54 protein-coding genes (1 of these 54 cut by a window edge) are annotated in these 57,671 nt (G+C 51.4%); 32 read left to right on the top strand and 22 right to left on the bottom strand.

The genetic code is table 11. From position 1 onward, the window contains the following. Positions 1 to 58: 58 nt before the first annotated feature. Positions 59 to 1,942, top strand: coding sequence for a squalene--hopene cyclase (shc, locus tag NK662_RS11515; RefSeq protein WP_254759082.1), 1,884 nt, complete (start codon positions 59 to 61; stop codon positions 1,940 to 1,942). A gap of 12 nt (positions 1,943 to 1,954) precedes the next feature. On the opposite strand, the gene NK662_RS11520 is transcribed toward shc, so the two are convergent. Next, positions 1,955 to 2,107, bottom strand: coding sequence for a YfhD family protein (locus tag NK662_RS11520; protein WP_254759083.1), 153 nt, complete (start codon positions 2,105 to 2,107; stop codon positions 1,955 to 1,957). A gap of 141 nt (positions 2,108 to 2,248) precedes the next feature. Between NK662_RS11520 and fabG the strand changes: the two genes are divergently transcribed. Beyond that, entirely contained in the window at positions 2,249 to 2,989 is a 741-nt protein-coding gene (gene fabG / locus NK662_RS11525) for a 3-oxoacyl-ACP reductase FabG (protein ID WP_254759084.1), read from the top strand. A gap of 39 nt (positions 2,990 to 3,028) precedes the next feature. Here the strand turns inward: fabG and NK662_RS11530 are convergent, their stop codons facing one another. Further along, positions 3,029 to 4,513: an aldehyde dehydrogenase family protein gene (locus NK662_RS11530; RefSeq protein ID WP_254759085.1), complete on the bottom strand. Its 1,485-nt coding sequence runs from the start codon at positions 4,511 to 4,513 to the stop codon at positions 3,029 to 3,031. 179 nt (positions 4,514 to 4,692) lie between these two features. Here NK662_RS11530 and NK662_RS11535 point away from each other — a divergent pair, with 179 nt between their 5' ends. From NK662_RS11535 to argH, 3 genes are all read left to right on the top strand, one after another. After that, positions 4,693 to 4,821, top strand: coding sequence for a YuzL family protein (locus tag NK662_RS11535; protein WP_254759086.1), 129 nt, complete (start codon positions 4,693 to 4,695; stop codon positions 4,819 to 4,821). Between the two features lie 107 nt (positions 4,822 to 4,928). Then, entirely contained in the window at positions 4,929 to 6,023 is a 1,095-nt protein-coding gene (locus tag NK662_RS11540) for a serine hydrolase (RefSeq protein ID WP_254759087.1), read from the top strand. A gap of 128 nt (positions 6,024 to 6,151) precedes the next feature. Continuing rightward, positions 6,152 to 7,636 (top strand): argininosuccinate lyase, encoded by a 1,485-nt coding sequence (gene argH, locus NK662_RS11545; RefSeq protein WP_254759088.1) that lies wholly within the window; start codon positions 6,152 to 6,154, stop codon positions 7,634 to 7,636. Here argH and NK662_RS11550 read toward each other — a convergent pair. Continuing rightward, complete coding sequence (locus NK662_RS11550) at positions 7,625 to 7,921, bottom strand: hypothetical protein (protein WP_254759089.1); 297 nt, start codon at positions 7,919 to 7,921, stop codon at positions 7,625 to 7,627. The two genes, argH and NK662_RS11550, sit on opposite strands and share 12 nt — an antisense overlap. 58 nt (positions 7,922 to 7,979) lie before the next feature. Beyond that, positions 7,980 to 8,465 (bottom strand): ferritin, encoded by a 486-nt coding sequence (locus NK662_RS11555; protein WP_254759090.1) that lies wholly within the window; start codon positions 8,463 to 8,465, stop codon positions 7,980 to 7,982. 217 nt (positions 8,466 to 8,682) lie between these two features. Here NK662_RS11555 and NK662_RS11560 point away from each other — a divergent pair, with 217 nt between their 5' ends. The 3 genes from NK662_RS11560 (at position 8,683) to NK662_RS11570 (ending at position 13,394) form a co-directional block, all read left to right on the top strand. Further along, positions 8,683 to 9,909 (top strand): ROK family transcriptional regulator, encoded by a 1,227-nt coding sequence (locus NK662_RS11560; protein WP_254759091.1) that lies wholly within the window; start codon positions 8,683 to 8,685, stop codon positions 9,907 to 9,909. Between the two features lie 23 nt (positions 9,910 to 9,932). Then, a complete protein-coding gene (locus NK662_RS11565; protein ID WP_254759092.1) occupies positions 9,933 to 11,621 on the top strand; it encodes a glycoside hydrolase family 13 protein in 1,689 nt (562 codons plus the stop codon). A gap of 111 nt (positions 11,622 to 11,732) precedes the next feature. Then, positions 11,733 to 13,394, top strand: a complete 1,662-nt coding sequence (locus NK662_RS11570) for a glycoside hydrolase family 13 protein (RefSeq protein ID WP_254759093.1) — start codon at positions 11,733 to 11,735, stop codon at positions 13,392 to 13,394. A 46-nt stretch (positions 13,395 to 13,440) separates the two neighbouring features. On the opposite strand, the gene NK662_RS11575 is transcribed toward NK662_RS11570, so the two are convergent. From NK662_RS11575 to NK662_RS11600, 6 genes are all read right to left on the bottom strand, one after another. Continuing rightward, positions 13,441 to 14,193 carry a (S)-benzoin forming benzil reductase gene (locus NK662_RS11575; RefSeq protein WP_254759094.1) on the bottom strand — a complete coding sequence of 251 codons (753 nt, stop codon included), beginning with the start codon at positions 14,191 to 14,193 and terminating at the stop codon, positions 13,441 to 13,443. A gap of 268 nt (positions 14,194 to 14,461) precedes the next feature. Further along, a complete protein-coding gene (ric, locus tag NK662_RS11580) occupies positions 14,462 to 15,175 on the bottom strand; it encodes an iron-sulfur cluster repair di-iron protein (protein WP_254759095.1) in 714 nt (237 codons plus the stop codon). Positions 15,176 to 15,265: 90 nt separating this feature from the next. Further along, positions 15,266 to 15,775 (bottom strand): hemerythrin domain-containing protein, encoded by a 510-nt coding sequence (locus tag NK662_RS11585; RefSeq protein ID WP_254759096.1) that lies wholly within the window; start codon positions 15,773 to 15,775, stop codon positions 15,266 to 15,268. A gap of 170 nt (positions 15,776 to 15,945) precedes the next feature. Next, a complete protein-coding gene (locus tag NK662_RS11590; RefSeq protein WP_254759097.1) occupies positions 15,946 to 16,125 on the bottom strand; it encodes an H-type small acid-soluble spore protein in 180 nt (59 codons plus the stop codon). A gap of 69 nt (positions 16,126 to 16,194) precedes the next feature. Next, entirely contained in the window at positions 16,195 to 17,496 is a 1,302-nt protein-coding gene (locus NK662_RS11595) for a globin-coupled sensor protein (protein WP_254759098.1), read from the bottom strand. A 123-nt stretch (positions 17,497 to 17,619) separates the two neighbouring features. Further along, complete coding sequence (locus NK662_RS11600; protein WP_254759099.1) at positions 17,620 to 18,159, bottom strand: hemerythrin domain-containing protein; 540 nt, start codon at positions 18,157 to 18,159, stop codon at positions 17,620 to 17,622. Between the two features lie 154 nt (positions 18,160 to 18,313). Here NK662_RS11600 and NK662_RS11605 point away from each other — a divergent pair, with 154 nt between their 5' ends. Beyond that, positions 18,314 to 19,324 carry a DoxX family membrane protein gene (locus NK662_RS11605; RefSeq protein WP_254759100.1) on the top strand — a complete coding sequence of 337 codons (1,011 nt, stop codon included), beginning with the start codon at positions 18,314 to 18,316 and terminating at the stop codon, positions 19,322 to 19,324. A gap of 150 nt (positions 19,325 to 19,474) precedes the next feature. Continuing rightward, positions 19,475 to 20,155 carry a serine/threonine-protein kinase gene (locus tag NK662_RS11610; RefSeq protein ID WP_254759101.1) on the top strand — a complete coding sequence of 227 codons (681 nt, stop codon included), beginning with the start codon at positions 19,475 to 19,477 and terminating at the stop codon, positions 20,153 to 20,155. A 62-nt stretch (positions 20,156 to 20,217) separates the two neighbouring features. On the opposite strand, the gene NK662_RS11615 is transcribed toward NK662_RS11610, so the two are convergent. Continuing rightward, complete coding sequence (locus tag NK662_RS11615; RefSeq protein ID WP_254759102.1) at positions 20,218 to 20,898, bottom strand: hypothetical protein; 681 nt, start codon at positions 20,896 to 20,898, stop codon at positions 20,218 to 20,220. A gap of 174 nt (positions 20,899 to 21,072) precedes the next feature. Between NK662_RS11615 and NK662_RS11620 the strand changes: the two genes are divergently transcribed. After that, a complete protein-coding gene (locus NK662_RS11620) occupies positions 21,073 to 22,044 on the top strand; it encodes a CBO0543 family protein (RefSeq protein ID WP_254759103.1) in 972 nt (323 codons plus the stop codon). Between the two features lie 70 nt (positions 22,045 to 22,114). On the opposite strand, the gene bcaP is transcribed toward NK662_RS11620, so the two are convergent. Further along, positions 22,115 to 23,530: a branched-chain amino acid transporter BcaP gene (gene bcaP, locus NK662_RS11625; RefSeq protein ID WP_254759104.1), complete on the bottom strand. Its 1,416-nt coding sequence runs from the start codon at positions 23,528 to 23,530 to the stop codon at positions 22,115 to 22,117. Between the two features lie 258 nt (positions 23,531 to 23,788). On the opposite strand from bcaP, the gene NK662_RS11630 reads away from it, so the two are divergent. Together NK662_RS11630 and NK662_RS23740 are read left to right on the top strand one after the other, a co-directional pair. Further along, positions 23,789 to 24,277 (top strand): metallophosphoesterase family protein, encoded by a 489-nt coding sequence (locus tag NK662_RS11630; RefSeq protein WP_254759105.1) that lies wholly within the window; start codon positions 23,789 to 23,791, stop codon positions 24,275 to 24,277. Between the two features lie 472 nt (positions 24,278 to 24,749). Further along, positions 24,750 to 26,318 carry a histidine kinase N-terminal 7TM domain-containing diguanylate cyclase gene (locus NK662_RS23740; RefSeq protein WP_254759106.1) on the top strand — a complete coding sequence of 523 codons (1,569 nt, stop codon included), beginning with the start codon at positions 24,750 to 24,752 and terminating at the stop codon, positions 26,316 to 26,318. A 100-nt stretch (positions 26,319 to 26,418) separates the two neighbouring features. Here NK662_RS23740 and NK662_RS11640 read toward each other — a convergent pair whose 3' ends face one another. Further along, entirely contained in the window at positions 26,419 to 27,486 is a 1,068-nt protein-coding gene (locus tag NK662_RS11640; protein ID WP_254759107.1) for a DUF3900 domain-containing protein, read from the bottom strand. A 38-nt stretch (positions 27,487 to 27,524) separates the two neighbouring features. Between NK662_RS11640 and NK662_RS11645 the strand changes: the two genes are divergently transcribed. Together NK662_RS11645 and NK662_RS11650 are read left to right on the top strand one after the other, a co-directional pair. Next, positions 27,525 to 27,779 carry a hypothetical protein gene (locus NK662_RS11645; RefSeq protein ID WP_254759108.1) on the top strand — a complete coding sequence of 85 codons (255 nt, stop codon included), beginning with the start codon at positions 27,525 to 27,527 and terminating at the stop codon, positions 27,777 to 27,779. A 116-nt stretch (positions 27,780 to 27,895) separates the two neighbouring features. Further along, complete coding sequence (locus NK662_RS11650; RefSeq protein WP_254759109.1) at positions 27,896 to 29,248, top strand: amino acid permease; 1,353 nt, start codon at positions 27,896 to 27,898, stop codon at positions 29,246 to 29,248. A 44-nt stretch (positions 29,249 to 29,292) separates the two neighbouring features. Here the strand turns inward: NK662_RS11650 and NK662_RS11655 are convergent, their stop codons facing one another. Together NK662_RS11655 and NK662_RS11660 are read right to left on the bottom strand one after the other, a co-directional pair. Continuing rightward, entirely contained in the window at positions 29,293 to 29,922 is a 630-nt protein-coding gene (locus NK662_RS11655; protein WP_254759110.1) for a LysE family transporter, read from the bottom strand. A gap of 179 nt (positions 29,923 to 30,101) precedes the next feature. Beyond that, positions 30,102 to 30,863: a YqcI/YcgG family protein gene (locus NK662_RS11660; RefSeq protein WP_254759111.1), complete on the bottom strand. Its 762-nt coding sequence runs from the start codon at positions 30,861 to 30,863 to the stop codon at positions 30,102 to 30,104. Between the two features lie 257 nt (positions 30,864 to 31,120). On the opposite strand from NK662_RS11660, the gene NK662_RS11665 reads away from it, so the two are divergent. Next, positions 31,121 to 31,924 (top strand): UPF0489 family protein, encoded by an 804-nt coding sequence (locus tag NK662_RS11665; protein WP_254759112.1) that lies wholly within the window; start codon positions 31,121 to 31,123, stop codon positions 31,922 to 31,924. Between the two features lie 42 nt (positions 31,925 to 31,966). Here the strand turns inward: NK662_RS11665 and NK662_RS11670 are convergent, their stop codons facing one another. Further along, the gene (locus NK662_RS11670) at positions 31,967 to 32,164 is read right to left on the bottom strand and encodes a hypothetical protein (RefSeq protein WP_254759113.1); all 198 of its coding nucleotides are present in this window, start codon (positions 32,162 to 32,164) and stop codon (positions 31,967 to 31,969) included. 168 nt (positions 32,165 to 32,332) lie between these two features. Here NK662_RS11670 and NK662_RS11675 point away from each other — a divergent pair, with 168 nt between their 5' ends. From NK662_RS11675 to NK662_RS11685, 3 genes are all read left to right on the top strand, one after another. Next, positions 32,333 to 32,653, top strand: coding sequence for a hypothetical protein (locus NK662_RS11675; protein WP_254759114.1), 321 nt, complete (start codon positions 32,333 to 32,335; stop codon positions 32,651 to 32,653). A gap of 252 nt (positions 32,654 to 32,905) precedes the next feature. Further along, positions 32,906 to 33,109 (top strand): cold-shock protein, encoded by a 204-nt coding sequence (locus tag NK662_RS11680; RefSeq protein ID WP_254759115.1) that lies wholly within the window; start codon positions 32,906 to 32,908, stop codon positions 33,107 to 33,109. Between the two features lie 69 nt (positions 33,110 to 33,178). Beyond that, entirely contained in the window at positions 33,179 to 33,370 is a 192-nt protein-coding gene (locus tag NK662_RS11685; RefSeq protein ID WP_254759116.1) for a cold-inducible protein YdjO-related protein, read from the top strand. Positions 33,371 to 33,459: 89 nt separating this feature from the next. Here NK662_RS11685 and NK662_RS11690 read toward each other — a convergent pair whose 3' ends face one another. The 4 genes from NK662_RS11690 to NK662_RS11705 form a co-directional block, all read right to left on the bottom strand. Next, positions 33,460 to 33,774, bottom strand: coding sequence for a hypothetical protein (locus NK662_RS11690; protein WP_254759117.1), 315 nt, complete (start codon positions 33,772 to 33,774; stop codon positions 33,460 to 33,462). 129 nt (positions 33,775 to 33,903) lie between these two features. Next, the gene (floT, locus tag NK662_RS11695) at positions 33,904 to 35,451 is read right to left on the bottom strand and encodes a flotillin lipid rafts scaffold protein FloT (protein WP_438503613.1); all 1,548 of its coding nucleotides are present in this window, start codon (positions 35,449 to 35,451) and stop codon (positions 33,904 to 33,906) included. Beyond that, positions 35,439 to 36,002 (bottom strand): NfeD family membrane protein, encoded by a 564-nt coding sequence (locus NK662_RS11700; RefSeq protein ID WP_254759118.1) that lies wholly within the window; start codon positions 36,000 to 36,002, stop codon positions 35,439 to 35,441. Before NK662_RS11700 ends, floT begins: the two co-directional genes overlap by 13 nt. 259 nt (positions 36,003 to 36,261) lie before the next feature. Next, the gene (locus NK662_RS11705; protein ID WP_254759119.1) at positions 36,262 to 36,486 is read right to left on the bottom strand and encodes an alpha/beta-type small acid-soluble spore protein; all 225 of its coding nucleotides are present in this window, start codon (positions 36,484 to 36,486) and stop codon (positions 36,262 to 36,264) included. A gap of 496 nt (positions 36,487 to 36,982) precedes the next feature. On the opposite strand from NK662_RS11705, the gene NK662_RS11710 reads away from it, so the two are divergent. The 11 genes from NK662_RS11710 (at position 36,983) to NK662_RS11760 (ending at position 50,049) form a co-directional block, all read left to right on the top strand. Further along, entirely contained in the window at positions 36,983 to 38,983 is a 2,001-nt protein-coding gene (locus NK662_RS11710) for a chemotaxis protein CheA (protein ID WP_254759120.1), read from the top strand. Between the two features lie 22 nt (positions 38,984 to 39,005). Next, complete coding sequence (locus NK662_RS11715) at positions 39,006 to 39,482, top strand: chemotaxis protein CheW (RefSeq protein ID WP_254759121.1); 477 nt, start codon at positions 39,006 to 39,008, stop codon at positions 39,480 to 39,482. 21 nt (positions 39,483 to 39,503) lie between these two features. Beyond that, a complete protein-coding gene (locus NK662_RS11720) occupies positions 39,504 to 41,219 on the top strand; it encodes a methyl-accepting chemotaxis protein (protein ID WP_254759122.1) in 1,716 nt (571 codons plus the stop codon). A gap of 56 nt (positions 41,220 to 41,275) precedes the next feature. Beyond that, positions 41,276 to 42,094, top strand: a complete 819-nt coding sequence (locus NK662_RS11725; protein ID WP_254759123.1) for a CheR family methyltransferase — start codon at positions 41,276 to 41,278, stop codon at positions 42,092 to 42,094. A gap of 25 nt (positions 42,095 to 42,119) precedes the next feature. Continuing rightward, a complete protein-coding gene (locus tag NK662_RS11730; RefSeq protein WP_254759124.1) occupies positions 42,120 to 43,142 on the top strand; it encodes a protein-glutamate methylesterase/protein-glutamine glutaminase in 1,023 nt (340 codons plus the stop codon). A 329-nt stretch (positions 43,143 to 43,471) separates the two neighbouring features. Further along, entirely contained in the window at positions 43,472 to 45,310 is a 1,839-nt protein-coding gene (gene abc-f, locus NK662_RS11735; protein WP_254759125.1) for a ribosomal protection-like ABC-F family protein, read from the top strand. Next, positions 45,310 to 45,786, top strand: coding sequence for a Cys-tRNA(Pro) deacylase (ybaK, locus tag NK662_RS11740; protein WP_254759126.1), 477 nt, complete (start codon positions 45,310 to 45,312; stop codon positions 45,784 to 45,786). The genes abc-f and ybaK overlap by 1 nt, the downstream gene beginning before the upstream one ends. A 46-nt stretch (positions 45,787 to 45,832) precedes the next feature. Beyond that, positions 45,833 to 46,324, top strand: coding sequence for a DinB family protein (locus NK662_RS11745; RefSeq protein WP_254759127.1), 492 nt, complete (start codon positions 45,833 to 45,835; stop codon positions 46,322 to 46,324). Between the two features lie 120 nt (positions 46,325 to 46,444). After that, positions 46,445 to 49,024 (top strand): helicase-related protein, encoded by a 2,580-nt coding sequence (locus tag NK662_RS11750; protein ID WP_254759128.1) that lies wholly within the window; start codon positions 46,445 to 46,447, stop codon positions 49,022 to 49,024. Positions 49,025 to 49,194: 170 nt separating this feature from the next. Continuing rightward, positions 49,195 to 49,575, top strand: a complete 381-nt coding sequence (locus NK662_RS11755; protein WP_254759129.1) for an SET domain-containing protein — start codon at positions 49,195 to 49,197, stop codon at positions 49,573 to 49,575. Between the two features lie 258 nt (positions 49,576 to 49,833). Next, positions 49,834 to 50,049 carry a small acid-soluble spore protein Tlp gene (locus NK662_RS11760; protein ID WP_254759130.1) on the top strand — a complete coding sequence of 72 codons (216 nt, stop codon included), beginning with the start codon at positions 49,834 to 49,836 and terminating at the stop codon, positions 50,047 to 50,049. Positions 50,050 to 50,202: 153 nt separating this feature from the next. Here the strand turns inward: NK662_RS11760 and gltC are convergent, their stop codons facing one another. After that, complete coding sequence (gene gltC, locus NK662_RS11765; RefSeq protein WP_254759131.1) at positions 50,203 to 51,105, bottom strand: glutamate biosynthesis transcriptional regulator GltC; 903 nt, start codon at positions 51,103 to 51,105, stop codon at positions 50,203 to 50,205. 134 nt (positions 51,106 to 51,239) lie between these two features. Between gltC and gltB the strand changes: the two genes are divergently transcribed. Together gltB and NK662_RS11775 are read left to right on the top strand one after the other, a co-directional pair. Further along, the gene (gene gltB, locus NK662_RS11770; protein ID WP_254759132.1) at positions 51,240 to 55,772 is read left to right on the top strand and encodes a glutamate synthase large subunit; all 4,533 of its coding nucleotides are present in this window, start codon (positions 51,240 to 51,242) and stop codon (positions 55,770 to 55,772) included. Positions 55,773 to 55,785: 13 nt separating this feature from the next. Continuing rightward, a complete protein-coding gene (locus NK662_RS11775; protein ID WP_254759133.1) occupies positions 55,786 to 57,267 on the top strand; it encodes a glutamate synthase subunit beta in 1,482 nt (493 codons plus the stop codon). Positions 57,268 to 57,325: 58 nt separating this feature from the next. Here the strand turns inward: NK662_RS11775 and NK662_RS11780 are convergent, their stop codons facing one another. Further along, on the bottom strand, positions 57,326 to 57,671 hold the 3' portion of the coding sequence (locus NK662_RS11780; protein ID WP_254759134.1) for a hypothetical protein. Its footprint extends 260 nt past the window's final position; 346 of the gene's 606 nt are visible here — the last part of the coding sequence; its start codon lies off the right edge, out of view — the gene reads right to left on this strand; the stop codon is at positions 57,326 to 57,328.

Genomic DNA, 57,671 nt, shown 5'->3' on the forward strand with positions numbered 1-57,671 from the left:
GTATATGGAAGCAGGGCGGGAATATATTGTAGTGATGCTTGTGAAAGGAGTGGATACCATGGACCTGCGGGAAGCTGCCGCCGCACAGGTGCAGCAGCGCGTCCAAGAGCTGCGGCAAAAGCAATATAACGATGGCTCTTGGCGTTTTTGTTTTGAAGGCGCCATCATGACGGATTGCTGGATGCTTCTGCTGCTGCGGGCGCTGCGGATGGAGGATGAGCGTCTTACGGACCTGCTGACGGCGCGAATCGCCGGGCTGCAGGTGGCAAATGGGGCATGGAAGCTGCATGAGGATGAGGCGGACGGAAATTTGTCGGCAACCATCCAGGCCTATACGGCGCTTTTGTCTTCCGGCCGTTTTCAACAGAGCGATGCCAATATGCAGCGGGCCGCAGCATTTATCCGTGAAAAGGGCGGTCTGGGAGAAGCGCACTTTATGACCAAATTTATGTTGGCTGTTCACGGGCAGTACGCCTATCCGCATCTGTTTTATGTTCCGGCGGCACTGTTTCTGCTGCCTTCCTATGCACCTCTGAATATATATGAATTCAGCAACTATGCCCGTATTCACCTAACACCGATGATTATCTGCATGAATAAGAAATTCACCGTGGCTGATGTGCCCTTTCCGGATCTCAGCCATCTGCATGTGCGGGGGGAGACCTCATGGTTTACCGGGCAGCGCAGTTCCCTGCTGGAGGCAATTCTAAAAGAAGGAAGGCGTCTTGCTGCTTATCCGCGTGCTGTGCAGCAGCGGGGGTATAAGGCAGCTGAGCAGTTTATGCTGCAGCGAATTGAGGCAAATGGCACGCTTTACAGCTATGCGAGCTCCACCTTTTATATGATTTATGCTTTGTTGGCACTTGGCTATGAGACAGTCTCACCGGTCATTCAGCGGGCGGTGAAGGGATTAAGGTCCATGCTGTATGAAACAAACCGCGGCTGGCACCTGCAAAATTCTCCCTCGACAGTTTGGGATACTGCCCTGCTCAGCTATGCGCTGCAGGAAGCAGGGGTTTCAGCGGATGATCCAATGATTGCGGCAGCCAGTCGGTATTTGGCAGGCAAACAGCATACGAAGCAGGGGGATTGGGCTGTGCACGCGCCGCATGTGCCGCCAGGCGGCTGGGGGTTCTCGGAGGTGAACGAGAGAGTTCCCGACCATGATGACACGTCTGCTGCCCTGCGGGCGCTGACGCGCACGGCTGCTGTGGATGATCGTTTTCGGGAAAGGTGGCAGAGGGGGTTCCGCTGGCTGCTCGGCATGCAAAACAACGATGGAGGCTGGGGGGCTTTTGAGAAGGATGCCAACCGGGAGTGGCTGACCTGCCTGCCGCTTGCGAATGCAGAGGATGCCATTATTGATGCTTCCACAGCGGATTTGACCGGGCGGGTGCTGGAATTTCTCGGAGGCTATGCCGGGCTGAAGGCGGACCATTCGGCAGTCAGCCGGGCTGTGTCATGGCTGCAACGGCATCAGGAGCCGGATGGCTCGTGGTATGGCAGATGGGGTGTTTGTTATATTTACGGCACATGGGCGGCGCTGACGGGGCTGCAGGCGGTGCGCGCCGAGCGGGATGAGTCCATCCAAAAAGCCGTGCGCTGGTTGGAATCCATCCAGAACCCCGACGGAGGCTGGGGGGAGTCCTGCAGCAGCAGTGTCCAAAAGCGGTTTGTGCCGCTTTCCTTCAGCACACCTTCCCAAACAGCCTGGGCTGTGGACGCTCTCTTATCTGTCCAAAAGCGGGAAACGCCTGCGATCCGCCGCGGCATTTTGTACTTGCTGCAGCAGCAGGACCTGAAGCGGCACGTGCTCGAATATCCGACCGGACTTGGATTGCCGGGCGGCTTCTATATTCAGTATCACAGCTATAATGAGCTGTTTCCGCTCTTGGCGCTGGCGCACTATATGAAATGCAAGAACAAGCAAGAAGGCCGGTAGGAGGCCTTCTTGTCATTGCTTTTTCATTTTGGCATGCTGGCGGGCATCTGCCGCCTTGGAGCGTGCTTGTGCTTCCAAATCATCCTGGTCGGCAAGCTCCTGGGAAAACTCGATATCACGGCCGTCGGATTGGCGGCTTTGCATGAATTTTTTATCTACCTTCATGTTGTGACCCTCCTTTTTGCATCATTTTTCCGCCTTGTTAGTATGTGTGCCCAGTTTCATTTTATGCCACCGGGGACAGGAAAAGGGAGACGGGGGTCGAATACGATACAAGTACAACCATTGGGCAGGGGGATGAGGAAAATGATTGATTTAACGGGGAAAACGGCGGTCGTCACAGGAGCCGCACGCGGCCTTGGACAAGCTATTGCAAGTCAGTTGGCAGCACTGGGAGCTGCTGTTGTCATAAGCGATGTGAATGAAGAGGGGGCAAAGCAAGCGGCAGAAGCGCTGCGGGCACAAGGCTTCGAGGCTGCGGGCTGTGCCTGCAATGTGGCGGATGCGGAGCAGGCGAAGCAGCTGATCCGATACGCGGCGGATACATATGGCCGTCTGGATATTCTTGTCAACAATGCGGGCATTACCCGTGATGCGATGCTTCATAAAATGGAGCCGGCACAATGGTCCGATGTGATTGGAGTCAATCTGACCGGCGTCTACAATTGTCTGCAGCCGGCAGCTGTGCTGATGCGCGGGCAAGGCTTCGGCCGTATCATCAATATCTCCTCCATCAGCTGGCTCGGCAATATTGGACAGGCAAACTATGCTGCGGCAAAGGCCGGTGTAATCGGCTTGACCAAGACAGCGGCAAAGGAGCTGTCGGGCCGCGGCATTACCTGTAATGCAATTTGTCCCGGCTTCATGGATACAGAGATGACAAAAACAATACCGGATCAGGTAAAGGAGCGGATGATTGCCGCCATTCCGGCAGCACGGATTGGCAAGCCGGAGGACGTGGCGCAGGCAGTGGCTTTTCTGGCATCGGATGCCGCCGCTTATATTACGGGCGAAGTGCTGAACGTAAGCGGCGGGCTGCAGGTATAAGGAAAGCCCCCCCGGCACATGGCTGGAGGGGCTTGCTTCTTAGTTCATGTTCACCCATACACTTTTGACTTCTGTATAGTTGTTGAGCGCATAGGAGCCCATTTCGCGCCCGATGCCGGACTGCTTATACCCGCCAAATGGAGAAGCGGCGTCGAATGTGTTGTAGCAGTTCACCCATACTGTGCCGGCGCGGAGCTTAGAGGCCACATAGTGGGCATTTTTGATGTTTTCCGTCCAAACACCCGCAGCCAAGCCGTACTCACTGGCGTTCGCACGGTCAATGAGGTCATCCAAGTCTTCAAACGGCATGGCCGAAATGACCGGGCCAAAAATTTCTTCCTTGGCAATTGTCATTTCATCCTGTACTGCGGCAAAAACAGTCGGTGCAACGAAATAGCCCCGGTCAAACGGATTGTTTCCGCCTGCAACGACTTCAGCGCCCTCCGCAATTCCCTTTTCAATATAGCCAAGCACGCGTTTATGCTGTTCTGCAGATACAAGCGGCCCGATATTGGTGTCCGGGTTCAGGCCGGCACCTTGCTTCAGCGCATTGGAATAGGAAGCCAGATCAGCGACTACATTGTCATACATCTTCTTCGGAATGAAGAGGCGGGAGCCGGCACAACATACTTGCCCTTGGTTGAACATCACGCCGGACACAGCGCCCGGAATGGCGCGGGACAAATCGGCATCAGGCAGGATGATGTTTGGCGACTTGCCGCCGAGCTCCAGCGTGACGCGCTTCAATGTTTTGGAAGCCTCGCGCATAATAGTTTTACCGACCTCAGTGGAGCCGGTGAACGCGATTTTATCAACAAGAGGATGCTGGACAAGCGCCTGTCCGGCTGTTTCTCCGTATCCCGGAACGATGTTGATGACGCCATTCGGGAAGCCGGCTTCTGCAATCAATTCTGCCAAATATAAGGCAGACAGCGGCGTCTGCTCCGCAGGCTTCAGCACGATTGTGCAGCCTGTAGCGAGGGCGGCGCCCATTTTCCACATTGCCATCAGCAGCGGGAAGTTCCATGGGATGATTTGGCCGACCACACCAACTGCTTCATGGCGTGTATAGTTGAAATAGTTGCCGCTGACCGGGATTGTCTGTCCCACAATCTTCGTGGCCCAACCGGCAAAATAGCGCATATGCTCAATGCTGAGCGGCAGATCCGCATTGAGTGTTTCCTGGATCGGCTTGCCGTTATCCAGTGTTTCAAGCTGCGCAAGCGCCTCCTTGTGCTCCTCCATCAGGTCTGCAAGCTTGTACATCAGACGGCTGCGTTCAGCAGCGCTCATGCGGGACCATGGGCCTTCGTCAAATGCTTGCCGGGCAGCCAGAACCGCTTTGTTAATGTCCTCGCGGCTGCCTTCATACACGACGGCAAGTGTTTCACCTGTTGCCGGGTTTGGCGTTTCAAACGTTTTTCCGGAAGCGCTTTCAACAAACTGGCCGTTAATATACAGCTTTTTTGTCCCCTTCAGGAACGCCTCTACTCTTTCATGAACGTTTACAGCTACCTGACTCATCCGATAACCCCCTTGGTAATGAGATACATGCGGTCTATGTACAAGGTGTAAGCATCTAAGAAATATGGTACTTCAAATAGGCAGAATTTTCAAATTTCATTATTGTTACATATATTACCATTTTGTTAAAGGATTTCATGTTACGAAAAAAGGGGAACGTAAGAAGGGAGGTGAACAGCATGCCGAAAAAGAAAAAGGATTCATCCAAATCAGCTCTGAATTCTCCGCATGTGGAGGGACAAGGCACAACCACGACAGAGAGCGGACGGGAAGCGAGCTCTGCCCGTCATAAACAGAAGCAGCCGTAAGCCCGCAGATTTTGTGGGCTTTTTTTCTGTTCAATTTTTCTTCTTCCAATCTGGCAGATCCAGGCTTTATAATAGTACTAGATACGAAGATCGGGAGAGGGATGCGATTGAAGCCGGGTGCTTGGACAGCAGTCATTCTTTTTGCGGTTGCCGCGATGCTTGGCGGAGGATTTCTGTTTGCAAAGAAATCCTCGCAGCAGGGCGGGGACATCTTGCGTTACGTGGAAACGAATAAGGGGAAAAAGCGGTGTGCCCTGTTGATCAAAAGGAATGATGAAGTGGTGTATGAAGCAAATCCGGACCTTGTGCTGCCGCTTGCCAGCACAGTCAAGCTGGTGGTGGCGTACGAGTTTGCCAGACAGGCGGCCGCCGGCCTGATCCGGCCGCAGGAGCTTGTTTCGCTGCATGAACTTCGCGCGTACTATGTTCCCGGTACAGATGGCGGAGCGCACGAGGAATGGCTGCGTGATGTGGAGAATCGGCCGGAGTGGAGCGAGGGCGCTGTGACGCTCGAGGAGGCGGCCAGAGGCATGATGCGCTTCAGCTCCAATGCCAATACGGAATTTTTGATGGACCGCCTTGGCATTCAAAATATTAACCGCACGATGCAAGAGCTTGGGCTGCTGCACCACCGGCAGCTGTTTCCGATTGTTTCCTCCCTGTACATTCCCGGATATCTGCACCAGGAGCTCGGCCTTTCCAAGAAGGAGGTGCAGGAGCGGATGCAGCGGATGACACAGTCAGAATATGAGCAGTATGCATTTTTGCTCCATGAACGCTTGAAGAAGGGAAATGGGCTGCACAAGAATATTCCGTTGTGGAGCGGACCGCAATATGAGAATATATGGTCCCATCGGTTGCCGGCCGCCTCGGCAGCGGACTATGTGCGTCTGCTCGAACGGGTAAATAATGAGCGGCTGCTTGATCCGGCTCTGCAGCGGCAATGGAAGCGGATTGCCGAAACGGCGCCGGAGCCGCCGCCTTACCGCGGCAAGCTGCGCTGGGCTGGACAGAAGGGCGGCTATACAGCATCTGTGCTGGCAACTGCTGCCTATGCGACAGACCAGGCAGGGAACCGGACTGAGATCGTGTTCCTGGCGGATGAGCTGAGTGAGGAAGAAAATAAGCTGCTGCGGGGGGAATTGAAGAAATTTACGTATCAAACCTTTCTTGATCATAACGTGAAGCAAGCCCTTCGCTGAACTGCGCAAAAGCCGGATATTCCGGCTTTTTTTGATGAGCTGCCATTCCAGAGTTTTCTGGAAATCCCATGAACGTCTGCCCCATCCGCTGCTACTATATGTATATAGGCATATGAGGAGTGAAGGGCATGACAAATCGGAAACAGGAGTTTATGAAGCAGGAGGGGACAGTATTTCCTGGTAAAACGTATGCAGAGCAGCTGTTGGCTCCGATATTCCGCGACCAGCGCGATTATCTGTATAAGGAGATGCTGGCAGTACAGCGGGTGCACGTGCTGATGCTGTATGAGCAGGGCATCATCAGCCGGGAGGATGGAAAGGAAATGCTGCGGGCACTGCTGGAGGCGGAGGATGCGGATTTGACCTATGACCCGCGCTATGAGGATGTGTTCTTTCTGCTGGAGGCCCGCCTGGAGCAGACTGCCGGCTGCCTCGCCGGCAACATGCATATTGGCAAAAGCCGGAATGATATGGGGGTAACCATGTATCGTCTGGCACTGCGCCGCCGCCTCGCCCTTCTTCTGGAGCAGGTGCTTGTGCTTCAGGAGAGTGTGTTGTGCGCAGCGGAAGAGCATGCGGGCACCATTATGCCGGCTTACACACATACGCAGCCCGCGCAGCCGACAACGCTGGGGCATTATTTGCTGGCTGTGCATGATGTCTTGCAGCGTGATATGCAGCGTCTGCTTGCATCCTATGATACAGTGAATCTATCTCCGCTGGGAGCGGCAGCGCTGGCAACGACGGGCTTCCCGATCAATCGGCACCGCACCGCAGAGCTGCTCGGCTTTGCCGGGTTGGCGGAGAACTCCTATGACGCCATTGCCGGTGCGGATTATATACTGGCGGGAAGCGCGGCCGTGTTGACTATGATGACAAATACAGGACGCGTTGTACAGGATTTGCTGCTGCAGGCGACGAAGGAGTTTGGCGGCATCCTTGTTGCCGCTCCATATGTACAAATCAGCAGCATCATGCCGCAAAAGCGCAATCCCGTCTCTTTGGAGCACGCCCGCGCCTTGTCAAGCAGTGCATGCGGCGAAGCGCTTGTGGTGTTTCATATGATTCATAATACGCCATTTGGGGACATTGTCGATACAGAGGATGACTTGCAGCCGCATTTGTACCGCAGCATCGAGCAGGCGTTGCGTGCGCTGAAGCTGCTGGATGCAGTCATCCGGACGATGGAGGTGGATGTGTCCCATTTGGCGGAAAAGGCGCAGCAGCACAGCATCACCATTACAGAGCTGGCGGATGTGCTGGCGCGCGAGAAAGGAATTCCGTTTCGGCAGGCACATCAGCTGGCGGCCCGTGTGGCCAAAAGCTGCCTGGCGGAAGGGAAGGAGCTTTCGGACCTAAGTGCGGCCGAAGCCAGCACTGTGCTTGCGGAAGTGGAACTGACAGATGCAGAATGGGCCGGCATCGTATCGCCTGCCGAATTTATCAGGCGCCGTTCGGTGACGGGCGGGCCAAACCTGGAGGAAGTAAAGCGCATGATGGCCGAAAGAAAGAGCAGGCTGCAGCAGTCACAGCAAGAGGTGCAAAGCCGCCAAGCAGCAGTTGAGGCAGCGGAGCGGCTGCAGCAGCAGCTCATTCAGCGTCTACTTTCCTAGTTGGCAGAGCAGCCGCCGTGCCTCCTGCTCATGCTTTTTGGCGACAAGCAGCGTATACTGCTGCACATGCTCAGCGGGGGCGGCCGTACTTCCAGGCAGGTTGGCAGCCTTTGTTATATGGGGAATTCCAGCCTCTTCAAGCCGGCCCACAGCTGTAAAATATTTCTGATACTGGCGGGTTGAACAAACGCATACGAGGCTGCGCTCACGGCAATGGACAATCAAGGCAAGCGCAGCAGCTGACAGGGCGGCAAAGCAAACAAGAAAAACAACTGCCTCCTGCATGATGCTCCTCCTTCCGGCAATCAGGAAAAAAGCATCTTCTCCGAGGGGGGAAGATGCTTTAATCCTTGCGCTGTCCCAGCTCCTGGTCAATCAGGATCAGCCCGGCCGGATTGCCGCTGTTCATCTGCAGGCGGCCGACAATCACAGTCGCTTGCGCCTCTTCATCCACCTGCTCCTGCAGAAATCCCTGCAGCAAGGCGAGCGTTTGCGGATCACCGGCTGCTGACGCGTAGGCCTGCCGATAGGTGTTGGTGACAGACTGCTCGTGGGACAATACATACTGAAAGGCTTCCAGCGGGGAGCCGAAGTTGACCGGCTGCTCCGGCAGCGCTTTGAGTTCGATTGTGCCGCCGCGGTCCACCACATATTTCATCAGCTGTGCGGCATGTCCCCGTTCTTCATCATGCTGCAGCTGCAGCCAATGGGCAAAACCGCTCATATTGACCCTGCTGAAGTAGACAGACATGGCCAGGTATAAGTAGGCAGAAGTCAGCTCCAGTTGGATGAGCCTGTTTAATGTGTCCTGCATTTCCTTTGTAAGCAAAGAAATCCCCCCAGATATTTGAGCATTCCCTGCATTATATGCCGGCAGCCTGATGAATATGTTGCCGCACGGACTGGGCAGCTGAGCCGTGTAAAACGGGGAATATGTGTTCATATACATATTCTTTTTCTTTTTGCAAAAAATGTAACAATCCTTTATTGCGTGAATGAAAAAAGTACGCTACACTGAAACTGACTTATTTCAGCGAGTGAAATAAGTGAAAGCAAGGAGGTGTCCCTCCATCACAACGGTTCGAAAAGGAAATAAGGATTTAATTAAGGATTTAAACCGGTTTCTGGTGCTGCAGCATATTCGGCAATCCGGCAAGGTGAGCCGGACGGATATCGCGAAAGCGACAGGCATCGGGCTGTCCACCGTTACAAATATTACCGAGGAGTTTCTGCGTGAGGGTCTGGTGCGGGAAGTGGGCACAGCCCATTCCACCGGCGGGCGAAAGCCGGTGCTGCTGCAATTCCATGAAAGATACAGCTACACTTTTGGTGTAAAGGTGGAAGAAACACAGCTGCGGGTTGCGCTGACGGATTTACAGGCAGAGATTCTGGACGTGAAGACGGTCCCGTTTGAGGCTGGAAGCAAGCCGGAAAAGGCTGTAGAGCTGCTGAGCGCTGCGATTCAGGTGATGCGGCAGGCCCATGGGTTGGCTGAGAGGCAGATTGCCGGCATTGGCATTGCGGCTTCCGGGCTGATTAATAGGGAAACAGGCACGATTTTGCGGTCCTCTCTGCTCGGATGGGAGAACGTTTCCATATGCAAAGAGGTTTCCAAACGTTTGAACGGCATGCCTGTTTACCTGGATAAAAATATAAACGCTTACACACTGGCCGAGCTGACGCTTGGGAGCAAGGAAAAGCAGCGCCATGTTGTCATCATGTCCATCGGAGCCGGCCTTGGTCTGACCATTGTGATTGATGGAAGCATGTATTATGGCAGCTTTGGCGGAGCTGGGGAGTTCGGCCACACGATTGTGCAAATGAATGGCTACCGTTGCCACTGCGGCCAGCGTGGCTGTCTGGAAATGTATGCTTCTGAGTTCTATCTGCAGCATGCAGGCGGTGAGCTGCGGAGGCAGTACCCTCATACAGCTGTGGAGCGCTACACCTTTTCCGGCATGGAACAAGCATTGAAGCAAGGAGACGAGCTGGCTGCCCGCCTGTTGCGGGAGATGGGAACGCATATCGGATATGGACTGGTGAACGTCATTAACACGCTGAATCCAAAGCGCATTGTTTTGACCGGGGAGGGAATGAACTACGCCCCCCATTTTTTGCCGTATGCCTTAAAGGTGGCGGAGGAAAATTTCTTTGCTGCAGCTGCGCTGCCGACAGAAATTGTCGTATCGCAGCTTGGAAATGATGCATGGCTGCAAGGGGCCGCCTTGCTGGTCATTGAACAGCTGTTTCAGCTGCCGATTTATCAAAATTAAGAGAAGTTGGGAGATGCAGATTAATGCAAACGTTTGTCAAAGGCGACGCGAAATGGTGGCAGACCGCCACTGTATATCAAATTTATCCACGCAGCTTTATGGATGGAAACGGTGATGGCATCGGTGACCTGCAAGGGATCATCTCCAGGCTGGATTATTTGCAAGAGCTCGGTGTGGATGTAATCTGGCTGAGCCCCGTATATGATTCTCCGAATGATGATAATGGTTATGACATCCGTGATTACGAAGCCATTATGGAAGAGTTCGGCACCATGGCGGATTTTGACGTCATGCTTGAGGAACTGCATAAGCGCGGTTTAAAGCTAGTTATGGACCTTGTTGTCAACCATACCTCGGATGAGCATGAGTGGTTTGTGCAATCCCGCAGCAGCAAGGATAACCCGTACCGTGACTATTACTACTGGCATCCGGGCAAGGACGGCAAAGAGCCGACGAACTGGGGCTCCTTCTTCAGCGGGTCCGCCTGGGAGTATGATGAGAAAACGGCGGAATACTTCCTGCATCTGTTCTCCAAGAAGCAGCCGGATTTAAATTGGGAAAGCCCAAAGGTGCGCCAGGAAGTATATAAGATGATGCGCTTCTGGCTTGATAAAGGCGTGGACGGCTTCCGCATGGATGTCATTAACATGATCTCCAAGGTGCCGGGCTGGCCGGACGGTGAGAAGCAGCCGGGACAATTGTACGGTGATGGCACGCCGTTTATTCTCAATGGCCCGCGCATCCATGAATTCCTGCAGGAAATGAACCGGGAAGTGCTGGCCCGGTATGACATTATGACAGTGGGCGAAATGCCGGGCGCTACAACCGATTTGGCCATCCAGTATACAGCGCCGGAGCGCAAGGAAGTGAATATGGTGTTCACCTTCGAGCATATGGACCTTGACAGCGCGCCGGGCGGCAAATGGAACCTGAAACCGCTGAATTTGCTGGACTTGAAGGACAACCTGACAAAGTGGCAGACAGCGCTGCACGATAAAGGCTGGAACAGCCTGTATTGGAACAACCATGACCAGCCGCGCATCGTGTCCCGCTTCGGCAATGACCGGGAGCACCGCGTGGAGGCAGCGAAAATGCTGGCGACGTGCCTGCATATGATGCAGGGCACACCGTATATATATCAAGGAGAAGAAATCGGGATGGTGAATGTGCAGTTCACGGACCTGTCCGATTACCGCGACATTGAAACGCTGAATATGTACCGCGAGCGCTTGTCACAAGGGTATGTGCACGAGGACATTATGAAGTCCATTTACGTGAAGGGACGCGACAACGCGCGGACACCCATGCAATGGGATGACAGCGAGAATGCCGGCTTCACAACAGGAGAACCGTGGATTCGAGTCAATCCGCGCTATACAGAAATCAATGCGAAGCAGGCGCTTGCGGATGAGAATTCAATTTTCTACCATTATCAGCGTCTGATTGCGCTGCGCAAGGAAATGGAGATTATCACATTCGGCGAATACCGTTTGTTGCACCGTGACCATCCGGCGGTATTTGCCTACGAGCGCGTTCTGGGGGATGAAAAGCTCATCGTGCTCTGCAACTTCAGCAGCGAGCCGCAAGAGTTGGATGACGAAGAGCTGCTGGCGGAAATGCGGCAGGCAGAGGTGCTGCTGGAAAACCTGGAGCGCCGGGAAGCATCCCTCTCTCTCCGTCCGTACGAAGCGGTTGTATACTATAAAAAATAAAACAGCGGCAGGAAAAGGTCAGCTGACTTTTTCCTGCCCTCCTATTGATGTTTTCCGGCAATTTCGGTAGCATGTGATATTGTGACAACAAAGAAACGAGGGGATTTTTGCATGAAAAAGATTTGGTGGAAGGAAGCGACGGCATATCAGATTTATCCGCGCAGCTTTATGGATTCCGACGGAGACGGCATGGGAGATTTGCGCGGCATCATTTCCAAGCTGGACTACCTGAAGGATCTCGGAATCGATGTGATTTGGATTTGCCCGTTTTATAAGTCGCCGAACGATGATAACGGCTATGATATCAGTGACTACCATGAAGTGATGGACGTATTCGGCACCATGGCCGACTTTGATGAGCTGCTGGCGGAAGTGCACGGCCGCGGCATGAAGCTGATTATTGATTTGGTGATTAATCATACAAGCGATGAGCATCCATGGTTTGTTGAGTCCCGCTCATCGAAGGACCATCCAAGACGTGACTGGTATATGTGGGCCGATCCTAAGGAAGGTGCGGAGCCCAACAACTGGGAAAGCATTTTCGGCGGATCCGCTTGGGAATATGACGAGGAAACAGGACAATACTTCCTGCATGTGTTCTCCCGCAGACAGCCGGACTTGAACTGGGAGAACCCGGATGTGCGCTCTGCCCTGCATGATATGATCAATTGGTGGCTCGACAAGGGCATTGACGGCTTCCGTGTGGATGCAATTTCTCATATTAAGAAAAAGCCGGGCTTGCCGGATTTGCCAAATCCGCAGGGGCTTGATTATGTGCCATCCTTTGAGGCGCATATGAACCAGGAAGGCATTCATGCATTTTTGGAAGAGCTCAACGCGCAAACGTTTGCCAAATACGATATTATGACGGTGGGCGAAGCAAACGGAGTTACGACTGAGGATGCACATCTTTGGGTTGGTGAAGAGAAGGGCAAATTTAATATGGTCTTCCAATTTGAGCACCTGGACCTGTGGGACAAAAGCAAGCCGAATGAGATTGACGTGGTGAGCCTGAAGACGACGCTGTCCAAGTGGCAGAAGGGTCTTGAAAAGGATGGCTGGAATGCTTTGTTTATTGAGAACCATGACAAGGCGCGTGTAGTCTCCACTTGGGGAAATGACCGGGAGTACCGTGTGGAGAGCGCCAAAGCATTCGGCATGATGTACTTCCTGATGCAGGGTACGCCATTCCTTTATCAAGGACAGGAAATCGGCATGACGAACGTGCATTTCCAGACCATTGAGGAGTATGATGATGTCGCCATCAAGAACATGTATCGCTTGGAGCGTGAAAAAGGAGTGTCCCATGAGGAAATCATGGAGATCATCTGGGCAACCGGCCGCGACAACTCCCGTACCCCGATGCAATGGAATGACCAGCCCAATGCCGGCTTCACAACCGGAATGCCTTGGATTGGCGTGAACGAAAACTATGTCGACATCAACGTGGAAAAGGACCTGCAAAATCTGGATTCCATCCTCAATTTCTACAAGCGCATGATTCAACTGCGCAAGGAGAACGAGCTGTTTGTCTATGGACAGTATGATCTCATTCTGCCAAAGGATGAACAGATTTATGCTTACACAAGAACACTGGGCCATCAGACTGCGGTGGTGATGTGCAACCTGACAAGCAAGCCCGCAGCATATGCACATGAGGGACATATGCTGTCTGCCGGACAAGTGGTGCTGAGCAACTATGAGGTGCCGGAGCATGAAGCTGCAACAGCCTTCACACTGCGCCCTTATGAATCACGCGTATACATGCTGTAAGCAAAAAAAAGCAAGGGGCGCCCTTGCTTTTTTGCTTGTCCTCTTTTCACTGCTCATCAATTCGAATTACGCCGCCCTGGGGGAAATCCTCAGCTTCGAGCAGCCGTACGATTGCGGCCGCCACGTAATCCGGGGACAGCAGGCGTCCCGTTTCCTTTAGGCTGTGGAATCGCTCGACATTCAAAAAATCCTCCTTGCTCGTGCTGCGGATGCGGGACTGCATGTCTGTGTCCACAACACCCGGGGCAAAGGAAACGATTTTCGCAGGATACTCCTCATTCTCTTCCTCTGCTGCGACACAGCGGGTGAACATATCAAGTCCCGCTTTCGTCGTACAGTAGGCTCCCCAGCCGAAGTATGGATTCTTCCCGGCTCCGGAAGAAATATTGACAATGCGCCGCTCCAGCATGGCTTCCTTCGTCCGCTTCAAAAATTGGGAGGTAAGCAGCATCGGGGCCAGCAGGTTTACATTGACGTTCTGGATCAAGTCGGCGGCCTCAGCCCGTTCCACCGGCTTCATGGGATCCAGCATGCCTGCATTATTGATTAAAGAAATGGCCTGGGCGCTGTCCAAATCCAGCACATCAAAGATTTCATTCATAAACGCTTCAATTTCTGCTGTTTGCTGCAGGTCAAAGGCAAAGGGATAGAAGGGCACACCAGCTTCCTTGGACAGCAGCTCCAGCGTTTCATTGCGATGCCTGGAAATAGACAGCACGATGATGCCCTGTTCAATCAACTGCTTGGCAATAGCCTCGCCAAGGCCGCGCGATGTTCCGGTTACAATGGCATATTTCACGGAAAATCCTCCTTTTTTCTTCACGTTATCATGAAATGTGACAAAAGTAAATTTAGGAATGCAGGCGGTAGAGATGTATGGATACAGACAAGGGCCATTGAAGGAAAAATCGTACTAGGCTTCTTTTGTAACAAAGGGATGTGGCTTTCTGTTTTGGGGATGAAATGAATTGGGGGGAGGGGACAGATGGCATTTACAAAAACAAGAACCGCCCAGCCTTAAGCAGCATAAGAGCGGTCCTTTCTGTTGCCAATCTGTTATACGAGCCTCATCCAGCGGCTTCCTGGGACAATGCAGACAACCGCTTGAACAGGATATTATTCTCCAAATGTACATGCTGGAATAAATCGGATTCCAGCTCCTCCAAGCGCTTATATACCATCTGATAGGTACGGCAGGCGCCGGCGGGCGGGGTAAAGTCGCTGGTCACATCACGGATGATTTTCATAAGATCTCCCGCGGCATCGTGTTCTTTTTCCAGCTCCTCCAGCATAACTGCCGCTTTTTGCAGGTTTTCCGCTGTCGGATGCTGTTCATACGCTGTAATCAGCGGGAAGAGGCTGGCTTCCTCTTTGATGGTGTGCTGTTCAAGCTCTGTTTTCAATTCATGGAAGAGCCGGTGCATATCCGCCAGGTGCGGCTGGCCGCCTCCGTGCACCCGAAGCACCTTTGTGACGTAAGGGCTGAGCTGCGGCAGTTCTTCGTTCAAATATTGGTGATGAGTGTTGACCACATGTTCCACAAGATCAGACAGACTCTCTCTCATCCAGTCGTGGCCGCTGTCTTTTGCCCCATAGGCGGCATATTGTTCATTCAGTGTCTGCAGCACTGCCTCTGCATCTATATCGCGGGTTGCGGCTGCCTCTGCCAAGCTTTTATTGCCGCCGCAGCAGAAGTCGATACGGTTTGCCTTGAACAAATCACTTGCTTTTGGGAATACAGTTACAATTTCACCGACAATTGAATCCTTTGTAAATGCCATTTGTCTCACTCCTGTATGTGTCATATGCTTCTAGCATAGCGCAGCGCATACAGAACGGCAGTGAGCGAAGTCACAAGAAATGGAGCCGTTTTATGACACATCCATCGTTTTGGCGAGAGAATGCTTATCCTGTGTGTCCAGGAGCTTCTCAGCGAGCGGATACAGTAGGCTTTCTTCCTTTTCAAAGTGTCCGGCCATGATGTCGCAGGCCTCTGTCAAATGATACAGCAGACTTTTTACCTCTGCACGCGGCAGCTGTCCTGCCATTTGCTCGGTATGCGCAAGAAAGGTGCGGAGGTGGAAACGGATTTGCTCGTGCTCGAACTCAATTACGGCAATTGGGCCGTATTTTGTCTGCAGCTGCTTGGCAAGCAGCGGGTATAACAGTGTTTCTTCCCGGTGGAAATGGGCAAACAGTGCCTGTGAGAAGGCTTTGACCTGCCGGCGAAGCGGCAGCAGGTCTTCCTCGTAGGAGACTTGCAAGCTGATATGGTCACCGGCCTGCAGAATGCTTAAGAGGTGCTGCTGCAGCACCTCGTGCTCCTGCTGCAGACGGCGGAGGGGCGGACAAAAAGAAAGCGGACAAGGATTGGTTCTCATGGGAATTCCTCCTTATGTTTTCTTACTACTATTGTATTTCTATTTTCTCCATCATGCAGGGAAGATGCGGAGGAGAAAAAGACAATTTTGTTACAGAAACGTGCTGGCATAAACTGCGAAAAGGAGCGCATGCAAGGCATCCGGCCGGATGCTTTACACACACTCCTCTCTTACATCTCCGTTAAACTGCTGACAGGAACCGTCAGCTCCTGCTCCCGGTTTTGCAGCGGAAAAATACGTGCTGTCCCGTTTTGTTCATCCACATGCTGAATATAAACAGACTGTCCTTCGTACATAATTACTGCATGTGCTCCAGACTCGGCGATTTCCTTTGCCCGCGCTGTATACATATCGCTTACTCCCCCCTTCCGAAGCCTTTTACGCTCATTAGTATGGGCACACGGAAGGGAGTTATCCATTTAAATTTGGCTGGACAAGCTTTTCAGCTGCTCGGCCGACCCGGCAATTTCACTGACTGCCCGGCTTGCTTCCTGAATTTGGCTGGCAACCCGCGACAGCTCCTGCTGCGTCCGCTCATTTTGCTCCTTATTCTCATTGATGCTGCCCAGCACGGTTTCGAAATAGCGGTTCATTTCGTGCATCTGCTCATTGCTTTCTTTCGTCAGTGAGGCAACTTCGCCAATGCATTCAGAGGTGATCGCGATTTGCTCGTTGATTTTCAGAATCAGATTGGAGACACCGGAAACAGACACCTTCGTCTCCTCCGCAAGCTTCCGCACCTCGTTCGCGACAACGGCGAAGCCCTTTCCGGAATCACCGGCCCGCGCCGCTTCGATTGCGGCATTTAAAGCAAGCAGGTTGGTTTGTTCGGCAATGGATTTTACAATGTTCACAATGCTGTTGATCTCATTGGAAACGTGGTGCAGCACCGTGATTTTGTCAATGATTTGCTCGGTGCTTTGCTGAATCCGGTTCATCAGCCGCTGATGGTGGTCCAAATCCTCCATGCCTTTTGTCGCGGCTGTTTCGGTTTGGACGGCGGTTTCCAGCGCCAGGCCTGCCAATGTCGCCAAATCCTGTGTCCGGCCGCTCAGCTGCGAAACGGAAGAATTGGTTGTTTCCAAAATCGCCGCGAGCTGCGAAGCGACGAGATTGACTTCTTCCCGCACACGCTCCTTCACGTGCTCAGTTTCCCGCTGAGCACGTTCTGACTCTGCTTCATAGGCCTCCAGCACGAGCTGCTGCTCCAGGCTGAAAATCTTGTTTACAGCCTTTACAGCCAGGCGATATTCCTCCGGAGTGGGCAGCAGAGAAGCAAGTATATCAGAAATAGAAAGGAGAAGCTCTTGGAAGGCGCACATATACCACTTCGGCTGCAGTCCGATTTTGACATGGCGCCAGGCAATCCGCTGCCGTTTGGAGACAAATTCATGGTTCACTTGTCCCTCAAAGGTCTCCAGGATATGTATTTTCAAGGTATTCTTCAGCCGGTCAATCGAGCTGTGTGTGCGAATAATGTCTGTCAGGGAATGCTCATTTTGCAAATTCTCATAGAATTGGTCCACCAACTGGTCTATATAAGGAGCCATTAGCGGCTGGATGCTTTTTAAAATAAGCAGGTCATCCTCCTGAAGATGCAGCATGTCCGCCTGCTTGCGCAGGTCCTGGTTGTAAAGCGTAAGCTCAATGCTGCTTTGGTATGTATCACGCTCCTGCAGCCTGTGCAGCGAGTCCTTTTTTTTAAAGAATGCCAAATTCATGTATAATACCTCCCTTTTCTAGCATTATACAGATTTTATCATTTATAATCTTTATATTTCAATCTATAAATAAAAAATTAATTATGGAGGCACAAAAAAACCTGCTCAGAGGAGCAGGAGCCCTTACATCAATGCCTGGGCCAGCTGTTCTTTTTCGGCAGCGGAGAGGATTTGCTCCGCCATTGGGAATAAAACCTGCTCTTCCTTGAAAAAGTGGTCTGTCAGAATAGAGTAAGCATCCATCACAAGAAGAGACAGAGCTGCCGTTTCTTCCGGCGTCAGAGGATCTGGAAGCTGCCGTATGCCGGAGAGGAAGGAAGCGATTTTTCCCTTTGCTTGTTCGTGCTCATATTCCATTACGGCAATGGGACCTGTTTCTCTGCCGATATAGGCAGCCATCATCGGGAATAAAAGTGCTTCTTCCCGCTCAGAGTGCGGCTCGAGAGCATCCATGAAACGAAGCACAAGCTGCTCAAGCTCCAGCAGTTTCCCGCGCGCGGCGGTCATGTCTGCTGTACGCTGAATGCTGTCAGCGAGCTGAAACAGCTCCAGCTTTTGTGCGTGTAATGGCTGGTGCTCCTGCTTGAATTGTGAGAGTGCCCGGCATAATGTGCCGTTATGGGAAGAAGCGAGCTGCGAGTATGCGCAATTTTGTCCGTTCATGGTCATCTCCTCCTAAGCTTATTTGTCTTTATTGTAAAAGAGAGGGCGGCGGATTGCTGTGATATTTCGCACATGTTCACAGGGTGTTCGGAATTGAGGTATAAGCCTGTACTGTAGGCGGATAATACAAATAAAAGGTTGGAAGAGGTGTAAAATGATGCTGTCGCGAAAGCAGCTTGTCTTCCTGCTTGCAGGGATGCTGATGATTTTCAGCCCTGTATGGGCGTACGCGCATGTAAAATGGTTCACCCATGTTGCTCCTGTCAAGGAGCCGATTGAACATATTTTGTCCCCCCTGTTTATGGGGATCGCCTTATTGGTGGCTCTTGTATTGGCCGTTCTGACACAGCTGTTGCCAAAGCTGATGCACCTGCCGCTGGCCAAACGGTTGGACGAAGCGTTGGCAGGGTACCGGAAGTGGTCGCGTTATATTTTGAAATATGGCACCGCCTTGGCGCTGCTGGTGCAAATTCTCTCAGGCACTGTATTTGCTCCCGAGTTTCGGGTTACACATACAGGAGAAATGCTTTGGGTTTGGATCACCATTGCTGTTCTGGTCATTCCGCATCATGCCGCCACAAAGGTCGCTGCGGCCTTGCTTCTTGCTCTATTCCTCTATGTTACATCACAGGCCGGCTTGTTTCATATGCTGGATTACGGCTTTTATCTGGCCATTATCTGGGTGCTGTTCATCGGCAAAACAAGGCTTGAGGAGTGGGGCTTTCCTACACTCTATCTCGGCACCGGCTTATCGCTTTGCTGGGTCGCGGTGGAGAAGTGGGTATACCCGTTTATGACGGTTGATATTATTCAAACTCATCATGTTCCCACCTTCGGCTTTCCGCCGGATATGTTCATTGTGCTCGCCGCCTATATTGAGTTTGTTGTCGGGTATTTGCTTGTTGTCGGCATTTTGAACCGTCTGCTCGCCGTTGTTGTCACCATTCTATTTATTTTGACCACCACCATTTTTGGCTACACGGAGGTGGTCGGGCATCTGATGATCCATATTATCTTGCTGATTTTTATCATTGAGGGCGTATCCTTTTATTACCCGCCGATTGCCATGCATAAAACCAGGCTGGACCAAATGGTCTTCGTGTTTTTAAATTTTATTTTTGTGCTTGCAACCTTCCTCCTCCTTTATTATCGATTTGCATCATGATGGACAAGAAGGGGCCGCTTCAGCGGCCCTTTTCGGCATGCCGCACGGCAAAAGACTGCTGCAGCATCCGGACAGGCAAAAAAGAGTATAGGATGACGCCGGCTCCTGCGCTACAATAGAAAGGGAGAAGGGAAGCGTGGGGATGATGAAATGAATGTGGAGGCATTTGTGCAAGCGGCAGAGGAAGGCCTGCTGCGGCATTTGAAAATAGAAAGTGAAGACCCGTATGAACCGATTGAAGTCAAGCATGTGCCGGCCGGCTGGACCTGTATTGGTGTCGGCAATTATGCGGCTGTCTTTACCTATCATGCCGAGAAGCGGTGGGTGGTCAAGGTGTATGCCCGCGATTATGAGGGAATTGAGCAGGAGGCACAGGTATACAAGCAGCTGGGCCAGCACCCGGCCTATTCCCATCTCCTCCATCGGGGAAATACCTATCTGGTGCTGAAGCGCCTGCATGGCCTCACCCTGTACGAAACAATCCACCGGGGAGTGCGGATTCCCGAGCAGGTAATTCAAGACATTGAAGAAGCTTTGGTGTATGCCAGGAAAAGAGGATTGAGGCCATGTGATGTTCATGGCAAAAATGTCATGATGCATGAGGGAAGAGGATATGTCGTGGACGTTTCCGATTTCTATAAGGAGCAGGAGGACCGGAAATGGAGAGACCTTGTGAAGGCATACCGTCTTATCTACAAGCCCTTTTTATATAAGTATCCGATTCCTGTGCCTTATGCGCTGTTGGACTTTGTGCGCCGCGCGTACCGGCTGTACCGGAAGGGGAGAAAGCAGAAGCTGCTGCACCGGGAGGGGAAAACGAAGCACATGTAGCCGCTTGCTTCATATGCGCAAAAGCTGAGGGGAATCAACAAGAAGGGCAGCTGAGGCTGCCCTTAGTATTGTGTTTGAGAAAGGTATTGCTGCACCAAATCGGCGATGTGGGGCGCCTCTTCCTCCTTGAAGAACAGCATAATGCCTTCCTCTTCCTCATCTTCATCGTCCTCGCGGGTAATTGTGCTGCGCATCAGTACGCCATCTCCGGTCTCGACAACCCGTCCAATCCGATAGTGGATGGTGAGCTGTGTCTCATGCTCCGTGTTGTTTTCTTCAATATGAATGTACTTGTCGCCCGGCAGCCATTCAATATCAGTGTCCTGCTCCTCTTCGTACACGTCTTCTTCCTCATCGTACTCATCGTCGTACTCGTCATCGTACTCATCTTCGTCAAAATCATCTTCACATGCCGCATCAGCATCAATTTCATCCAGGTATTCATGGAAAGCCGTATGGATGAATTGCAGCATATCATCCAGATTTTCAAACATGACCTTGACCTGAATATCAGCCTTCTCATCATAATGATGGGAATAGAACTCCTGATTGACCGGGTCATAATGAATTAAGCAGAAGTCATCTTCGCCGAAATCCTCATCATCGATGGTGAAAATGAAAAGCGGATGCTTCGTGGTGATGTCTGTTTCAAACACAATATCATAGTTCTCAATGCTTTCACAAACGTCCGGCAGGCTTTGTCTGACAGCGTTCTCCATGCGATGAAACCATTCAAAGCTCATGTCTGATTCCTCCTGACTTATGGGGTACTCTCACATTTTCTCCATATGAAGAAAAAACCATTCTTTTTTATTTGGATAAGCAATCCCAGCCATATTTCTCACGGAGACTTGTTTAAGAATTATATATTTTGTCATGAATAATAGTAAATATGATTTGAATATTAGGTGATAGAAATGATATTTGCATTGCAAGAGGGATATGATACGGCGGAGCAAGGCTACCGGGTCCTGACAGAATACTGGCAGCAAGGCATGCTGCAGACATGGGAATGGTATACAGCCCTGCTCCTGTCTGCTGTTCCTTGGCTGCTCTGGCTGCGTTGGCATGATAAAGCATACTTTTCCCAATACATGGTTTCAGGTATTGTAGCCGCTCTATTTGCCGTATGTCTGGACACGATTGGCCTTGCCCATGGATTATGGCGTTATCATGTGCAAGTGATTCCGGCAACAGCGGGTCTGCTGCCCTGGAACTTAACGTTGATTCCTGTATGTTTTATGCTTTCATACCAGGTTCTGCCGCATGTCAGTATATGGGGGAAGGCTGCTGCTGCAGCCCTGCTTTGCGGGCTTGTCGGAGAGCCCATCGTGGATGCAGCCGGACTTGTGGACCATATTCGTTGGCGGCATACGCTTTCCGTGCCTTTTTACTTCCTCATCTATATAACCGCCTATTTTAGCGGCCGTACGCTTGTGCGGGACCATAGCATGAGAACAGCCAGGCAGCGGGAGTTTTACATGCAGAAGTATGAGCATTCCGCTTACGCATGTTCTATCATCAGAAAAGAACATCTCAGCACCAAATTTTACTTTCAGTATGTGAATGAGGCATTCTGCCGGGAATTTGGGTATGACAGGCAGGAAATCCATACAGTGAATCCATTGACTGTTTCTGAACTGAGTGAAGCACAACTGCGTGATAAGTACAGCGCTCTTTTAAAGAAGCAGGAGATGTGCGCAGACAGTGTGTATGTGACAGGAGATGGACGGAGAAAGCCGGTCCGTGTCTGCGTGAATCTGCTGCACCATGCTGATGCGATTGAGATCATCAGTGTCGCTGAAGTCAGCAGCCCATCATCCAGCAGCCCCCAGACACGGAAGAGGAGTGCCTGGTGCAAATACAGGGAAGTGTGGAAGGGAATTTAGAATGAAGGGGGCAGGTGAAGGATTCCTTGCAAAAAAAGACATGCACGGGAGACCCATGCATGTCCGGTCGTTAGCTTGCTTGTTCTGCAGATTGGTTTGCTTCATTCAGGGCGCTGTTTCTGCGTCCATACAGGAAGTAAATGACCAGACCTACAGCCAGCCAAATCACGAATGTAATCCAAGTTGTAGCTGGAAGTTGAATCATCAGGTAGCCGCAGAATAGAACAGCCAGGATCGGAATAGCCGGTACAAACGGAACTGTGAAGCCGCGCTTCAGATCCGGCTGTGTTTTGCGCATGACAACAACACCGATGGATACAGTAACGAAAGCGAACAATGTTCCGATGTTTGTCAGTTCAGCCAGCTTGTTCAATGGCAGGATGCCGGCAAAGAATGAAACGGCGATACCGATTACCCAAGAGTTTACAAGCGGAGTTTGTGTCTTTTGGTTTACTTTAGAGAATACCTTTGGCAAAAGACCATCGCGGCTGATCGCATAAAATAGACGAGTTTGTCCATACAGCATAACAAGAAGAACTGTTGTGATACCAATGATCGCACCCAGGGAAACGAAGCCTGCAGCCCAATCCTGGTGGATGAAATTCAGAGCGAAAGCAACCGGATTGCTCACGTTCAGCTGTGTATAAGGCACGATGCCAGTCAGAATGGCGGAAACTACAATGTACAGAACCGTACATACTGCCAAGGATGCGATGATGCCGATTGGCATGTCACGCTTTGGATTGCGTACTTCTTCAGCGGCAGTGGAAACTGCGTCAAAGCCGATGTAAGCAAAGAATACTGTAGCTGCACCTGTTGCAACGCCTTGGAAGCCGAATGGCATGAATGGTGTCCAGTTAGCCGGCTTTACGTGCCATACGCCTACAGCGATGAACAGAAGCACAACGGAAATCTTGATGAGAACCATGATGCTGTTAAAACGCGCGGACTTTTTCACACCTTGCGTCAGCAGGAACGTAATCACAAGAATAACAAGAATAGCTGGAAGATCAATGTACGTTCCTTTTGCAGGGTTATAAGCGCTTGTCAAAGCTGTAGGCAAGTGGATGCCGAAGCCTGCAAGCAAGCCTTGGAAATAACCGGACCAGCCAGCTGCAACCGCAGAAGAGGCAACGCCGTATTCCAAAATTAAGTCCCAACCTAAAATCCAGGCGAACAGTTCGCCGAATGTTGCGTAGCTGTACGTATAAGCACTGCCCGATACAGGTACGGAGGAAGCAAATTCTGCGTAGCAGAGGGCTGCAAATACGCAGGCGAGACCGGATAGTACGAATGAAATGATAAGGGCAGGACCTGCATGTGTCGCAGCTGCAACACCTGTCAGAACGAAAATCCCCGTCCCGATGATTGCGCCGATTCCCAGCATGGTCAGGTCAAACGCACCTAAATCTTTTTTCAGGCCCGCACCTTTTGCGCCAGCTTCGCTGATCAGGTGCTGCACCGATTTTTTTCTGAATAAACTCATGATGAACTCCTTCCTCGCTTTACGATTGTCGAATTTTGTTGAGCGATGAGTTGATTGTATAACAAGATATAATTTTTGTAAAGTTCGAATTGTTTAAAAATTTTATATCTTCGTCTTTTTTGCGCCCGATAAGCATAGTACCATACCTGGAATGAAGAAACCAATAGGTTTTTCAGAAATATTGTAAAATAAAATCTGGCAATAACATTGATAGCGTTTTCGAATGTCGAAAAAATGATTTTGGAAAGGAGCACATACATGCGCATTATTGTGATGGCGGATACACATATGCCAAAGCGCGCCAAAAAGCTGCCGTCTATGCTGCTGCAGGATCTGCGGCAGGCAGACCTCATCATTCATGCCGGAGACTGGCAAAGTCTTGCGCTGTACGAGGAGCTGTCGCAGTATGCTGCTGTGGCCGGTGTATCGGGCAATGTAGATGGCCCGGAGATCCGGCAGCATGTTCCGGAAAAGCAGCTGCTGCACGTGTCTGCATTCCGGATCGGCATTGTTCACGGGCACGGAAAGGGCAAGACAACAGAAAAGCGGGCCATGGCCGCTTTTGCTGGAGAGAAATTGGACTGTCTGATATTTGGTCATTCGCACGTTCCAATAATGAAATATTTGGGAGAACTGCTGCTGTTCAATCCGGGATCCCCGACCGACAGGCGGAAACAACCGGCATGCTCCTATGGCATCCTTACAATTGGAAGGGAGCTGAGAGCAGAGCACGTTTTTATTGAATGAGATTTTGATTGGGAATCATCAGGCGCCGGATGCTCAGCCAAATCCTTGTTTTCGGTGTTGGCAAAGCAAATGGATTGTAAGCTCATGCTTGGACCCAGTCCATACATGGCTGCTTCCGTTTGGGCGGCAGATTCATGCTTCTTTGTATACTCCTGTTTCGTATATGCCTCCTTGTATGAGCCGTCCTCAATAGTATGCCCGCTTTCGCTTGTTTCCCTTGTTCCATGAAACGGCAAGGAAGGTCTGTCCGCTTTCGTTTTTACGCCTTTTGCCCCGGAACGATGGAAGGCGGGCAGAGGATTTGGACAGACTTGTCCCGCGGAAGAAGGGAAAGCTATGTAAGAAATCAGAAGAAAAAGGCTTCGTCCAAATGCTTGCAATCAAATATTTTGTTTCGGGCATATATGTATTTATCCTTGGGCTGTCTATGTTACAGTAGAGGAAACTATCTATTAAAACGGGGTATAAAATCGTGAGTTCACATCTTACATCTTATGTTACTCTTGTTTGTACATCGGGCGTGTTCAATTTATACTTAGCCTTATCCACCTTTTTAAAGCGCCGCCATTACACAGGCATTGTGAATATCTTCGTGCTGTATACAACATCTATAGCTGTATATTGCTTTGCCTCTGCGTTTAGTCTGCTATCCAAAACAATCCTGCAAATTAAGCTCTGGACAATTGTCCAGTATACAGGCATGCCAATTTCCGCCCCTCTGGGACTTCTGTTCATCCTGCAGTATTTGGGATTCAACATAACAAGAAGAATGTACCTTTTGCTTTTGGGCATCCCATGCATCAGCTTCATCATGGTTGCCACAAATGATTTACATCATTTTTTCTATAAAGTGTATGAAATCGACCCGACTCTGGGAGCTCCCTATCTTCATACAGAAATTGGCATCTGGTATGCAGTGCATGGCATTTTTACCTTCGCCTGTATGCTGATTGCATTCCTGTTGGTGGCCTCACGTTGGAGAGAAACAGCCAAGGCTTACCGCCCGCAGTTGATCTCTCTGCTGTACGGCCAGTTTATTCCTATGTTTACTGCATTTATTTATTTGATGGGACTCACACCAAAAGGAATTGACCCGGTGCCCATGGTTTTATGGCTGTCATCCATTTTGTATCTGTGGGCCATCCGCTCATCCCGCATGTTTTCGTTAATGCCTGTTGCCAAGGAGGTCATTTTCAACAGTATCGGTGATGGCGTCATCGTATTGGACAAATCAAATCGTTTGATTGAGTTTAACCAGGCAATCCGGGACATGTTCCCTGAATTGGATGCCTCCGTGTTTGGATCGGGCTTCCATGAAGTTTGGTTCCGGCTCTCGGGAGGTGCATTTCCCTTTCAACTGGAGGCTGTTCCATTCACGCGGGAGGTACAGCTGATGGTTCAGGATGCAGCGCGGACGTACCAGATTCGCGCTTTGCCTCTGCAGTATAACGCCGCCGGCAAAGGAGTGCTCATTATTGTCTCGGACATCACTGAGTTGAAGATCCTTCAGATTCAACTGGAGCATCAAGCATATTACGACGAACTTACACAAATTTATAATCGCCGTGCATTCTTTCAGCAGTGCAACCGGGAATTTGCGGAGGCACAGAACGCTCATTCCGCCTTTACGGTAATTCTGATGGATGTGGATTACTTTAAGAGAGTGAATGATACATATGGCCACCACATTGGAGACCAGCTGCTTATGCATGTTGTAAAGGTTTTTCAAACTGAGCTGGGGGAAGGCGCGCTTTTTGCCCGGTATGGCGGTGAGGAGTTTGTTTTTGCGCTGAGTGGATACACGCCTTCGGAAGGAGAAGCATTGGCAGATCATTTGCGCATTTCTATAGAGGAGCGGCAACTGCTGACCGCCGAAGGAGCGGTTTCTGTTACGGTAAGCTGCGGAGTGGCAGGGGCGGCACAATGTGCGGGAGAGACATTGGACGGGCTGCTGAACAAAGCAGATAAAGCCTTGTATGCTGCCAAGAAAGAGGGGCGGAACAGGGTGCGTGTGTACAAAGAGGAAGCAAATGCCGTGTAAGCAGGTAGGACAGCAGCTATCTGTAGACAAAGAAGGGAGAACATGCTCCCACATCGTCTACAGACAGCTGCTTCTGCTTATATATGTGTATAAACCTGATTTACAAAGTCACTTTTCTTACAATCCGCTCCACAGCCTGGTGCAAATCATCCGGCTTTAAAAACTCCACCGGTGAGAAGCCCTTCTCAAACAGGATGGAATCCGCCTCAATCATCAGGACATAGCGGTTGTCCACTTTAGCCAGGTGAATTTGGTCGCCAAAGTCCGCCAACAAGCCTTTCACCGAGATATGGTCCATCTTCAGCTTCAGTTCAATCTCGGGTGTATGCTCGACAATCTGGGCTGCTGCTTCCACGACTTCCTCCGTCGTAAAATGCTCCATGAGTTCCCGCTTCGGGCTCGCCGACCAAATCTCCATCGCTTCCTCAAACTGCTGCCGCTCCTCGCTGCCCTCCTCAAACACATCCTCAATGCTGTCGTACACCATGCCCATCACCTGTGTTTTCACGATTTGCGGCATGGATTCGCCGTATTCCACAAACTTCAGGAAGTCCTCAAAATAGCGGGCATGGGAGGCCTGGTGGATTTTGACCTCGCCTTCCTCAAGCATCCCTCCCTCGGGCATATAAGGGTACATAACGGACTTCATGTTCTTGGTTGTGATGGCCAGTTCCACGTTGCGAATCAGTGTGGCTTCGTCTGAAATGGAGGCAACCTTTGGTTCGAAATCGCATTTCAGGACAAAGACAAATGGATCATTAAAATATTGGCGCAGCTTTGCCTGTACAACAAGGAATACACCGCCGCGCACTGCGCTTGTGTCGAGATAGGAATATACAAATGCCTCGTTGACGTGCTGGAATTGCTCCTTCGTTTCCGCGCTTCGGACGCGCTGGAACAGGTTATAGTTTGGATTGGAGGCTAAATCATAGCCTTCCTCAACCGGAAATCGTCCAATTTTTGTCGGCACACCCTCTGTTTTAGGGTGTCGTTCTGCTTTTCGCTTAGCGATTTTCTCAAGCTCACCGCCTAGAAACTGCTTCAAAGAGCTGTCCTCGTATTCCTCCACGTCCAACGTTTGAAAATGCTTATAGTGCTTGGCGGCTTGTTCGCCGCTCCCCTCCACCTGTACCACATAGAAGGAGAGAAAGTTGATCTCAAAGTTCAATTGTATCACCCGTTTTCGTTCTGCAGCAGGCTGCTCTTATGTCTGTTTCAAGTATAGGGACGAAGGCGGGTTCCGTCAATTGCGGTCAGGAGGAAATTTCCATCTATCTTTTGCCGGCTTTGAAGCAAAGTAAAGAGGAACAAACTGCGGAAGAGGTGAAAGACATGGCAAAGCGTACGAGCAATGACAGCAAAATGCAGGAGCTGCAAAAAAGCAGCCAGCAGATGAACCGGGAAAAGCAGCCTGGCTACGGTGACAAAAAGCTGGAAGGGCCGGATAAGCCATCTGTATAAGGCTTGCCCGCAAATAGGTTGTTCCCGAAGAAAGACCGGTCCAAGCTGGTCTTTTTTCTATACATAAGGCTGTTTGCGCCATGGCACAATAAAAGCAGCATGAGGAGGGAATACATATGACATGTACAACCGGCAATCAGCAGCCGCAGCAGAAAGGTCTGAAATGGTGGCAGCTCTCCCTGCTTGGCATCGGCTGTACGATTGGAACGGGTTTCTTTCTGGGCTCAAGCCTCGGCATCAAGCTGGGCGGCCCTTCTGTGATCATTGCGTTCATTTTGGGCGGGTATGGAACGTATGTCGTGTTTGAGGCACTGGCCAAAATGACCGTTGCCGACCCGCAGCAGGGCTCTTTCCGTACATATGCCAAGAAAGCGTTCGGCCATGGAGCCGGATTTGGAAACGGCTGGGTGTATTGGTCGTCGGAGCTTCTGATTATGGGGAGCCAGCTGACTGGACTTGGCATCTTTACGAGGTACTGGTTTCCGAAGGTGCCGCTCTGGATGTTGGCATCTGTCTATGCTGTGGCGGGCCTGCTTGTTATTTTTATCGGATTTCAGGCGTTTGAAAAGCTGGAGAACGGGCTGGCTGTATTGAAGATTCTTGCCATCATTGCCTTCATCAGTGTAGCGATTGCAGCTCTATTTGGCTGGATTGACGGCGGCAGCTATAAACCAAAGCTCCCGACTGATATGCACGCCTTATTTCCAAAGGGAGGAAACGGACTGTGGGCTTCCCTGCTGTATGCTTTTTATGCATATGGGGGCATTGAGATTATGGGGCTTATGACCATACGGCTGACGCAGCCAAAGGATGCGACTAAATCGGGGACGGTCATGCTGCTTATCTTGACGGTCATCTATATCCTATCGATTGGGTTGGCGGTGTCCATGGTTCCGTGGAAGGAATTTAATGAAAAGGAAAGTCCATTTGTGATTGCCCTGCATGACTACCACATTCCGTATGTTCCGTTTTTCTTTAATGCGGTGCTCATTATGGCTGGGTTTTCCACGATGGTCGGATCACTTTTCGCCGTGACAAACGTGCTGATGAACCTGGCGGATGACGGGGATGCGCCGGCATTTTTCTCGAAAAAACAAAATCAGCAGGTATCGTTTCCAGCCCTGCTTATGACAGCTCTTGGGCTGGTGGCTTCTATTGTTGTTGCGCTGCTCCTGCCCAAAACCATCTACGAATACATTACCACGGCCGCCGGTTTGATGCTGCTATACACTTGGCTGCTCATTTTGTTGTCGTTCCGCAAGCTATTGGATCTGACAATCTGGGATCACATCAAGAGCTTAAGCGGTCTGCTTCTGGTGGGGTTTGCCATTACCGGTACACTGCTGCAAAAGGAGACGCGCCCCGGCCTACTCGTCAGTCTCCTGTTTCTGGTGATTATCGGCCTGGTGACCTGGAGAATGAGCAAGGTATGGAAGACAAAAGGAAAGCAGCTGAGAAAGATGAAATGAGAGCATGCCTCTGTGAAGTTCCGCAGAGGCTCTTGCTATGTAGGTCAGGAGGCAAAAATGGTCTGATAAGCCTGATAGCCAAAGTAGAGAGAATATGCAATAAGTGACAAGCCGGACAGGATAGAAATGACCGTTAAAAGGCGCGGGGTTAGAAACTTGCGGAAGCTGCTGGCGACGCTGGCCATGGTCACATCCCACAGCAAAATGCCGAGAATGACGCCCATGCTGTACAATAGCAGCATATCGCGGCTGTACATAGCAGCCGTTTTGGCAAGAACAGAACCGAAAATGCCGAGCCAAAACAGAATGGTCAGGGGATTGGAGAGCGACATGAAAAAGCCGGATACAAACGACTTCATCATGGATTCATCTTCTTTGTCGCTTTGCACCGCAATGGTGCCGGCTCCGCGCAAGCTTTCTACACCTGTATAGAAGAGGACAAAAGTTCCAAAGGACCAAAGGAAGGACTTTACAAAATCTGTTGTCAGGAAATGAACAACCCCCATATAGACGAGCATCATGTATAATACATCCGCCATCAGTGCGCCGAGCCCGAGCAGCCAGGCATGAAAGAATCCATTCCGGATGCCTTTGTCCAATTGAGCGGCATTGATTGGGCCGATGGGCGCCGACAGAGACAGCCCCAGAAATACGTAGCCGAGAAATACTCCCATTGTAAACACCTCCGCGGAAAGAAATAGGCTGACAACCCCTCACTTGTACCCATTGTATTCAGCCATTCTTGCTTGTACCACCAAAGATGTGAATTTCCCGAAAAAACTTATGCAGGCGGGCATGAAAAAAAGAATTCCGCGAATAAGTCTGGGGAATCCTTTCTCTCATGTATAAAGGGTCAGCTGTCTTTCCTGTTCTTAAGCCCGAGCATGCGGTGGAACGGGCACTTGGAGGGTATCGTTTCATCATCGCGCAGGAAGTACTGCTGCCACTCGTAGTTATCTGCTGAGCCATACCATTTTAATGCTGGATGAATCGGGGCTGTATCGTATTTCTTCAGCCGTTCCCGCACCATCTGCTTCATCTTTTTGCCGAAGCTTGTTGTATCATTCACTTCAAGGAGCACCCAGCGGGGAGTTAACGCCAGCATGAGGCAGGGGAAATGCCGGCTTTGCCGCCGCACGTGAGCAGGTGTGGCGCAATAAGCAAAATACGATTCCCCGTGGAAGCAGTATTCCCACGTATTTTGCATGGGGTTCTGCGGGATATGCGCCGGCCATTCCTTTTCATCCAAGGCTGCTGTTTCATTCATCAGCGACCAGTACAGCTTTTCAAAGTCCTCGACGGTGCTGCTCTGGATCAAATCCTCCGGCGTGTGAATAAACACGATCAGAGAGGCGTATCGGCCTGTGTCCCGGGAACAGCTGCTGTATTCCTTCATCAGTCCGGCCAGCTGCCGGGCTGCATCGTGTGTGCGCAAATCGTCAATGAAACTGTAGCGCAAGTGATTTTGCATAAAGCCGGTTTGTCCGGGAATACAAGGGAATGGATGTTCCTTGTCGCTCATTTTGTCTATAAATGCCGAGAAAGCCTGCTGCTGCCATGCCTCCAGCACGGATGCATCCTGCAGCAGGCTTTCCTTGTCGTACAACTGTACCATGATTCCACTCCTCCTTTACATCACAATATACAGTATTGAATCTGGCTGAAATGGGTGACTGTCCGCCGAAAAAGGAGCTTGTGGAAGCAGCAAGATGGGCGCTGCTGCGGTATGTATGCAAGACATCCATGGTGCAATGAGGAGAAGTGCCGTTTTTGCGCTGTGCAAGTTTGATTTTTGTCCGGGGCATAATAGAGGGGTAATGCGATCCGTTCTTTAGCCGTACAGCCGGAGAACAGAAGGGAAGGGTGAAAAGCATGGGATGGAGAGAGGACCGATCCTGGAAGGTTGTATTTCCTGAGCAGCATGTATTTCTTTTGCGTGAGCACAATTGGGGGTTTATTGCCTGGGAGCATGCGCTGGAGCAAGGATGGACCACAAGAAACGCCACTGTATTTCAATTGGATAATCACATGGATGACGCCTATGACGGCGCGATTGTGCCTGGAGTTATAGAAGCAAAATCGGCGCGGGAGCTGTATCCGCTCACGCGTGAGGTGTTGGGGCATCAGAAGATTGTCGGGATGGATAATTACCTTTTCGCGGCATTCGCCCGTGAAACGATCCAAAAGGTTGTATATGTATGTCCGAAGCATAAGTCTGTAAAAGACCGGGAGCCGCTGGATTTGTCCCGCTGGGAAGAGAAGGATATCGCCAGCCTGCAATCGGCGCTGCCCGAAGGACGTCTGGAGCTGTACCGCGGCAAGCATCTGCTTTCCATTGAAGATTTGCAGAAATATGAGCAGGATGAAGGGTATCTGCCGTATTTGGACGGGCAGTCCCGTGCGGACCACTCCGTCATTCTCAGCATTGATTTCGATATTTTTACGGAGTATTTGGAGATGGTGAAGGAGCCCGGTGATGTAAAGCTGAAGGATGAAGAAACCATTCGGGAGCAAATGCGCTATATCAAAAACGCTTATCAGTGGGATGTCATCACGGTGGCGCTCTCTCCATGGTATGTCGGCGGGGAAGAGAATGCGGAGATCATCCTGCGGCTGTTTTTGGAGGAGTTCGGACTGAACCTGGGCCAAGCGCAGGATTGGTCAGTGCTGCAATAGAGCGAAGGGGGACAAAGAGTATGCTCTTTGTCCCCCGCCTTCTTACAGCGGTGGCTCTTCCGGCGGGATGGGATCAGGGATGACAGCAATGGATCCCTCCGTTTGGCGCGTGCTCCCGGAAAAGGTCCAGCCGTGCTGTGCCAGAAAAGCATTCAACTCTTGCAGAAACTCGCCGTGATCCATACCTTGTGCATGGCTGCCCGGCAGGATACAGCCTTGAATTTCAATCTGTTCAGCCATATAAGTGCTCCTTTCTTCATATGGATACGCTTATTATGCACGGAAATACGGAAATCAGCAGAAGGCTGCAAAAAACCACCAAAAATGTCGGAATATCTTTGGTGTATGAGAGCAGGAAAGCGGCAGACAATAATCGTATCTGTATACAAACGAAAGGAGGGGGACGATTTGAGCATGTACTTGCAGCAACAGATCGGCGGATGGCAGTTTGTGGAGGCATATCAGGTGGAATTGGACGGACAGACGGTGATTACAGATTCGTATGAGGAGGCAATGCAGCTCTACGGACCCGTACATCCGCCAAATCCGCGGACGTATTTCATCAAAGGCTACGGTTTTAAGAATGTGCATGTGGATATGAGCCTGGAGACGACGCCAATTCGCTTCTTTCTGACAAAGGAGGCTGCCGAGGCCCAATGGCGCGCGCTGCAGCAGTCCCAGGAGCATGTATGGGAACAAAACGACCAGCCGGAGCAGCCGTTCTTATAAAACAGCAGCTCCGCTGTTTTTTGTTTGTGAAGAAAATAAGGGATTGTCTTGTCGTAAAAGCTGTGGTACAATAAATTTCTAGAAGTCGTAATTGTATAACAGAATTCAGATGAGATTTACATATTATCAAGCACCAGAGGATGATATGAAGTTCCTTTGACGTTTGCTAATGTGTGAATTTTTTATTTTGTAATCGGAAATAAAAACAGCATATTATATTTTTGGCTTTTGTCCAACAAGGAGGAAATACACATGAAAGTAACAGGCAAAGTGAAATGGTTTAACGGCGAAAAGGGCTTCGGCTTTATTGAAGTACCAGGCGGTGCAGATGTATTCGTACACTTCTCTGCGATCCAAGGCGAAGGCTTCAAGACGCTGGATGAAGGCCAGGATGTAAGCTTTGAAATCGAGCAAGGCAACCGCGGTCCGCAAGCAACAAACGTTGTAAAGCTGTAAGTTCCGCACCAAAGGAGGCTGTTGGCATGGGTCGACAGTCTCTTTTACTTATAATGAGGAGGAGATATCATGTACTGGAGCCGAAAGAAGAAGCAGCAGCAAGAGGTACAGGAAGTGGCGACGGCTGTTTGGGAATGCGAAGCGGAAAGCTGTGCGGGCTGGATGAGAAAAAACTACTCCTTGGAAAACCATCCTGCATGCCCGTTGTGCGGCACAAAGATGACGAGCGGCGAACGGATGCTTGTGGATTTGTCAAATTAATACGTATTGTACTGCACAAAGCCTTTCTGAATAGAAGGCTTTTTTTGTTGCGCTTAAAAGCAGCAGGGCAGGCTGCTGCTTTTGGGCAATTACTTGGCTTCGTAGCGTAAATAAGAAAGGTGGGAGGTCGGCACTTCTTTTTCAATAGAGCCGTCGGCACTGCGGTAAATTTCATATTCCCGATAGGTCTCCATTACATATCCATCCTCTTTTTGTTTCTTTTCCAATCGCTGCTCCAGCTCAAAATTCAGCGCTTCCTCGGCAGGATCCAGCGGCGGAGCCGTAACAACAATGCTGTTTTCGGGCTGTGTGGTCTGCTTCTGATATACCGCGCGAAGGTAGGGGGCAAATACGATCATGGCGCCAACCAGCAGCAGTGACACAAGTGTAAGAGCATATTTCATCGCAACTATCTCCTTCCAAACGGTGTGCTGCTATCAGCATATGTACAAGTTGCGGCCGGCATGTCTGTGCAGGCCGCAAAAAGAAGGCAGTCCCGGTAAGAGTGCCTTCTTTTTGCGTGTTGGATCTATTCAGCTGGCAGTTTCATCGGCAGCAGGCTGCTCCTGCGGCAATGTGCCCGGCTGAAGCGTCTTCTTGCCTGCAAAGCTTTCCAGTAATTCCTTCACATCAATTCCGGAGGAGGCTTTGAGCGTTTCCTGCACAGTGGCCATCAGATCTGTGGCATAGCCTGCCACTTTGCCAGCCCCGCCATTTTTGCCGCTTCCGCCTGTATCCACAATGGTAATCTTGTCAATATTGGCAAGTGGTCCAGCGACTTCCTTCGCATAGGCCGGAAGCATGCGGATGACCATATCCATGACTGCTGCCTGGCCGTACAGCTCGAAGGCCTCAGCAATTTTTTGCTTCGCTTCTGCTTCCGCCAGACCTTTCAGACGGATCACTTCCGCTTCAGCGCGCCCTTGCGCTTCAGCAGCCTGCGCAAGGGCCAGACCTTTCGCTTTTTCAATGTCAGCCTTGGCGAGGCCCTCTACGCGAACCTCTTCCGCGCGTCCTTTTGCTTCCGCTTCAATGCGGAACTGATGTGCTTCTGCCTGCCGGATCTGCCGGATCTTGTCCGCCTCAGCTGCTTGCTCAGCCGCATAGCGGTCGGCATCCGCCTTCTTTTTTACTTCCGCGTCATATTGCTTTTCCCGGCGGGCAATTTCCTTTTCTTCGAGTTCGATTTGCTTTTCGCGCTCAATGATTTTGACGCGCATCTGTTCTTCGGTGACGCGCTGCTGCGCTTTTGCCTGCTGGAATTGGTAGGCAAGGTCGGCCTCAGCCTTGGCTACCTCCTGATCGCGTTTATATGCCTGTACCTTCAGCTCTTTTTCCTTTGTTGCTTCGGCAATTTGCGTATCGCGCTGCAGCTCCGCTTCCTGTGCTTCCTTTTCAGCACGGGCCCGTTCGATGCGCGCTTCCTTCTCCCGTTCGGCATTGGCAATGACGGCATCCCGTTTTACCGTGGCGATTTGCGGCTGGCCGAGTGCTTCCAGGTAGCCGTTTTTATCATTGATTTCCTTGATGGTGAAGGAGACAATGCGCAGCCCCATCTTTTTCAGGTCGCTGGATGCCACCTCATGCACCTTTTGGGCAAATTCCTCCCTGTTGCTGTAAGCAGCCTCTACAGTCATGGAGGAAACGATTGCGCGGAGATGCCCCTCCAGCACTTCACGTGCCTCATTCTCCAGGTCCTGCCGCGTCTTTCCGAGGTATTGCTCTGCCGCAGTGGAGATTTCTTCAATGGTCGAGCCGATTTTAATAATGGATACACCATTTACTGTAACGGGAACACCTTGCTTTGTGTATGTATCCTTCGTGCCGACCTCAAGCTTGTGGTTCAGCAGGCTGAGCGGCTCTGCCAGCTGGAGTACGGGGATGACGAAGGTCCCGCCGCCGCGGATGATTTTGACCTTTTTGCCGTCTTCTGATTTCACGATGTTGACACCGTTGCCGAGGAAGCTTCCGGTCACAATGAGCGCTTCATCAGGGCCGACGGTGCGGTACTTCATCATAAATACAACCAGCAGAACAACGAGGATTGCGAGGAGGACCCCGCCTGCGATTAATGCTGCCATGTGTTTTTTCCCTCCGGTTTCATAGTTTGCAGCAGGTGCTGCGGCACGGGCGCGACGAAGAGCACACCATCGTGCACATCATGAATAAATACCTTTGCGCCGGCTGCGATGGCCATCCCATTTGTGCTTTGGGCCGGCATGTTCTGGATGCCTGTTTTTCTCGTTACGATGACCTCCCCGCAGCCGTTCTCAGGCACAGTGATGGTAACCTCGCCAAAGGTGCCGATGAAATCCTGCATGCGAATGCTGTTGCTTTGCTCGGCCTTGGACAGCGGCACGAGGACAAGAAACACCATGGCTGTGACCAAAAGCAGCGCGGCAAGGGCCGACAGCACGAGAACGGCAGCGGGAGAGAGTGAGGTGGCAAGCATTAAGATGTAGCCGGTGCCGGACAGGACAGCGAGAAAGCTGAGAAGCGCAACCGGGCTCAGCAACGGATGCAGTGCGCCTACAGCATCCCAGATATCGCTGAAAAGAGCATATAGAATCACAGCCGAGCCAGCGACGATAAAGCCGTACAGGTAAATCGTTTGCCAGTCAAGCGAAAGCATGGGAGCACCTCCTGGCGGTAGTTTGAAAGCTCATGCGGTATAGGAAATGGTATGTAGAAAAATTATATAATGGTTGCTTGGAAAAGGGTAGAATTGTTTTCAAAAAATTTACATTTGTTAAAAGAATGTGACATGAATTAGGGAGGAAGCAGGTTTGGGCTGCGCTGCAGCCGGAGGAATGGGTGTATATGCAACAGGACAGAGCCGCCACAAAATAAGGGTCTGGCAGCTGCCAGACCCTTATGTATTCAGAGAGCGATTAGCGTTGGAATCCGCCAAGCTGCTGCTCAGCCATTGCTACAAGACGCTTCGTGATTTCACCGCCAACGGAACCGTTGGCACGGGATGTAGTTTCAGCTCCCAGTTGAACGCCGAACTCTTGTGCAATTTCAAACTTCATTTGATCCAGAGCGGACTCACTTCCGGCAACCAGCAGCTCATTGGAAGATCTGCGGCCAGAAACAGTTTGGTTGTTTGTCGCCATGTTGTGTTCACCTCCTCTGTTCTTGAACATAGCTTGTACGATATACAAAGGGTTTATGAGCAGAATTTTCATTTTATTTTTGGGAATGTTTGTTATTTGTAAACATGGCCGCCGGCCGGACGCCAGAGGAAAAAGGTATGTTGGAAGACTTGTTGTTCCGGCAGGGAAGGTGTGTCTCCTTATACAAAGCGCTGCGGTCTGCGCTGGAATATGGAACAGGCATCTAGGACTGAAGTACTAGAGCGGGAAGAAATGATGGGAGTGGGAGGGAAGACAGGGTGATAAATAGGGAGGAATATCCCATGGTGATCTCAGTATATTTTTTGTAACATATATACACAGGGACGAATAGAGACCCCGGTTCAAGAAATGGAAAAATGTTAGCCGTACCAATTATATCGTTTTATATGTATATTTAATATAAAGGTTTTTTACTCGTCAGAAGCAACGGAATGCGACTGAACGAGCCTGCCAAAATGACGCGAGGGGGGAGATTATGGCAGACCAATTGCTGGATGATGCAATGCTCGAGGTGTATTTGTTTGAAGTATCGCAGCTGCTGGAGCAGCTGGAGGCGTCCATTCTGGAATGTGAAGAGTCCAACGCCTACCCGCCGGATACCATTAACGACATTTTCCGCATCATGCACACGATTAAAGGATCCTCAAGCATGATGTCGTTTCATAATATCGCCACTTTGGCACATATATTAGAAGATTTGTTTGCCCTGCTGCGACAGGAAAAGCTGGTGCTGCCGGACTATGCGCCGCTCTCCGATCTCATGCTTGAGGGTGTGGATTTCATTAAGGTTGAAGTGGAGAAGATTCGCAACGGCGACCCGGCCGATGGGGATTCGGCAGCCACTAAGGAACGGGCAAAGGCCATGCTGCAGGAGCTGCAGGCCATGTGCGGCGGTGTGCCGGAAGGGCAAGAGAAGGCATCTGCGCAGGCTGCTCAAAAGGCGGTTCAAACAGAAAAAGCCCACAGCTTTACTGCCGCGATTCACTTGGAGGATTGCGGCGGCATGGAGAACGTCCGTGCGTTTCAAATCATTCAACAGCTCAAGGAGCACGTTCCTGAGCTGACCTATGCACCGGCAGATTTGGCTGAGAATTTCGAAACGGCAGAGTCCATTCGCCTAAACGGCTTTCAGTTGTTCCTCGATACCGAAATGTCCTTTGAGGAGATTGAGCAGGAGCTTCGCTGCGCGAGCTACGTACGGGAGTTTCAGCTGGAAGGAAAGCAGGTGGATCCACCTGCTGTGCCTGCCGAAGGCGCACAGGGAGAAGTGCCGAAAGCTGCGCCAAAGGAGAAGGGGAAAGCGCCTGCCCATCAGTCCAACTTCATCAGCGTAAACGTGACAAAGCTCGATGAGCTGATGGATCTTGTCGGCGAGCTTGTCATTGCGGAGGCAATGGTGACGCAAAATCCTGAGCTGAATGGCCTGGAGCTGGAGCTGTTCTCCAAAGCGGCGCGGCATTTACGGAAGATTACGAATGAAATGCAGGATAAGGTCATGTCCATCCGCATGGTGCCGCTGACGAACACCTTCCAAAAGATGAACCGGATTGTCCGCGACATGAGCAAAAAGCTGGAGAAGGACGTGCAGTTGCAGCTGGTCGGCGAAGACACAGAGGTGGACAAGAACATTATTGAACATATTTCAGATCCGCTGATGCATATTGTCCGCAACTCTCTTGACCACGGTATTGAGCCAATCAGCGAACGTTTGGCAGCCGGAAAGCCGGCGCATGGTACGCTGACGCTCGAAGCAAAGAATGCCGGAAACGAAGTATTTATCTTTGTCAGGGACGATGGACGCGGCCTCAATAAAGAAAAGCTGCTGAAGCGGGCGCAGGAAAATGGCCTGCTGCATAAGAGCGAGAGCGAAATGAGCGACCGTGAAATTTATAATTTAATTTTCCTGCCGGGCTTCTCCACCAAGGAACAAATTACAGAATTCAGCGGCCGCGGCGTCGGAATGGATGTCGTCACGAAAAACATCGGCATCGTAGGCGGTACGGTGACAGTCGATAGCGAGGCGGGGAATGGCACAACCATCACCATCCGAATTCCGCTGACACTGGCCATCATCGACGGCATGAATGTCCGAGTGGGGCAATCGCGTTACACCTTACCGACAACAGCCATCAAAGAGTCGTTCCGTCCGGCCAAGCAGGATATCATCCGGGACCCGGCCGGCAACGAAATGATTATGGTGCGCGGCCAATGCTACCCGATTTTGCGTCTGCATCAGCGGTATGGCATTCAGGCGGACGTCACCAATGTGGAAGAAGGCATTCTCATTATGGCTGAGCAGGACGATAAGCATGTGTGCATTTTCGCTGATGAACTGCTCGGGCAGCAGCAGGTTGTTGTCAAAGCGCTGCCGGCCTACATCAAGAAAATCAGCAGCGTGGAAGGCATCACGGGCTGTACACTGCTTGGCGATGGCAGCATCAGCTTGATTCTGGATGTGTCAGGACTTATAGCATAAAGCAAGGAAGGGAGAGAGGACGATGGCAGAGCTGCTAGAGCAGTTTGAAGACACCCAGGCGGATAAATACTTGACGTTTGTGGTCGAGAACGAACATTATGGGCTGGAGATTAAGCATGTCACGGAAATCATCGGCATTCAGCAAATTACCGAGATTCCGGAAGTGCCCGGCTATATTCGCGGCATCATCAACCTGCGCGGCAAGATCATCCCGGTTATGGATGTGCGGCTGCGCTTCCACAAGCCGTTCCGCGAGTACAATGACCGTACCTGTATTATTGTCGTGGATGTGAAGGACTTATCAGTCGGCTTGATTGTGGACAGTGTATCAGAGGTGCTGACAATTGAACGGGACAATATCGTGCCGCCGCCGGAGCTGCGGCAGGGCACAAATAAATATGTAATGGGAATCGGCAAGGTCGGGCAGGATGTCAAGCTGCTGTTGGACTGTGACAAGCTGCTGCATGAAAACGAAGCGGAGCAGCTGCAACGCATATAAAATATTGGGGGAGGAACCATCATGAGTTGGTTTTATAACTTGAAAATTGGCCAAAAGCTTTTAAGCGCGTTCATTGTTGTGGCCTTACTTGCCGGTGTAGTCGGCACAGTCGGCGTAGTAAATATGAAGAGCATTGACAAATCGTATTCAGATTTGTATGTAAATTACGGCATGGCCATCGGCGATATCGGGAAGGCTTCTTCTGATTTTCAAAATGTCCGCGCTACCTTGCGGGATGTGCTGTTATCTAAGGACGCCAAGGAGAAGGAAGGCTATATTAAAAAGATCCGCGAAAAGGATCAGGCCATTGAAGAGAACCTGAAGTCGTTTGAGAAATCTGTTCAATCCGAAAAAACACGCACGCTGTTTGAAAGCTTTAAAAGCTCTTTGGCACAGTACAACACAGTCCGCGACAAAGTGCTGGATTTGGCACTTGCCGGAAAGAATGATGAAGCATATGCAATGTTAAAGAATGAAGGTCTGCAATATGCGCAGGATGCCAATAAGTATGTGGATGAGCTGTTTCAGCAAAAACGCGATAACGGCAGCAAGAAGTCTGATGAGTTGACAGCAACTACAAACAGTACAGTAACCATCATGGTTACGGTTGTAGTGGTGGCAGTGGCGGTCGCCATCTTGCTCGGTCTGTTTATCTCCCGCATCATCAGCAATCCAGTGCGTGAACTGGTGGGGGCAGCAGAAAAAATTGCCGATGGCGATTTGGATGTAGAGATTAAAGTGAAAACGAAAGATGAAGTGGGGGCGCTGGCAGCTGCATTCCGCAAAATGTCCGGCAACCTGAACCAGGTGATGCATGAAATCCGCACAGCGGCTGCCCAGGTTGCTTCCGGCTCCAAGCAGGTATCCGAATCCAGCATCTCCCTGTCTCAGGGGGCCACAGAGCAGGCGAGCTCCATTGAAGAGCTGACAGCTTCTGTAGAAGAAATTTCGGCCCAAACACGCTTGAATGCTGATAATGCGAACCAAGCCAATGACCTGGCAGAAGCGGCCAAGCGCAATGCGGAAGAAGGCAACAACCAGATGGGCGGCATGCTGAAGGCGATGGACGATATCAATGCTGCGTCCGAAAGCATTTCTAAAATTATTAAAGTAATTGATGAAATTGCCTTCCAGACAAACATCCTGGCACTGAACGCAGCGGTGGAGGCAGCAAGAGCCGGACAGCATGGCAAAGGCTTCGCAGTTGTGGCTGAAGAAGTGCGCAATCTGGCCGCGCGCTCTGCAAACGCGGCGAAGGAAACAACAGAAATGATTGAAGGCTCCATCAAAAAGGTGGAAGGCGGCACAAAGATTGCAAACGATACGGCAGCAGCTCTTGCCCGCATTGTAGAAGATGTGGCCAAGGTGGCAACGCTGGTCAACGGCATCTCAATCGCTTCCAATGAGCAAGCAATTGGTATCGGCCAAGTCAACCAGGGTATCATGCAGGTATCCCAGGTTGTACAAGCCAATTCTGCAACTTCCGAGGAAAGTGCGGCTGCAAGTGAAGAGCTGTCCAGCCAGGCAGAGCTGCTGCGCAGCAAGGTAAGCCAGTTTAAGCTGAAGAAAGCCTACCATGGCGGCGGCTATGGCGGTGCGGAAGAAGTGAATCCGGATGTACTGCGTATGCTGGACCAAATGTCCCAACAGGCTCCGTATGAAGAAGCCTACCGTGAGACAGCTGCCTCCACTTCCAAAAGAATTGCATTAAGCGACAATGAATTCGGGAAATATTAATAGTATCAGACTGGAGAGAGTCCCTGACTCTCTCTTTTTTCTAGGCAGGTGACAAGATGATCCCGATTACTGACAAAGAGTTTAAAGATTTGGCCGATTTTATTCATCGCAACTATGGTATCCATTTAAAGGAAGAGAAGAAAACAATCGTAATGGGGCGGTTGTATCAAGTGCTGCAGCAGCTGAATTTTGATAATTTCACTGACTATCTTCGCTATGTTCTGGCAGATCCCACTGAGAAGGCTGCCTCTGTTCTGGTTGAGAAAATTACGACGAACCATACCTTTTTTATGAGAGAAGCAGAGCATTTTCAGTTTCTTCAGCATAAGGTGCTTCCTTATCTGTCACAGACCATACGCGACAGGGATTTGCGCGTTTGGAGCGCGGGCTGTTCCTCCGGCGAGGAACCCTACACATTAGCCATGATTTTGGATGAGTTTTTCGGTCTGCAAAAAGGAAGCTGGGATACAAAGGTGCTGGCAACCGATATTTCACATCGTGTATTGGAGGCCGCAGCAAAAGGGACCTATGCAACAGAAGCGCTTGCATCCCTGCCGCCGCAATGGAAGCATAGATACTTCAAAAACAATGGCGATGGCACATCCGATGTGGTCGATAAAATTAAGCGGGAGGTCATTTTCCGGCGGTTCAATCTGATGGAGACCTCATTTCCGTTTAAACGCAAGTTCCATGTCATTTTTTGCCGGAATGTCATGATTTATTTTGACCAGAAGACGAAAACGGAGCTTGTCCGCAGGTTCTATCAGCACATGGAACCGGGCGGTTATTTGTTCATTGGCCAATCGGAAACCATTGACCGGGAGGCGGTGCCATACCGCTATATCATGCCGGCTGTATACCGGAAGGAGCAATGATGCACACGGAGGGAGGCGGACACGTATGAGCAAGCAAATTCGGGTGCTGGTTGTAGACGATTCTCTTGTGTTCCGGGAGGTGATTGCCAGGGGGATCAGCTCGGACCCTGCCATTCAAGTGGTGGCGAAGGCGACAGACCCGTTTGAGGCAAGAGACTATATTTTGCAGCTGCATCCAGACCTCATGATTTGTGATGTGGAAATGCCAAAAATGAATGGAATCGAGTTTATCCGCCGCTTGCTGCCGCAGTATTCTTTGCCTGTGCTCGTTGTCAGCACAGTCACGCATGCGGTATTTGATGCCATGAATGCCGGAGCGGTTGATTTCGTGCCAAAGCCAAATGCCAACTCTCCGGAGGATGTACGAAGGTTCATTCAGGACTTGATCGCCAAAATTAAGATTGCCGTTGGAGCCAAGATACCGGCGGATTCACAGCCGCAAGAGCGTATTACAGACACGGCGAAGCCTGTCTCGGACACAAGCATGATCGCGGTCGGAGCATCCACGGGCGGAACCGAGGCGTTCTTTCAAATGTTGCAGGCTCTTCCGGCTTCTATGCCGGGTATTGTAGTGGTGCAGCACATTCCGCCTGTGTTCTCCAATATGTTTGCGCAGCGTCTGAATCAATCTACCCCGTTTAGCGTCAAAGAGGCGCAGACAGGGGATTATATTGAGCCCGGGAAGGTGCTGATTGCTCCTGGTGACATGCACATGAGGGTGAAAAAGGACGGCGTGAAATACAGGGTGGAATGCTATGCCGGCGAAAAGATAAGCGGCCACCGACCCTCAGTTGATGTTTTGTTTGAGTCAGTGGCACGGGAGGCGGGGCGCCGGGCCGTCGGTGTCATCTTGACGGGGATGGGCTATGACGGGGCCAAGGGACTTTTGGCGATGCGGCGCAAAGGCGCGCGGACGATTGGACAGGATGAGGCTTCCTCAGTTGTCTACGGAATGCCAAAAGCTGCATTTAACATTGGTGCAGTAGAGAAGCAAGCATCATTGGCGCAAATTCCGCAGCTATTGCACAGGTGGACAACTGGACAGTAAGGAACATGTGGAAAAAATATGAAGAAATTGCTTGGCAAAGCAAATGCTGTAGCATATAATGAACGTATTCCATGTAAAAGGAGGCCTCTAATTTAGACGCTATGTACATCCCAAACTTTTCTCGTGCGTAAGCTTCATACGAAAAAAGCGCTCTGCCTGTAATCAGAGCAACGGGATGAGTATGTCTAAATGGAGATTTCCATCGTTTGATGCGGAAGTGTATTTGTGCTGCGGCACTCTTCTGTCCATCATTCCACGCATACAATGTCGCTTCGACACAGGCAGACCGCCTGTGTCTTTTGGTATTTCTAATGGAATGAGGGATGGATATGCTAGTACTGCAAGCGGAACAGGTGAGCGTGGAAATGGGCGCGCGGCTCGTTTTTGAGAATGCCGCCATTGAGGTGCATCAGGGAGAGAGGATTGCACTTGTCGGCCGGAACGGGGCTGGAAAGACAACGCTGTTGAAGGTGCTGCTTGGACAGCAGCCTGTATCGAAAGGAATTGTCAGACGGCACATTGTGAAGGAAGAAATTGGGTTCATGGATCAGTCTTCCCTGGCAGAGGGAGTAACGGCCCGCGAATTTGTAGAGCGGGAGAAACAGGCGTTGTTTCGCTTGAAGCGGCAGCTGCGGGAGGCGGAGCGCCTCATGGCAGACGGTGCTGCCGATGAAGCACTGCTTTCCAGCTATGCGAGTGACCTTGCGCAGTATATGGAGGAAGGCGGATATGGATGGGAGGCTGCTGTGGAGCGGCAGCTGCAGCAAATCGGACTATCGCCGGAAGTGTGGTCTGTGCCGTTTCAGAGCTTAAGCGGCGGGCAAAAGACGAGGGTGAAGCTGGCGGCCGTCATGCTGCATCAGCCAAAGCTTCTTCTGTTGGATGAGCCGACAAATCACATGGACAGTGAGACGATGGATTGGCTGGCAAATTGGCTGTGCGGCTTTCGGGGCGCTGTGCTGTTTGTGTCGCACGACCGTGCCTTCATAGACCGTGTCGCCGGGATTGTGTTTGAGCTGAGCCCGGGCGGCACGAAAAGATATGACGGCGGTTATTCTGATTACCGGCGGCAAAAGGAGCATGAGCGGAAAACGCAAGAAGCGGCATACGAGAAGCGGGAGCAGGAGCGCAAAAAGCTGCAGGAGGTCGTTTCCGGCTATAAGCAATGGCTGGACAAAGCACAGCGGAACGCAAGCGAGCGTGATCCCGTGGCAAAGAAGAAAGCGGCAAGACATGCGAAGCAAATCAAATCCAAGGAAAAAGCCCTGGAGCGCTTGGAACAGAGCAGGGTGCCAAAGCCGGAGGAGGGAGCGCGGCTCAAGCTGCAGCTTGAGGGCGGGGCTTTTTGGACGAAAACGATGGCGGCTCTGTCCCGTGTGCATTTTTCCTATGAAGGCGGCCGGGAGCTGTTCCATAATATCTCCTTTCAAGTGGAGCGGGGCGACCGCCTGGCTGTTGTCGGACCGAACGGAACCGGGAAGACTACGCTGCTGAAGTTGATTACGGGGCATCTGCGGCCAACTGCCGGGGACGTGGCAGCCCACCCCCATATGAGGGTTGGCTATTTCATGCAGGAGGTGGAAAGCCTGCAGCCGGATGAGACCATTTTGGAGCAGGTGCTGGGCCTCGCTGATATGAAGGAGTCGGATGCCCGCACCATACTGGCTTGCTTTCTGTTCCGCGGGGACGCTGTATTCAAAAGGATCCGCAATCTCAGCATGGGCGAGAAATGCCGCGTCGCCTTTGTGAAGCTGTATTTTTCGCACGCAAATTTGCTGGTTCTGGATGAGCCGACCAACTATTTGGATATTGAAACAAGAGAAACGATTGAGGAAGCGCTGTCGGTCTATCCGGGTGCCGTGGTGCTCGTTTCACACGACCCGTATCTGCTGCGAAAAACGGCGAACAAGGTGATCTCGCTCACCGGCGGCCGGTTCTTCTATTATCCGGGAACATATGCGGAATGGGAGGGACATGAGCAGCTGTCAGACGAGCTGCAGGCATTGCAAAATGAGCACAGCCGCCTGGCCCTTCACTTTACCAATCAGCTGTCGGCTGAAGTGCCGGCCGATGAAGAAGCGCAGCGCACCCATCTTCAGGAGCTTGCTCTGCTGAAGGTGCGGTTGTCTGCACTCGAAACAGAAATAGAGCGGAAAAGGAGATTATGATGGCACAAGGGAAGACAAATGCGATGCGTCTCTTGGACGCAAGAAAGCTGCCATATGAGGTCATGGTGTATGACAGCGGCGATGGCAAAATTGACGGTATATCGGTGGCGGAAAAAATCGGACGCAACCCGGAAATGGTCTATAAAACACTGGTCACACAGGGAAGCAATGGGCTGTATGTGTTTGTGATTCCGGCAGCGGAGGAGCTGGATTTGAAAAAAGCGGCCAAGGCTGCCGGCGAGAAGAAGATCGATATGCTCGCGGTAAAGGACCTGCAGAAGTTTACAGGCTATATCCGCGGTGGCTGCTCGCCTGTCGGGATGAGGAAGCAGTATCCGACCTTTTTGGATGAAAGTGCAGCAGGACTGGGGCGCATCGTAGTGAGCGGCGGCAAAATCGGGGTGCAGATGGAGCTGCGGACAGCGGATCTGCAAAACGCAACGGGGGCTGTACTGCAGTCTGTTATAAAAGCATAAAATGGGGCGGTCGCGATGCTTGGCGGCTGCCTGAAGGGGGAGGAAGATGGAGAAAACAGAGCTGTTGGGGCAAAAAGAGCAGCTGATTCCGTGGTACCGGAGTTTGGAGAGTCTGCCGGCGGCGCTTTGGCTGCGGCCGCTTCGGGAAGGCGGGTGGACAATAGCCGAGGTTGCCGCGCATTTGAAGGCTTGGGATGAATTTGTCATGGAGCACCGTCTGGTTTACATAAGCAGGGATGCGGATACTCCTCCTGCAGCAGTGCATGTGCAGGATATCAATGACGGAGCATCCCGCTATGCCCGATCCGGCATTTCCCGGGTGGAGCTGCTGAACCAATGCATCGCGGCGCGCAAACAGTTGGTGCAGGCGCTGGAGGCGCTGCCGGAGGAAAAGTTTCGCCGTGTTTATCAGATGGGCAGCTCCAAGGTGACGCTGGCACAATATGTGCAATATTTGATTGAGCACGATGTGCATCACCGGCAGCAGATTACTGCATTCGTCGAATCACTGGAGAACGGCGAACAGGATGAGGGGTAAGAGGAAACGGTATAGAAGAAGCAATCATGCCTGCTATTCGTACAAAATGCTTTTTTCGGATACAATACGCCTATACATAAGTGCCGGATCCCGCCGGCTTGATTACAAAAGGAGATTCGTATGAGTAAAATGCTGCAATCGCATCATCAGGCAATTGAATACACAAAGCGCAAGGTGCTCGAGGACCTGGACAGCTACTTGGGAGAGAAGGAATCATTGCCTTCTTATGGGCAATATGCCGCTGACAGAGAAACGTACATTGCACAAATCTGGACCAATGTCTGGCTGAACAAAGCGACGAACGAGGTGCCGAAAAAGGAAAAGAAGGCCTATTTGGCTGATCGGGGCTATGAAACCGAGAATGTGGACCGGAAGCTGATCAACCAGCTGTTCCGCAATGAAGTGCGCGATTATGAACCGTTCGACACTGCTTCCTGGATTACCGGCCGTTTTGCCGCAGACCATGAGGCATGGGAGCGGCGCTATGCCAAGGCCCGGAAAGCCTTCTTCCGCCAGCAGGAAGCCAAGCGGCTGGAGGAGGAGCGGGCAGCTGCGCTTTCCGCTTTGACGGGGGCAGTGGAGGCGGCATGGACACAACAGCAGACTTCGCTGTATGTGGAAATCCGCCACGGCATTGCCAAGCTGCTGCAGCAGGATTTGCGCACTGCCAATCGGTTTTATGAGCTGGAGCACCGGCTCATTTCCGCGGGTCCGCTTCATGCAAATGATTACCGGCAGCTGCGTGATTTTATGGAAGAGCTGACGGGCGATATTGTGGAGTACGTGGACTGGGGACGTGTCTATGAGGAGTATGAGCAGTATGAGTCCCGTTATGGGGAATGGGTGGAATCCTATGTGTATGATACGCTCACGGAGCGGCTGCTTGAGCAGCTGCCGGCGGCGGTAAAGGAGCAATATAGGGCTGCCTATGGCAAAGATCCGGCACAGGAGGTGATTGCCGCAAGCTTTGGGGACGATCTGGGGGATTTGGCGGAAGCATATTTTACAGCCCTTGCCGGCGAGTATATGGAGGATTTGCTGGCCATTGCGGCGCTGCCGTTTCATGCCGCTGAACAAAGGGAGATTTGGGAACGGGACGTAGCGCGGCACGAAGTGCGCAAAGCAGAGGAAGAGGCGGAGCGGAAGCGGCGCGAGGAAGAGGAAGCCCGTATGCTGAAGGACATCTTCGGACAGGAATACAGCACCTCGATGGAGCGGAATATCCGCTATGTCCTGCATATCGGCGAAACCAATACCGGCAAAACGCACCATGCCCTGCAAAGCATGAAGGGAGCGCCAAGCGGCTTGTACCTGGCGCCGCTCCGCTTGTTGGCGCTGGAGGTGTATGACCGTCTGAATAAAGAGGGAATTCCCTGCTCTTTAAAAACGGGCGAAGAAGAAAAAACAGCGCCGGGTGCGCGCCATATGGCCTGTACGGTGGAAATGTTCTATGAGAAGGATTTCTACGATGTGGTGGTTATTGATGAGGCGCAAATGATTGCAGACCAGGACCGCGGCTTTTCCTGGTACCGTGCGATTACGAGGGCAAATGCCAGAGAAGTGCACATTATCGGCAGCCGGAATATTAAAGAGCTGCTGCTGCAAATTCTGGGAGACGCTGAGTATGAGCTGAACGAGTACAGCCGCGATATTCCGCTGCAGGTCGAGTCGAAGGAGTTCCGGCTTTCTCATGCGGAAAAAGGGGATGCACTCGTGTGCTTCTCACGCAAAGAAGTGCTGGAAACCGCGGCCCGCTTGAAGCGCAATAAGCATGCGGTCAGCATGATTTACGGCAGCATGCCGCCGGAGACGCGAAAAAAGCAAATCCGCCAGTTCATTGCCGGTGAAACAAATATCATTGTAGCAACAGACGCCATTGGAATGGGATTGAACCTGCCAATCCGCCGCATTGTGTTCCTGAAAAATGAGAAGTTTGACGGGACGAGACGGAGAAGGCTGACCTCGCAGGAGGTCAAGCAAATTGCCGGACGTGCCGGACGGAAGGGTATTTATAACATCGGCCGGGTGGCCTTTACCGCTGATATCAAGGACATGGCCAAGCTGCTTGAACAGCCGGACAGACAGGTGGTGACCTTCGCCATTGCCCCGACCGCGGCCATTTTTGAAAGATTTCAGCGCTATTCGCGGGATCTCGGCTCCTTCTTCGAGCTGTGGGAGAAGTTTAAAAGCCCGAAAGGCACAGAAAAAGCCACGCTTGCGCAAGAACGGGAGCTGTATGAGCTCGTACGGGGCACCGAGCTTGAAATGCGTTTGTCCATGATGGATTTATATGGCTTTTTGCACTTGCCATTTTCCACGAAGGACCCCGGCATGACGGAGCAATGGCTGCAAACCATTCTGGCCATTATTCATGGCACCGAGCTTCCCGAGCCGCGCATCAAAACGCGCACGTTGGAAGATTTGGAGCTGTCATACAAGGCGATTGGCCTGCACCTGCTATTCCTGTACCGGCTGGGGCGGCAGACAGAAGCGCTGTACTGGGAACGCCTCCGGACAGAAATCAGTGACGGGGTGCATACCCATTTGCAGCGCGAGGTCAAGCAAGGGGAAAAGGAATGCCGGCGCTGCGGCAAGAAGCTGCCGGAGGAGCACGCGCACAATATTTGCGACGCATGCCATGCGGCGCGCAGCCGGAAGTCTTATCCGGGCCGGTACCGCGGCAAGAATTCCCGAAGATAAAAACAGGCAGTGGCGCTGCCTGTCTCCTTGTATTTTCTGCGTTTCATGTATGGGAAGGGACAGATTCAGGAAATGATTGCTTTCATCCTGTATACATGGCAGACTAGAAAGGAGACATGCAGATCTTTCTGTTCATGGACAAATTAGAAAAAGGGCATATAGGTGACCATATGATAGAAGTAAAAACCTCCCCACTCAGTGACGGCGAATTCAACAGAGGCGTATTTGCGACTCGGGATATCAAGAAAGGCGAACTCATTCATGAGGCTCCTGTCATCGCGTATCCGAATGACCAGCATGAGCATATTGAAAAGACCTTGCTGGCAGACTACACCTTCAATTACGGAGCAAACCACTCAGCCATTCTGCTGGGATATGGCATGCTGTTCAATCATTCTTACAAGCCGAATGCAACCTATGATATCAGCTTTGAGGATCATACCTTCAAATTCTATGCTTACACGGATATTAAAGCCGGTGAAGAAATTCTGATCAACTATAACGGTGAAGTGGACAACGATGATCCGCTTTGGTTTAACGAAGAAGAGTAAGAAAAAGCCGTCCGGATGGCAGATTTGGGCGGCTTTTTCTTACTGTAGGGCATACAATCAGGGTGTTGCATCAAGTAAATGGTGCTCGTACATTGGTTCATTCTGGTATGATGAACTCATTTATAGAAAGTTTTTTGATTTCATGTACCATAAAGAAGACAGAACCGTACAATTTAATGAATTCAGGCTGCGATATGTATAAGCCTGACGAAGTTGTCGCATCATACGAGTGTTATAGTAGAAAAGGAGGGGATCCCTATGGATCAACGCGTGAATCCGGATAACCGTGCTGACAATGCGACGCATCTGGCACAGCATATCCGCAATACGGAAGAAAACATGCAGCAGTCTATGGAAACCATGAGAAACACAGAAAGCCCGACCATCAAGGCGCAAATTCAGGAGAAGAATGCCCGCAGAGAAGAAGCAATTGAAGGTATGCGCCACGAGCTTGCTGACGAACAAAATCAATAAAAAAATGGACCAAGGAGCTCCTTGGTCCATTTTTTTGAAAGCGCATTCCTTCTATTATATAGTGGGACGAAGAGGCGGATTGTAAGCAGCCGCCGGACACAGCGATAAATAGGAAGAGACCCTGGCGTTCTGTGTGAACACCAGGGTCTCTTCCTATTGAAAGCGTTCTAATACTGAGAAGAATTCTTTTGTAAACTGGTAAAACGATTTCTCTGACGGGGACAGCTCGCGGTTTCTGGGAACAATAATGCCCACTGTGCGCCGCACCGGCGGTGATTCAACCGGAATTTTCACAGTAAAACGCGGCGGTGTATCGGAGAATGTGCTGTCAGGGAGCAGGCTGACGCCGATCCCGGCGGAAACCAGCCCCTTAATCGCGTCCATATCTTCTCCCTCAGATTTGATATTCGGAACGAAGCCAGCCTGCCTGCAGGCATCCACGACAATCTGCTGCAGTACATATCCTTTTGGAAACAGTACAAAATCCTCATCTCGCAAATCGCTTATATACAGGCTGCTCCGGCCGGCGAGCCGGTGGCTGGCGGGAAGCAATGCTGACATATGCTCGGTGAACAAAATGTGTGTGTCGATGTCCGTATCCTTTGCGGGCACCGGTCCTAAGAAGGCAATGTTAATGTCTCCGTTTTTTACCGCATCGATCAAAAAAGAATAGGAGCCTTGACGCAGGTGGAAGGAAACATACGGGTGCTGATTCCGGAAGGCGGAGACGACACTCGGAAGCAGTTGGCTGGCCAGACTTGTCGGATAGCCGATTTTGATGGTGCCATGCTCCGGGTCCAAGTATTCGTCAACCTTCTCCTTGGCGTAATCAATAGCCTTCATTGCTGTTTTCACATGTGTTAAAAAAATGCGGCCGATTGGAGTAAGCTTCACATTTCGGCCGGCGCGTTCGAATAAAGTCACACCAAGCTCCGCCTCGAGCTTGGCAATTTGCAGGCTGATGGCGGATTGTGCCACATGCAGGTGCTCAGCGGCTTCCGTAACGTGTTCACGCTCGGCCACTTCCATAAAGTAACGAAGCTGCCTCAGTTCCATGGCTTCCCCTCCATTTCATCTCGAAACGAGATTGTTTTCATCTAAATTATATATTGTATATATGATTCTGAAAATCTACAATTAAAAACATGTAAATCGCTGGTGAACAGAGGAACCAATCGGGGGGAGATAACATGACATTCCAACAACTACCAAAGGCGCAAGGTCTCTATCGTCCTGAGTTTGAACACGATGCCTGTGGGATCGGATTATACGCTCATATCAAAGGAAAAGCAACACACGCAATCGTGAAGCAGGGCCTGCAGATGCTTTGTCAGCTGGATCATCGGGGCGGACAGGGCAGCGATCCATATACAGGAGATGGCGCCGGCTTAATGGTACAAATTCCAGACGCATTTTTCCGGTCTGTTTGTACCGATATGGAACTTCCTGAAACAGGGCGCTATGGCGTCGGTATGCTCTTCTTTGCAAATCACGAGGCAGAGCGCCAAGAAATTGAGTCTTATATGAACCATATTGTAGCACAAGAGGGACAAACTCTGCTTGGCTGGAGAACAGTACCAATTGCTCCCGGCAAAATCGGTACAGTGGCCCGCCAAACAACACCGTTTGTACGCCAAATCTTTATCGGCGCAGGTGAGGGTGTACAGGATGAATTGGCATTTGAGCGAAAGCTGTATGTGATTCGCAAGCAGGTGGAGAATTGGGTGGCTGCAGGGGGCAAGCAGATGTATGCGGCGAGCTTTTCCAGCCGGACCCTTGTATACAAGGGATTGTTGACACCGGAGCAGGTGGATGCATTTTATTTGGATCTGCAGGATGAGCGCTTCACATCCGCATTTGCCCTGGTGCATTCCCGTTTCAGCACCAATACCTTCCCAAGCTGGGAGCGTGCCCATCCAAACCGTTATCTGATCCATAACGGCGAAATCAACACACTGCGCGGCAACATCAACTGGATGAAAGCGCGGGAGCAGCATTTCATTTCCGAAGCATTCGGCACTGACATGGAAAAGGTATTGCCGATTCTTGATACAACTGGGAGCGATTCCTCCATTCTGGACAATGCGCTGGAATTCTTGGTTCTGGCGGGACGGAAGCCTGCACATGCTGCCATGATGCTCATTCCGGAGCCATGGACGGAGAACCCGCACATGACAAAGGAAAAGCGTGCGTTTTATGAATATCACAGCTGTCTGATGGAGCCATGGGATGGTCCTACTGCCATTTCCTTCACAGACGGTAAGCAAATCGGTGCGATTCTCGACCGCAATGGTCTGCGCCCTGCCCGTTATTATGTAACGAAGGATGATTATATCATCTTCTCTTCTGAAGTGGGCGTTGTGGACGTAGAGCCGGAAAATGTGCTGTATAAGGAGCGCTTAAGCCCGGGCAGAATGCTGCTGATCGATTTGGAAGAAGGACGCATCGTTTCTGACGAAGAAATCAAGTCACAGATGGCAGAGAGCCAGCCATATCAGCAATGGTTGGATGAGCAACTGGTAGCATTAAGTGAAGAAATAGTGGAGGAAGCACCGTCCGCAGACTTGATTGTCCGCCAAAAAGCGTTCGGCTACACCTATGAAGATATTCAGAAGTGCCTTCTGCCGATTGTGGCAGAAGGCAAGGATCCGCTTGGTTCCATGGGCAACGATATGCCGCTGGCAGTCCTGTCTGACCGTCCGCAATCCTTGTTCAACTATTTCAAGCAGTCCTTTGCTCAGGTAACAAACCCACCGATTGACTCCCTGCGCGAGCAAATCGTCACATCCACAGTGAGCTATTTGGGTGCTGAGGGAAGCCTGCTGCATCCAAATGAGCAGAATTGCCGCCGTATTCAGCTGAAGACACCGGTGCTGACACCAGGGCAAATGTCACAGCTGAAAGCACATGCATATGGCTTCAGAAGCCAAACGATTCAAACATTATTTGCTGGGGACCTGGAAGCGGCATTGTCCCGCATTTGCACAGAGGCGGATGCTGCGATTGCCGCAGGGGCAAGCCTGCTCATTCTTTCAGACCGCAATATGGATGAAGAGAATGCTGCAGTGCCGGTATTGCTGGCGGCAAGCGCGCTGCATCAGCACCTCATCCGCCAAGGAAGCCGGACAAAGGCAAGCATCATCGTTGAAACAGGAGAGACGAGAGAGGTGCATCACTTCGCTGCTCTGATCGGCTACGGTGTGGATGCCATCTATCCATACCTGACTTATGAAACATATGCGCAGTGCATTGCCGCCGGCAGCTTGAGCGTTTCCTATGAGACAGCTGTGAGCAAGTACGTCTATGCGGTTACAGAAGGTGTCGTAAAGGTTATGTCCAAGATGGGCATTTCCACGGTGCAAAGCTACCGCGGCGCACAAATTTTTGAAGCAGTGGGCATCGGTCAGGAAGTGATTGAACGCTACTTCGCCGGCACAGCATCCCAGCTTGGCGGAATTGGCTTGGAAACAATGGCGAAGGAAACCTTGCTTGTCCATCAAAATGCGTATGCTACAGCACAGGATACAGCACTGGAGTCCGGCAGTGATTTCCAATGGAGACGAAATGGCGAGCACCATGCGTTCAACCCAAAGACAATCCACACGCTGCAATGGGCCTGCCGCAAGGAGGATTACGGCCTGTTCAAGCAGTTCTCAGAAGCTGCAAATGAAGAGAGAATCGGCTTCCTGCGCAACCTGTTCTCCTTTAATGGTGCACGCAAGCCGCTGCCGATTGAGGAAGTGGAGTCTGTGGATTCCATCGTCAAGCGCTTCAAGACGGGCGCCATGTCCTTCGGTTCCTTGAGCCAAGAAGCACATGAAGCGCTGGCAATTGCGATGAACCGCCTTGGCGGCAGAAGCAACAGCGGCGAGGGCGGCGAGCACCCAAGCCGTTATGAGCTGGATGCCAATGGAAACAACAGAAGAAGTGCCATTAAGCAGATTGCTTCCGGCCGTTTCGGCGTAAAGAGCCACTACCTGGTAAATGCGGATGAACTGCAAATTAAGATGGCACAGGGAGCGAAGCCGGGCGAAGGCGGCCAGTTGCCGGGCAATAAGGTATACCCATGGGTAGCGGAAGTACGCGGCTCTACGCCGGGTGTGGGATTGATTTCTCCGCCGCCGCACCATGATATTTACTCCATTGAAGACTTGGCACAGTTGATTCATGACTTGAAAAACGCAAACCGTGCAGCACGCATCAGCGTCAAGCTGGTGGCGAAAGCCGGCGTCGGCACGATTGCGGCCGGCGTAGCCAAGGGAGCTGCGGATGTCATTGTCATCAGCGGGTATGACGGCGGAACAGGCGCATCGCCAAAGACTAGCATTAAGCATACAGGTCTTCCTTGGGAGCTTGGTCTGGCAGAAGCACATCAAACGCTTATGCTGAACGGCCTGCGCGACCGGGTTGTTCTGGAGACAGACGGCAAGCTGATGACGGGCAAGGACGTTGTGATGGCTGCTTTGCTGGGCGCGGAGGAGTTTGGCTTTGCAACGGCACCGCTCGTGGTGCTCGGATGCGTCATGATGCGCGCCTGCCATTTGGATACATGTCCAGTCGGCGTGGCAACCCAAAATCCAGAGCTGCGCGAAAAGTTTACCGGCAATCCCGATCATATCGTGAACTACATGCGCTTTGTGGCGCAGGAAGTGCGCGAGCTGATGGCGGAGCTTGGGTTCCGTACAGTGGAAGAGATGGTTGGACGTACAGATGTACTGGAGGTAAGCGAACGGGCGAAGGCACATTGGAAGGCGGGTTCCCTGGACTTGACAGCATTGCTGCATCAGACAGAAGGAGCACGTACCTTTGCAACGCCGCAAAATCATAAGATTGAAGAATCTCTGGATGTGCGGGAAATCCTGCCGATCGTGGAAGCGGCACTGGCAAACGGAACACCTGTGGACGCATCTTTCCGGATCACAAACATTAACCGGGTAACCGGAACAATTGTCGGAAGCGAAGTATCCAAGCGCTACGGCGAGGAAGGTCTTCCGGAAGATACAATTACCCTGCGCTTCAACGGATCTGCGGGACAAAGCTTCGGTGCTTTTGCACCAAACGGCATGACGATGATCCTGACAGGCGACACAAACGACTATATCGGCAAAGGCTTGTCCGGCGGCAAGCTGATTGTCAAAGCGCAAGAGGAAACACAGCTGTTTGCTGGAGATAACGTCATTGCCGGCAACGTGGCCTTCTATGGCGCAACAAGCGGCGAAGGCTATATCAGCGGCCGGGCGGGCGAGCGCTTCGCTGTCCGTAACAGCGGCGCGAACCTGGTGGTGGAAGGAGTCGGCGACCATGGCTGTGAATATATGACGGGCGGACGTGTAGTCATCCTCGGAAGCGTCGGCAAGAACTTCGCGGCAGGTATGTCCGGCGGAACTGCTTATGTGCTGGCTGATGACAAGGAAGCATTTGAAGCTCTTTGCAATACAGAAATGGTGGAGCTGGAAGAACTGGCGGCATCCGATTTGGCGGAGCTGCAGGCATTGCTGCAAAACCACCTGCAATATACAGGCAGTGTAAAGGCTGCACACGTGTTGGAGCATTGGAATGAAGCGGCAGCAAAATTTGTCAAGGTCATTTCAAAGGACTATAAGCGCATGATGAATCGAATTCAAGAGCAAAAAGACGCCGGCTTGACAGAAGCAGAGGCTGTCATGAGCGCCTTCTACGCGAATGCCAAGCAAGACAAGGCGCTGCAGAAGGTCGGACAGTAAGGGGGAGAAGAGAATGGGAAAAGCAACAGGATTCATGGAATATACGCGGGAAAAGACGGCTGAGCGAAATCCTCTTGCCCGCCTGAACGACTGGAATGAATATGCGGCGCCGCTGTCTGATCAAGCGGCAGAGCGGCAGGGGGCGCGCTGCATGGATTGCGGCACTCCGTTCTGTCACATGGGCATGGAGCTTGAGCGGGTGACAACAGGCTGTCCGATTCACAACCTCATTCCGGAATGGAACGATCTGGCCTACCGCGGCCGTTGGCAGGAGGCGCTGGAGCGCCTCCTGAAAACAAACAACTTCCCGGAATTTACGGGACGTGTATGTCCGGCGCCTTGCGAAGGGTCTTGCACGCTGGCAATTGCCGACCCAGCAGTCGCAATCAAAAGCATTGAGCGGACGATTATTGACAAGGGCTTTGAAAACGGTTGGATTCAGCCGCGCATTCCTGTGCAGCGCACCGGCAAAAAGATTGCTATCATCGGTTCCGGACCGGCTGGTCTGGCTGCTGCTGACCAGCTGAACCAGGCAGGACATTCTGTGACAGTCTACGAGAGAGCAGATCGTCCGGGCGGCTTGCTGATGTACGGCATCCCGAACATGAAGCTTGGCAAGGATGTAGTGGAACGCCGCGTTCGTCTGCTGGAGCAGGAAGGCACTGCGTTCATCACGAACACAGAGGTCGGCAAAGATGTTACGGCTGAAGAGTTGAAGGCACAGTACGATGCAGTTATTCTGTGCACAGGCGCGCAAAAGCAGCGTGACCTGACAGTGGAAGGACGGGAAGCAGAGGGTATCCACTTCGCCATGGATTATCTGACTAAGACAACGAAGAGCCTGCTGGATTCCGGCTTTACGGAGAGCGGATCCATCAATGTGGAAGACCAGGATGTGATTGTGATCGGCGGCGGTGACACAGGTGCAGACTGCGTAGCAACAGCGCTCCGCCAGAATGCCCGCAGCGTGGTTCAGTTCGGCAAGCATCCGGAACTGCCGGCAGTGCGTGCCATTGAAAACATGTGGCCTGCTTATCCGAACGTGTTCACGCTCGACTATGCTTATGAAGAAGCGGCAGCGAAGCACGGCAGCGATCCGCGCCAATACTTGATTCAAACGAAGAAGATTGTAGCGGACGAGAACGGCCATGTGAAAGAACTGCATACAATCGGTATGGAAAAGGTAAAGGATGAGAACGGCAGCTACGTGTTTCACGAAGTGCCGGGCACAGAAAAAATCTGGCCGGCGCAGGCTGTCTTCATCGCAATCGGCTTCCAGGGCACAGAGCAGCCATTGCTGCAGCAGTTTGGTGTGGAAGCAGTGAACCAGAAGGTGAAAGCAGCCTACGGCAAGTTCACGACAAACGTAGAGGGCGTATTTGCGGCAGGAGATGCACGCAGAGGCCAGAGTTTGATCGTTTGGGCCATTCACGAGGGACGCGAAGTGGCGCGTGCCGTGGAAGAATATTTGGCAGCGAAGCCGCTGCTTGTCTGATAACAGAACAGGGACTGGGGGTGCTGTGGCACCTTCAGTCCCTGTTTCGTTTTGCCTCTTACTTTTGCTTCAGATCATCGGGGTACACAATGGTATCAAAGACCTGCTGAGTGTCAGCATCCTTCAGTTGAACGGTGACCTTGTTATTGCCCGGCGTTACGCCCTTATAAAGCTGATGGAGCATGCCTGACATGCCCAAGCCGGCTGTCGGAAAGGATTTGACGCTGTTCTGATAGGCAGCCCGGTCAACGGTGATGGTGAATTGAGAAAAGGATTTGTTGTAAGTGACATCTTTTACGAATCCAAAATTCTTGTTATTCTTCAGGTTTGCGGCATTTTGGGCAATGGTGTTTTCAAGTCCCCGCATCAGTTCTTGGCGCTGCGTTTTGTTCATGCTGTAGGTG

The organism is Ectobacillus ponti, assembly GCF_024294785.1.
GTDB lineage: Bacteria > Bacillota > Bacilli > Bacillales > Bacillaceae_G > Ectobacillus > Ectobacillus ponti.

Bases quoted from the DNA above. Each gene is read 5' to 3' on its own strand.
- shc (WP_254759082.1), top strand. From the start codon at position 59: ATGGACCTGCGGGAAGCTGCCGCCGCACAGGTGCAGCAGCGCGTCCAA.
- NK662_RS11520 (WP_254759083.1), bottom strand. From the start codon at position 2,107: ATGAAGGTAGATAAAAAATTCATGCAAAGCCGCCAATCCGACGGCCGT.
- fabG (WP_254759084.1), top strand. From the start codon at position 2,249: ATGATTGATTTAACGGGGAAAACGGCGGTCGTCACAGGAGCCGCACGC.
- NK662_RS11530 (WP_254759085.1), bottom strand. From the start codon at position 4,513: ATGAGTCAGGTAGCTGTAAACGTTCATGAAAGAGTAGAGGCGTTCCTG.
- NK662_RS11535 (WP_254759086.1), top strand. From the start codon at position 4,693: ATGCCGAAAAAGAAAAAGGATTCATCCAAATCAGCTCTGAATTCTCCG.
- argH (WP_254759088.1), top strand. From the start codon at position 6,152: ATGACAAATCGGAAACAGGAGTTTATGAAGCAGGAGGGGACAGTATTT.
- NK662_RS11550 (WP_254759089.1), bottom strand. From the start codon at position 7,921: ATGCAGGAGGCAGTTGTTTTTCTTGTTTGCTTTGCCGCCCTGTCAGCT.
- NK662_RS11565 (WP_254759092.1), top strand. From the start codon at position 9,933: ATGCAAACGTTTGTCAAAGGCGACGCGAAATGGTGGCAGACCGCCACT.
- NK662_RS11570 (WP_254759093.1), top strand. From the start codon at position 11,733: ATGAAAAAGATTTGGTGGAAGGAAGCGACGGCATATCAGATTTATCCG.
- ric (WP_254759095.1), bottom strand. From the start codon at position 15,175: ATGGCATTTACAAAGGATTCAATTGTCGGTGAAATTGTAACTGTATTC.
- NK662_RS11585 (WP_254759096.1), bottom strand. From the start codon at position 15,775: ATGAGAACCAATCCTTGTCCGCTTTCTTTTTGTCCGCCCCTCCGCCGT.
- NK662_RS11590 (WP_254759097.1), bottom strand. From the start codon at position 16,125: ATGTATACAGCGCGGGCAAAGGAAATCGCCGAGTCTGGAGCACATGCA.
- NK662_RS11595 (WP_254759098.1), bottom strand. From the start codon at position 17,496: ATGAATTTGGCATTCTTTAAAAAAAAGGACTCGCTGCACAGGCTGCAG.
- NK662_RS11600 (WP_254759099.1), bottom strand. From the start codon at position 18,159: ATGAACGGACAAAATTGCGCATACTCGCAGCTCGCTTCTTCCCATAAC.
- NK662_RS11605 (WP_254759100.1), top strand. From the start codon at position 18,314: ATGATGCTGTCGCGAAAGCAGCTTGTCTTCCTGCTTGCAGGGATGCTG.
- NK662_RS11610 (WP_254759101.1), top strand. From the start codon at position 19,475: ATGAATGTGGAGGCATTTGTGCAAGCGGCAGAGGAAGGCCTGCTGCGG.
- NK662_RS11615 (WP_254759102.1), bottom strand. From the start codon at position 20,898: ATGAGCTTTGAATGGTTTCATCGCATGGAGAACGCTGTCAGACAAAGC.
- NK662_RS11620 (WP_254759103.1), top strand. From the start codon at position 21,073: ATGATATTTGCATTGCAAGAGGGATATGATACGGCGGAGCAAGGCTAC.
- bcaP (WP_254759104.1), bottom strand. From the start codon at position 23,530: ATGAGTTTATTCAGAAAAAAATCGGTGCAGCACCTGATCAGCGAAGCT.
- NK662_RS11630 (WP_254759105.1), top strand. From the start codon at position 23,789: ATGCGCATTATTGTGATGGCGGATACACATATGCCAAAGCGCGCCAAA.
- NK662_RS11645 (WP_254759108.1), top strand. From the start codon at position 27,525: ATGTCTGTTTCAAGTATAGGGACGAAGGCGGGTTCCGTCAATTGCGGT.
- NK662_RS11650 (WP_254759109.1), top strand. From the start codon at position 27,896: ATGACATGTACAACCGGCAATCAGCAGCCGCAGCAGAAAGGTCTGAAA.
- NK662_RS11655 (WP_254759110.1), bottom strand. From the start codon at position 29,922: ATGGGAGTATTTCTCGGCTACGTATTTCTGGGGCTGTCTCTGTCGGCG.
- NK662_RS11660 (WP_254759111.1), bottom strand. From the start codon at position 30,863: ATGGTACAGTTGTACGACAAGGAAAGCCTGCTGCAGGATGCATCCGTG.
- NK662_RS11665 (WP_254759112.1), top strand. From the start codon at position 31,121: ATGGGATGGAGAGAGGACCGATCCTGGAAGGTTGTATTTCCTGAGCAG.
- NK662_RS11670 (WP_254759113.1), bottom strand. From the start codon at position 32,164: ATGGCTGAACAGATTGAAATTCAAGGCTGTATCCTGCCGGGCAGCCAT.
- NK662_RS11680 (WP_254759115.1), top strand. From the start codon at position 32,906: ATGAAAGTAACAGGCAAAGTGAAATGGTTTAACGGCGAAAAGGGCTTC.
- NK662_RS11685 (WP_254759116.1), top strand. From the start codon at position 33,179: ATGTACTGGAGCCGAAAGAAGAAGCAGCAGCAAGAGGTACAGGAAGTG.
- NK662_RS11690 (WP_254759117.1), bottom strand. From the start codon at position 33,774: ATGAAATATGCTCTTACACTTGTGTCACTGCTGCTGGTTGGCGCCATG.
- floT (WP_438503613.1), bottom strand. From the start codon at position 35,451: ATGGCAGCATTAATCGCAGGCGGGGTCCTCCTCGCAATCCTCGTTGTT.
- NK662_RS11700 (WP_254759118.1), bottom strand. From the start codon at position 36,002: ATGCTTTCGCTTGACTGGCAAACGATTTACCTGTACGGCTTTATCGTC.
- NK662_RS11705 (WP_254759119.1), bottom strand. From the start codon at position 36,486: ATGGCGACAAACAACCAAACTGTTTCTGGCCGCAGATCTTCCAATGAG.
- NK662_RS11710 (WP_254759120.1), top strand. From the start codon at position 36,983: ATGGCAGACCAATTGCTGGATGATGCAATGCTCGAGGTGTATTTGTTT.
- NK662_RS11715 (WP_254759121.1), top strand. From the start codon at position 39,006: ATGGCAGAGCTGCTAGAGCAGTTTGAAGACACCCAGGCGGATAAATAC.
- NK662_RS11720 (WP_254759122.1), top strand. From the start codon at position 39,504: ATGAGTTGGTTTTATAACTTGAAAATTGGCCAAAAGCTTTTAAGCGCG.
- NK662_RS11725 (WP_254759123.1), top strand. From the start codon at position 41,276: ATGATCCCGATTACTGACAAAGAGTTTAAAGATTTGGCCGATTTTATT.
- NK662_RS11730 (WP_254759124.1), top strand. From the start codon at position 42,120: ATGAGCAAGCAAATTCGGGTGCTGGTTGTAGACGATTCTCTTGTGTTC.
- abc-f (WP_254759125.1), top strand. From the start codon at position 43,472: ATGCTAGTACTGCAAGCGGAACAGGTGAGCGTGGAAATGGGCGCGCGG.
- ybaK (WP_254759126.1), top strand. From the start codon at position 45,310: ATGGCACAAGGGAAGACAAATGCGATGCGTCTCTTGGACGCAAGAAAG.
- NK662_RS11745 (WP_254759127.1), top strand. From the start codon at position 45,833: ATGGAGAAAACAGAGCTGTTGGGGCAAAAAGAGCAGCTGATTCCGTGG.
- NK662_RS11750 (WP_254759128.1), top strand. From the start codon at position 46,445: ATGAGTAAAATGCTGCAATCGCATCATCAGGCAATTGAATACACAAAG.
- NK662_RS11755 (WP_254759129.1), top strand. From the start codon at position 49,195: ATGATAGAAGTAAAAACCTCCCCACTCAGTGACGGCGAATTCAACAGA.
- NK662_RS11760 (WP_254759130.1), top strand. From the start codon at position 49,834: ATGGATCAACGCGTGAATCCGGATAACCGTGCTGACAATGCGACGCAT.
- gltC (WP_254759131.1), bottom strand. From the start codon at position 51,105: ATGGAACTGAGGCAGCTTCGTTACTTTATGGAAGTGGCCGAGCGTGAA.
- gltB (WP_254759132.1), top strand. From the start codon at position 51,240: ATGACATTCCAACAACTACCAAAGGCGCAAGGTCTCTATCGTCCTGAG.
- NK662_RS11775 (WP_254759133.1), top strand. From the start codon at position 55,786: ATGGGAAAAGCAACAGGATTCATGGAATATACGCGGGAAAAGACGGCT.